The organism is Synechococcus sp. RC10A2, from assembly GCF_047502605.1.
Genome location: NZ_JANSHP010000006.1, coordinates 1 through 57,090, shown reverse-complemented (window position 1 = coordinate 57,090; position 57,090 = coordinate 1). Strand labels below are relative to the sequence as shown.

At 60.6% G+C, this 57,090-nt stretch carries 51 protein-coding genes and 2 tRNA genes (1 of these 53 only partly in view); 25 read left to right on the top strand and 28 right to left on the bottom strand.

Annotated elements, in window-relative coordinates; genetic code table 11:
* On the top strand, nt 1-722 hold the 3' portion of the coding sequence (locus NW848_RS00605) for a type IV pilus twitching motility protein PilT (protein ID WP_414402442.1). The gene continues 517 nt to the left of window position 1, outside the view; only the last 722 of its 1,239 coding nucleotides appear in the window; the start codon falls outside the window, past its left edge; it ends in the stop codon at nt 720-722.
* A gap of 187 nt (nt 723-909) precedes the next feature.
* Complete coding sequence (apcD, locus tag NW848_RS00600) at nt 910-1,395, top strand: allophycocyanin subunit alpha-B (RefSeq protein WP_011431562.1); 486 nt, start codon at nt 910-912, stop codon at nt 1,393-1,395.
* Between the two features lie 66 nt (nt 1,396-1,461).
* Here apcD and NW848_RS00595 read toward each other — a convergent pair whose 3' ends face one another.
* Nucleotides 1,462-2,142, bottom strand: a complete 681-nt coding sequence (locus NW848_RS00595; protein ID WP_099812700.1) for a HEAT repeat domain-containing protein — start codon at nt 2,140-2,142, stop codon at nt 1,462-1,464.
* A gap of 88 nt (nt 2,143-2,230) precedes the next feature.
* On the opposite strand from NW848_RS00595, the gene rpsO reads away from it, so the two are divergent.
* Nucleotides 2,231-2,506, top strand: a complete 276-nt coding sequence (gene rpsO, locus NW848_RS00590) for a 30S ribosomal protein S15 (RefSeq protein WP_011431560.1) — start codon at nt 2,231-2,233, stop codon at nt 2,504-2,506.
* Between the two features lie 35 nt (nt 2,507-2,541).
* Entirely contained in the window at nt 2,542-2,976 is a 435-nt protein-coding gene (locus NW848_RS00585) for a PAM68 family protein (protein WP_011431559.1), read from the top strand.
* Between the two features lie 24 nt (nt 2,977-3,000).
* Here the strand turns inward: NW848_RS00585 and NW848_RS00580 are convergent, their stop codons facing one another.
* The 5 genes from NW848_RS00580 to NW848_RS00560 all read right to left on the bottom strand — a co-directional run bounded on the left by NW848_RS00580 (nt 3,001) and on the right by NW848_RS00560 (nt 9,622).
* On the bottom strand, nt 3,001-4,203 hold the full coding sequence (locus tag NW848_RS00580; RefSeq protein ID WP_228375370.1) for a carbohydrate ABC transporter permease: 1,203 nt from the start codon (nt 4,201-4,203) through the stop codon (nt 3,001-3,003).
* 101 nt (nt 4,204-4,304) lie between these two features.
* Nucleotides 4,305-5,657: an ABC transporter substrate-binding protein gene (locus tag NW848_RS00575; RefSeq protein ID WP_414510347.1), complete on the bottom strand. Its 1,353-nt coding sequence runs from the start codon at nt 5,655-5,657 to the stop codon at nt 4,305-4,307.
* 150 nt (nt 5,658-5,807) lie between these two features.
* Nucleotides 5,808-7,448 carry an ABC transporter permease gene (locus tag NW848_RS00570; RefSeq protein ID WP_414402432.1) on the bottom strand — a complete coding sequence of 547 codons (1,641 nt, stop codon included), beginning with the start codon at nt 7,446-7,448 and terminating at the stop codon, nt 5,808-5,810.
* A gap of 61 nt (nt 7,449-7,509) precedes the next feature.
* Nucleotides 7,510-8,514 carry an ABC transporter substrate-binding protein gene (locus NW848_RS00565; RefSeq protein ID WP_414402431.1) on the bottom strand — a complete coding sequence of 335 codons (1,005 nt, stop codon included), beginning with the start codon at nt 8,512-8,514 and terminating at the stop codon, nt 7,510-7,512.
* 517 nt (nt 8,515-9,031) lie between these two features.
* Complete coding sequence (locus tag NW848_RS00560; protein WP_011431553.1) at nt 9,032-9,622, bottom strand: thioredoxin family protein; 591 nt, start codon at nt 9,620-9,622, stop codon at nt 9,032-9,034.
* Between the two features lie 137 nt (nt 9,623-9,759).
* On the opposite strand from NW848_RS00560, the gene NW848_RS00555 reads away from it, so the two are divergent.
* The 3 genes from NW848_RS00555 (at nt 9,760) to NW848_RS00545 (ending at nt 13,607) form a co-directional block, all read left to right on the top strand.
* On the top strand, nt 9,760-10,578 hold the full coding sequence (locus NW848_RS00555) for a TatD family hydrolase (protein WP_228375368.1): 819 nt from the start codon (nt 9,760-9,762) through the stop codon (nt 10,576-10,578).
* Nucleotides 10,579-10,702: 124 nt separating this feature from the next.
* Nucleotides 10,703-13,222, top strand: coding sequence for a GAF domain-containing protein (locus NW848_RS00550; RefSeq protein ID WP_414402430.1), 2,520 nt, complete (start codon nt 10,703-10,705; stop codon nt 13,220-13,222).
* A 4-nt stretch (nt 13,223-13,226) separates the two neighbouring features.
* Nucleotides 13,227-13,607 carry a DUF309 domain-containing protein gene (locus NW848_RS00545; RefSeq protein WP_414401432.1) on the top strand — a complete coding sequence of 127 codons (381 nt, stop codon included), beginning with the start codon at nt 13,227-13,229 and terminating at the stop codon, nt 13,605-13,607.
* A 40-nt stretch (nt 13,608-13,647) separates the two neighbouring features.
* Here NW848_RS00545 and NW848_RS00540 read toward each other — a convergent pair whose 3' ends face one another.
* The gene (locus NW848_RS00540) at nt 13,648-13,812 is read right to left on the bottom strand and encodes a hypothetical protein (RefSeq protein WP_168173624.1); all 165 of its coding nucleotides are present in this window, start codon (nt 13,810-13,812) and stop codon (nt 13,648-13,650) included.
* A gap of 39 nt (nt 13,813-13,851) precedes the next feature.
* Nucleotides 13,852-13,968 (bottom strand): cytochrome b6-f complex subunit PetN, encoded by a 117-nt coding sequence (locus NW848_RS00535; protein ID WP_240527309.1) that lies wholly within the window; start codon nt 13,966-13,968, stop codon nt 13,852-13,854.
* Nucleotides 13,969-14,074: 106 nt separating this feature from the next.
* Here NW848_RS00535 and NW848_RS00530 point away from each other — a divergent pair, with 106 nt between their 5' ends.
* Nucleotides 14,075-14,320 carry a hypothetical protein gene (locus NW848_RS00530; protein ID WP_049749597.1) on the top strand — a complete coding sequence of 82 codons (246 nt, stop codon included), beginning with the start codon at nt 14,075-14,077 and terminating at the stop codon, nt 14,318-14,320.
* Nucleotides 14,321-14,399: 79 nt separating this feature from the next.
* The gene (locus NW848_RS00525) at nt 14,400-15,047 is read left to right on the top strand and encodes an SRPBCC family protein (RefSeq protein ID WP_414510346.1); all 648 of its coding nucleotides are present in this window, start codon (nt 14,400-14,402) and stop codon (nt 15,045-15,047) included.
* A 173-nt stretch (nt 15,048-15,220) separates the two neighbouring features.
* Here the strand turns inward: NW848_RS00525 and NW848_RS00520 are convergent, their stop codons facing one another.
* Entirely contained in the window at nt 15,221-17,131 is a 1,911-nt protein-coding gene (locus NW848_RS00520) for a DICT sensory domain-containing protein (RefSeq protein ID WP_414510345.1), read from the bottom strand.
* Between the two features lie 223 nt (nt 17,132-17,354).
* Between NW848_RS00520 and NW848_RS00515 the strand changes: the two genes are divergently transcribed.
* A complete protein-coding gene (locus NW848_RS00515) occupies nt 17,355-17,798 on the top strand; it encodes a 2TM domain-containing protein (protein WP_099884457.1) in 444 nt (147 codons plus the stop codon).
* A gap of 94 nt (nt 17,799-17,892) precedes the next feature.
* Nucleotides 17,893-17,963 (top strand) — tRNA-Gly (locus tag NW848_RS00510).
* Nucleotides 17,964-18,224: 261 nt separating this feature from the next.
* On the opposite strand, the gene hisN is transcribed toward NW848_RS00510, so the two are convergent.
* Nucleotides 18,225-19,019, bottom strand: a complete 795-nt coding sequence (gene hisN / locus NW848_RS00505) for a histidinol-phosphatase (RefSeq protein WP_011431542.1) — start codon at nt 19,017-19,019, stop codon at nt 18,225-18,227.
* 56 nt (nt 19,020-19,075) lie between these two features.
* On the opposite strand from hisN, the gene NW848_RS00500 reads away from it, so the two are divergent.
* A complete protein-coding gene (locus NW848_RS00500) occupies nt 19,076-19,708 on the top strand; it encodes a biotin transporter BioY (RefSeq protein WP_011431541.1) in 633 nt (210 codons plus the stop codon).
* A gap of 152 nt (nt 19,709-19,860) precedes the next feature.
* The gene (locus NW848_RS00495) at nt 19,861-20,301 is read left to right on the top strand and encodes a hypothetical protein (RefSeq protein WP_011431539.1); all 441 of its coding nucleotides are present in this window, start codon (nt 19,861-19,863) and stop codon (nt 20,299-20,301) included.
* 111 nt (nt 20,302-20,412) lie between these two features.
* On the opposite strand, the gene NW848_RS00490 is transcribed toward NW848_RS00495, so the two are convergent.
* Nucleotides 20,413-20,529, bottom strand: coding sequence for a photosystem II reaction center protein I (locus tag NW848_RS00490; RefSeq protein ID WP_011431538.1), 117 nt, complete (start codon nt 20,527-20,529; stop codon nt 20,413-20,415).
* A 369-nt stretch (nt 20,530-20,898) separates the two neighbouring features.
* Between NW848_RS00490 and NW848_RS00485 the strand changes: the two genes are divergently transcribed.
* Together NW848_RS00485 and hemB are read left to right on the top strand one after the other, a co-directional pair.
* Nucleotides 20,899-21,831, top strand: a complete 933-nt coding sequence (locus NW848_RS00485) for a lysophospholipase (protein WP_414402852.1) — start codon at nt 20,899-20,901, stop codon at nt 21,829-21,831.
* Between the two features lie 55 nt (nt 21,832-21,886).
* Nucleotides 21,887-22,873 (top strand): porphobilinogen synthase, encoded by a 987-nt coding sequence (hemB, locus tag NW848_RS00480; protein WP_011431536.1) that lies wholly within the window; start codon nt 21,887-21,889, stop codon nt 22,871-22,873.
* Here hemB and NW848_RS00475 read toward each other — a convergent pair whose 3' ends face one another.
* Nucleotides 22,874-23,434 carry a hypothetical protein gene (locus NW848_RS00475; protein WP_228375367.1) on the bottom strand — a complete coding sequence of 187 codons (561 nt, stop codon included), beginning with the start codon at nt 23,432-23,434 and terminating at the stop codon, nt 22,874-22,876.
* Nucleotides 23,435-23,539: 105 nt separating this feature from the next.
* Between NW848_RS00475 and NW848_RS00470 the strand changes: the two genes are divergently transcribed.
* Nucleotides 23,540-23,719 carry a hypothetical protein gene (locus NW848_RS00470; protein ID WP_414402851.1) on the top strand — a complete coding sequence of 60 codons (180 nt, stop codon included), beginning with the start codon at nt 23,540-23,542 and terminating at the stop codon, nt 23,717-23,719.
* A 96-nt stretch (nt 23,720-23,815) separates the two neighbouring features.
* Nucleotides 23,816-24,745, top strand: a complete 930-nt coding sequence (locus NW848_RS00465; protein ID WP_414402850.1) for a TIGR01777 family oxidoreductase — start codon at nt 23,816-23,818, stop codon at nt 24,743-24,745.
* 53 nt (nt 24,746-24,798) lie between these two features.
* Here NW848_RS00465 and NW848_RS00460 read toward each other — a convergent pair whose 3' ends face one another.
* The gene (locus NW848_RS00460; protein WP_414508293.1) at nt 24,799-27,597 is read right to left on the bottom strand and encodes a cation-translocating P-type ATPase; all 2,799 of its coding nucleotides are present in this window, start codon (nt 27,595-27,597) and stop codon (nt 24,799-24,801) included.
* 466 nt (nt 27,598-28,063) lie between these two features.
* On the opposite strand from NW848_RS00460, the gene NW848_RS00455 reads away from it, so the two are divergent.
* From NW848_RS00455 to NW848_RS00445, 3 genes are all read left to right on the top strand, one after another.
* Nucleotides 28,064-29,338, top strand: a complete 1,275-nt coding sequence (locus NW848_RS00455) for an FAD/NAD(P)-binding oxidoreductase (protein ID WP_011431532.1) — start codon at nt 28,064-28,066, stop codon at nt 29,336-29,338.
* A 232-nt stretch (nt 29,339-29,570) separates the two neighbouring features.
* Nucleotides 29,571-30,377, top strand: a complete 807-nt coding sequence (locus NW848_RS00450; protein WP_099812710.1) for a hypothetical protein — start codon at nt 29,571-29,573, stop codon at nt 30,375-30,377.
* Nucleotides 30,355-30,717: a hypothetical protein gene (locus tag NW848_RS00445; RefSeq protein ID WP_099812711.1), complete on the top strand. Its 363-nt coding sequence runs from the start codon at nt 30,355-30,357 to the stop codon at nt 30,715-30,717. The genes NW848_RS00450 and NW848_RS00445 overlap by 23 nt, the downstream gene beginning before the upstream one ends.
* Before the next feature lie 67 nt (nt 30,718-30,784).
* Here NW848_RS00445 and NW848_RS00440 read toward each other — a convergent pair whose 3' ends face one another.
* Together NW848_RS00440 and NW848_RS00435 are read right to left on the bottom strand one after the other, a co-directional pair.
* Complete coding sequence (locus tag NW848_RS00440; protein ID WP_414402707.1) at nt 30,785-32,368, bottom strand: serine/threonine-protein kinase; 1,584 nt, start codon at nt 32,366-32,368, stop codon at nt 30,785-30,787.
* A 318-nt stretch (nt 32,369-32,686) separates the two neighbouring features.
* Nucleotides 32,687-33,919 carry an HhoA/HhoB/HtrA family serine endopeptidase gene (locus tag NW848_RS00435; protein ID WP_099812713.1) on the bottom strand — a complete coding sequence of 411 codons (1,233 nt, stop codon included), beginning with the start codon at nt 33,917-33,919 and terminating at the stop codon, nt 32,687-32,689.
* Between the two features lie 187 nt (nt 33,920-34,106).
* Here NW848_RS00435 and NW848_RS00430 point away from each other — a divergent pair, with 187 nt between their 5' ends.
* From NW848_RS00430 to glgP, 3 genes are all read left to right on the top strand, one after another.
* The gene (locus NW848_RS00430; protein WP_011431528.1) at nt 34,107-34,631 is read left to right on the top strand and encodes a nucleoside deaminase; all 525 of its coding nucleotides are present in this window, start codon (nt 34,107-34,109) and stop codon (nt 34,629-34,631) included.
* A gap of 300 nt (nt 34,632-34,931) precedes the next feature.
* The gene (locus NW848_RS00425; protein WP_041438653.1) at nt 34,932-36,128 is read left to right on the top strand and encodes a SpoIID/LytB domain-containing protein; all 1,197 of its coding nucleotides are present in this window, start codon (nt 34,932-34,934) and stop codon (nt 36,126-36,128) included.
* 410 nt (nt 36,129-36,538) lie between these two features.
* Nucleotides 36,539-38,740 (top strand): alpha-glucan family phosphorylase, encoded by a 2,202-nt coding sequence (glgP, locus tag NW848_RS00420; RefSeq protein WP_414510344.1) that lies wholly within the window; start codon nt 36,539-36,541, stop codon nt 38,738-38,740.
* 179 nt (nt 38,741-38,919) lie between these two features.
* Here the strand turns inward: glgP and ftsH are convergent, their stop codons facing one another.
* On the bottom strand, nt 38,920-40,836 hold the full coding sequence (gene ftsH, locus NW848_RS00415; RefSeq protein ID WP_011431525.1) for an ATP-dependent zinc metalloprotease FtsH: 1,917 nt from the start codon (nt 40,834-40,836) through the stop codon (nt 38,920-38,922).
* A gap of 229 nt (nt 40,837-41,065) precedes the next feature.
* Between ftsH and NW848_RS00410 the strand changes: the two genes are divergently transcribed.
* Nucleotides 41,066-41,539 (top strand): hypothetical protein, encoded by a 474-nt coding sequence (locus NW848_RS00410; protein ID WP_011431524.1) that lies wholly within the window; start codon nt 41,066-41,068, stop codon nt 41,537-41,539.
* On the opposite strand, the gene NW848_RS00405 is transcribed toward NW848_RS00410, so the two are convergent.
* Nucleotides 41,536-41,787 carry a ferredoxin-thioredoxin reductase variable chain gene (locus NW848_RS00405; RefSeq protein ID WP_011431523.1) on the bottom strand — a complete coding sequence of 84 codons (252 nt, stop codon included), beginning with the start codon at nt 41,785-41,787 and terminating at the stop codon, nt 41,536-41,538. The genes NW848_RS00410 and NW848_RS00405 overlap by 4 nt on opposite strands.
* A 778-nt stretch (nt 41,788-42,565) precedes the next feature.
* Here NW848_RS00405 and NW848_RS00400 point away from each other — a divergent pair.
* Nucleotides 42,566-42,769: an RlpA-like double-psi beta-barrel domain-containing protein gene (locus NW848_RS00400; protein ID WP_168173328.1), complete on the top strand. Its 204-nt coding sequence runs from the start codon at nt 42,566-42,568 to the stop codon at nt 42,767-42,769.
* Nucleotides 42,770-42,828: 59 nt separating this feature from the next.
* On the opposite strand, the gene NW848_RS00395 is transcribed toward NW848_RS00400, so the two are convergent.
* The 11 genes from NW848_RS00395 to NW848_RS00345 form a co-directional block, all read right to left on the bottom strand.
* The gene (locus tag NW848_RS00395) at nt 42,829-43,041 is read right to left on the bottom strand and encodes a hypothetical protein (RefSeq protein WP_049749797.1); all 213 of its coding nucleotides are present in this window, start codon (nt 43,039-43,041) and stop codon (nt 42,829-42,831) included.
* A gap of 189 nt (nt 43,042-43,230) precedes the next feature.
* Complete coding sequence (gene cbiT, locus NW848_RS00390; RefSeq protein WP_414510348.1) at nt 43,231-43,836, bottom strand: precorrin-6Y C5,15-methyltransferase subunit CbiT; 606 nt, start codon at nt 43,834-43,836, stop codon at nt 43,231-43,233.
* A gap of 158 nt (nt 43,837-43,994) precedes the next feature.
* A tRNA-Thr gene (locus NW848_RS00385) sits at nt 43,995-44,067 on the bottom strand.
* 82 nt (nt 44,068-44,149) lie between these two features.
* Nucleotides 44,150-45,766: an apolipoprotein N-acyltransferase gene (locus NW848_RS00380; protein WP_011431519.1), complete on the bottom strand. Its 1,617-nt coding sequence runs from the start codon at nt 45,764-45,766 to the stop codon at nt 44,150-44,152.
* Between the two features lie 112 nt (nt 45,767-45,878).
* Nucleotides 45,879-46,517 (bottom strand): DUF305 domain-containing protein, encoded by a 639-nt coding sequence (locus tag NW848_RS00375; RefSeq protein WP_414346209.1) that lies wholly within the window; start codon nt 46,515-46,517, stop codon nt 45,879-45,881.
* A gap of 140 nt (nt 46,518-46,657) precedes the next feature.
* Entirely contained in the window at nt 46,658-51,919 is a 5,262-nt protein-coding gene (locus NW848_RS00370) for a response regulator (RefSeq protein WP_414508292.1), read from the bottom strand.
* A gap of 183 nt (nt 51,920-52,102) precedes the next feature.
* Entirely contained in the window at nt 52,103-54,553 is a 2,451-nt protein-coding gene (locus NW848_RS00365; RefSeq protein ID WP_414510343.1) for a methyl-accepting chemotaxis protein, read from the bottom strand.
* Nucleotides 54,554-54,861: 308 nt separating this feature from the next.
* Nucleotides 54,862-55,380, bottom strand: a complete 519-nt coding sequence (locus NW848_RS00360; RefSeq protein WP_041438647.1) for a chemotaxis protein CheW — start codon at nt 55,378-55,380, stop codon at nt 54,862-54,864.
* A 111-nt stretch (nt 55,381-55,491) separates the two neighbouring features.
* Entirely contained in the window at nt 55,492-55,857 is a 366-nt protein-coding gene (locus NW848_RS00355; RefSeq protein WP_414508291.1) for a response regulator transcription factor, read from the bottom strand.
* A complete protein-coding gene (locus NW848_RS00350; RefSeq protein WP_011431513.1) occupies nt 55,854-56,240 on the bottom strand; it encodes a response regulator in 387 nt (128 codons plus the stop codon). The genes NW848_RS00355 and NW848_RS00350 overlap by 4 nt, the downstream gene beginning before the upstream one ends.
* A gap of 227 nt (nt 56,241-56,467) precedes the next feature.
* The coding region (locus tag NW848_RS00345; RefSeq protein WP_414510342.1) for a response regulator at nt 56,468-57,090 on the bottom strand (623 nt) is incomplete at its 5' end.

The following is a 57,090-nucleotide window of genomic DNA, read 5'->3' as shown; positions in this document are numbered from 1 at the left end:
AGGTGCTCAAGCGCATTGCCGAGGAGCACAAGGGCCTGGTACTGGTGACAGGCCCCACCGGCTCCGGGAAGTCCACAACCCTGGCGGCGATGGTGGACTACATCAACTCCAACTTTGCTAAGCACATCATCTCGATTGAGGATCCCATCGAGTTCGTCCACCAGAGTAAGAAATCGCTGGTGCGGCAGCGGGAGGTCGGCATCCACACCCTGGAGTTTGCCAACGCCCTCAAGGCTTCGCTGCGGGAAGATCCGGACATCATCCTCATCGGGGAGATGCGGGATCGCGAAACCGTGGATACGGCTCTCAAGGCCGGCCAGACGGGCCACCTGGTGTTTGGAACCCTGCACACCAACAGCGCCGTCCGCACCATCGAGCGTCTCTTGGGGATCTACCGGCCAGAGGAGCAGGAGCCAATGCGTCTGCAACTGGCCGAGACTCTAGTAGCAATTATTGCCCAGACGCTGGTGCGCACCACCGACGGCAAGCGCACCGCTGCCCACGAGATTATGCGCAACACCGATGCCATCCGCGACTACATCAAACGGGGTGCCGTGGACGAGATCGAGGAGCTGATTGCCGACGGCTCCTACGAGGGGATGTGTACCATGAACCAGTCGCTGTTTCGGCTCTACCAAGAGGGGCGCATTACAGAGGAGGTGTGTCTGGAGGCGGCTCCGCGGCGCAACGAGATGGCCCAATGGCTGCGGGGGCGCATCTGAGGTCGCTGCCCCGCAGGGTGGGTGCTTGAGGGAAAGCTCGCCCTATCCTAAACTGAGAGCAAGCGGCAAGGCTGGCTTTCTGGGCCATATTCTCATCTCCTGAGCCGAGCTTTGGCTTGCGGGATGGGTGCCGGATTGGTGAACAAATTGAATTGAAAGCAAGTTAGCAAACAGGAGAATTCCTACCGTGAGCGTGATCAACCAGATCATCGAGACCGCGGACGACCAACTGCGCTATCTCTCCGTCAGCGAACTGCAAGCTATCAAAGATTACATGAGCAGCGGCGAGAAGCGTTTGCAGATCGCTCAGGTGTTAACTGAGAACAAAAAACGCATTATCGATCAGGCGCAGAAGCAGCTATTTGCCAAGCGACCCGAATACATACAACCCGGCGGCAATGCCTACGGCGAAAAGCGCTATAACCAGTGCCTGCGGGACTACGACTGGTATCTCCGCCTGGTGACCTATGGCATCATTGCCGGCAGCAAAGAGCCGATCGAGTCCATCGGCTTGATAGGGGTGCGGGAGATGTACAATGCCCTCAACGTGCCCATTGCCGGTATGATCGATGCGATCGTGTTCTTGAAGGAAGCAGCCCTCAGCCTGCTGGATCCGGACTCCGCCGCCGAGGCTGCCCCCTATTTCGACTACATCATCAATGCCATGAGCTAGCTCGCCTCTCTTGAGGAGGGAGGCCGGTCTGGGCGGTGGAGAGGCAAGCTTTGGTGGTCTTGCTGCCTACAGAGATGCCAGGGCGGTGCGGGCGTGGGCGGCCACCTGCTCTTGGGGATCCTGGGCCAGCCGGGTTAGGCCGGGGCGGGCGGCTTCGGTGCCGAGCTGGGCTAGAGCAATGCAGACGCGGTAGCGCAACTGCCAATCGTCCGAATCGATGAGGGGCTCCAAATGGGGGATGGCCCGCGGATCCCCTAGATCTCCCAGGGCAGCGGCAGCGGCTGTTGTTAGCAGCTCGTCTCCTTCCTGTAAAACCTGCACTAGGGTGTCGAAGGCGGCGGGGTTGCCCAGCTCGCCCAGCGCGGCGACAATGCTAAAGCGCACCAGCCACTCCGTCTCTCGCCGGTAAGCCTCTAGCAGATCGTCTAGGGCCTGTGGCTGCTTCAGATCCCCCAGGGCGGCGGCGGCGGCAGCCCGCACATCGAACTCGGGGTCCTCTCGCAAAAACTGTCGCAGAATCGGCAAAAGGGCAGCCGGGTCGACACCTGCGCCGGAGAGCGTGCCCAATTGGCTAATGGCGGCATAGCGGACGCGGGCATTCTCGTCGGTTACAGCTCGCTGCAACAGCGTCAAGGCTTCGGTCGCGGGGAGCTCTCTGGCCTTGTTGACGGCGCGCAGCCGATCCCCCAAGTTCTGAGAGCTCAACAGCTCCAGCAAGGCCGGCAGATCCCCAGAAGTTGTCGTCATCTCCTTTTCTCCCCCTAACCCGGCTATAGCAAAGGACGAAAAGCCGATGTTATCATTCTGAGGCAGTGCATCCAGTTTTTGTGAACTTATGGCCTTACTGCAGCAAGAGAAGCAGGAGATTATCGAGACCTACCGACTTCACGACACTGACACCGGCTCTGCCGAGGTACAAGTTGCTCTTCTAACCAGCCGTATCAACCAACTCTCGCAGCACCTTCAGAAAAACCCGAAAGATTTCAACTCGCGCCGCGGCCTAATGATGATGATCGGTCGGCGTAAGCGGCTGCTCAACTACATTGCCAAACGTTCTCCCGACCGCTTCCGGGAGCTGGCCGAACGGTTGAACATTCGGGTGAAAAAGTAGGCAGCTAGCTAAATCACTGTCGGAGAGCTACCTTCGTGGGCAAGTCCAGCCGCTATTCCAAAGCCTCCCGCCGCCGCTCCAGCTCTACCCCTGCTCAGGTGGAGACGCAACCGACCCAAAGAGAGCCGGTTGCTGTCATTCCCCCTGAGGTCAGCCGGCGTATGGTGCGGCGGATCTTGGTCTTTTCCGGGATCCCTTCTGGCCTTGGCTTGAGCAGCTTTTTTGTCAATTACTATCTCTTAACCAACCATGTGATAGCCCTGCCCCCCTACTTTACTTTGGTGGAGTCGCTGGCCTTTTTCGGCCTTGGCTTTTTGGGCATTAGCTACGGCGTGTTCTCGGCTTCTTGGGATCCAGAGCCGGGATCCCTGCTGGGGATTGACGAGTTCCGCCGCAACCTAGGCAATGTTTTCAAGCAATGGCGCGAGTTGTCTGACCCTTCTAAGCCGTCGGAAGCTGACGAATCCTAGATTTTGCTCTCTCCCCCAGCCCCGTTATCCCCCATACGTTACATTCCGCTCGGTGGTGCGGAATTGCAGGATCGTCAGGCCCACCACAATTAAGAAGAGCACAATGGATTGGGCGGCTGCCCTGCCCAAATTGCCTGACGATACGCCAATCTTGTAGATCTCGTACATCAACACCGAGGTGGATCCGGAAGGGCCGCCGGCAGTCAGCAAATCAATGGTGCCGAAAATATCGAAAAAGGCGTAGGTCATGTTGGTGATCACCAAAAAGAAGGTGATGGGGGAAAGCAGCGGTAGAGTGATGGAAAAGAAGCGGCGAAGGGCCCCCGCCCCATCGATGGCAGCCGCCTCCTGCAAATCTTTAGGCAGGTTTTGCAGCCCAGCCAGATAAAACAAAATGTTGTAGCCCATTTGCTTCCAAACGCTGGCAAAGATCACCACCCAAGGGGCTAAATTGGGATCGCTCAGCCAGTTCAAACGTGGGATCCCTACTAACCCCAGCAAGTAGTTGGCTACGCCGCCCAAGGGGTTGAAGATAATGAAAAAGATGATACCGGCCACTGCTGGCGAAATGGCGTAGGGCCAGATCAGCAAGATGCGATAGATTGCCGCCCCGCGGATGGGCTGGTAGGCCAGCGTGGCAATCAACAGGGATCCGCTCAGCCCCAACACCACGATGGCCGCCGAAATGGCGAAGGTAATCCCCAGGCTGCGCAGATAGGTGGCATCCGTCAGCAGAGCGGTAAAGTTGTCCACACAGACGAAGCGGCTGCGCGGCGCGCCCACAAAGGTGAGCAGGGTGGAGAGGCGCAGGGTATCCAGCCCTGGATAGTAGAGAAACACCACCAAAATGGCGAAGGTGGGCAACAAGAGCAGCCAGGCCAGCCACCCCTGCTTGAAGATACCCCTCTCTTGGGGAGCTGCACTGGGGATCCCCAGGCGGCGCTCCCGCTCCTTGCGGATCCAGGCCAGCAGCGGCCAGAGGGGGATGGCCATGCCCGCCAGCACCAACCCCACGCCAAAAGCGAGGTCGATGGCCTTGCGCTCCGGCTCAAAGGTGCAAAAATCCAGCGGCACCATGAAGATCAGGGATCCCAACCCTCCTGCCAGCCCCCCCAGAGCCGCCCCCAGCAGCACAGGCCGCTCGATGCGCCGAAAACGGGATCCCACCCAGAGGGCCCCCGACAACCCCGCCAGCAGCGGCAGCAGCACTTGGATCCATTTCCCCATGTTCTCTCTCCCATCCAACCTTGCAAAAGCCAAAAAGGGGCAGGCCGCCGCCCACCCCCCATCCTCAGATTTTGCTTTGCTGTAGCCCAGCTCCTGACCAATTACTGATAGAGGGAGTTGTACTCGGCCAGAAGCCGGTTGGCAGTCTCGTTGGCCCTGGCCATGGCTTGGGCCGGATCCCCGCCCTTGAGCATGAGATCTTCCATGGTCTGGGTTACCACATTGCGAATCTCAGGAAAGGCTCCCAGCAACGCCCCACGGGTGGCAGGAGTGACCTTGGAGTTGTTGATTTGGTCGATAGCAGTGAAGAAGTTGGGGTTTTCCTTGAACCAGCCCTGCGACTCCAGCAAGGCTACCGAGCTTTTGCGAATGGGCAGATAGCCGGTCACTTGGTGCCATTCGGCAGCATTTTCGGTGTTATTCAGCCACAACATGAAGGTCAGCGCCCCCTCTTCCACCTCTTTGGGCAGACCCTTCACCAACCAAAGGCTGGCGCCCCCGATCAAGTTCCCCGTCCAACCCTTGTCGGCGTTGTAGGGCATGCGGGTGGTGACCAGCTCGATGTTGTTCTGCTTGGCGGCGTTGGTGATGTTGGCCGCGTCGGCGCTGCTGGTGATGGCCATGGCGACGGTGCCGGTTTGGATGGCTTGCTCCGTGGCCGCCCAATCGCGCTGCTTGCCGCTGTAGATGTAGTAGCCTTTGTCATACATCCCTTTCCACCAGGTGGCGATAGCCACCGAGGGCTGCGAGTCCAAAAAGACCTGGGTGGCCCGGGCGGCACGGCCATTTTCGTTGTTGGCCAAGAGAGCATCTTGCTGCGCCATCCACTGCTCGTAAAACCAGCCGTGGTTGGGCCAGGTGACGCACCCCTGGGGAGCGTCGGGAAGCGCCATGATCTTCTCACAGGCGGCTTCTAGCTCCTGCCAGGTGGCCGGCGGCTTCTCGATCCCGGCCTTCTTCAAAATGGCGGTGTTGGAGTAGAGGATGGGGCTGGAGCTGTTCCAGGGCATGGAGGTGAACTTGCCATCCAGGGTGTAGTAGCTCACCACCGGCTCGATAAAATCCTCGAAGTTCACCGGGATCCCGTTCACTTCGGTGCGGTTGCCCAGCGCCTCGGCGATGGACTTGAAGTAGCCGAAATCCCGTGCCCGTTGGGTGCCCACCTCAAACCACTGCACCACTGCCGGAGCGGCTTTTTGTTGAATAGCGAGGTCGGTGGCCTGTTGAATTTCTTCGTAGTTGCCGTAGCCCTCAACAGTTACATTGTATTGAGGAAATTGCTTGTTGAACTCTGCCGCCTTTTGACGGGCCCAATCGAGACGGTTATCGGTAAAGGCAATCCAAACTTTGACGTTGGCAGGAGACTGGGCAAAGCTGTCAGCAGCCAGGAAGGCAGCACCAGCGGCAGCCGCCAGGCCGGCCAGAGCAGCCAGGAAAGTCCGACGGGTATTCATAAAATGCAGTCGCATCCACTAAGGGCAGGACTGATACTAGCGCAGCGACATTAAGAGCAGGTTATAAACCGGGGATCCTGAAGGGGCAACCCATCCGTCGCACCACCACCATCGACCCCCATCCGTGAAGGATCTGGTGGGATCCCCTGCTTAAGGCTGCCCAACCTGCCGCCGCAGCGCCTGGATCCCGGCAGCCAAGCCAAAGAGAACGAGTACCAGCAGGGTGCTCAGAGCTGCTGCCTGGTGGGTGTAGCCCCCCTGTTGCAAGCCAAAGATGAGCCACCCAAAGGTTTCTGAGCGGGAGGTGACCAAGAGGGCGGAGAGGGTCAGCTCGGCAAAAGATTGCAAAAACACCAGCAACACCGCTGCTGTCAAGGCCGGTGCCAGCAGGGGCAGCAGGATGTAGCGAAAAGTTTGCAGCAGGGAGGCCCCGTCGATGCTGGCCGCCTCCTCCAGGCTGGTGTCCAGGCTGCGCCAAGCAGCTTGCATCGGTTGCAGCGCCAGGGCCAAGAACCGCCCCAAGTAGGCCATCAGGATCAGCCACAGGGTGCCGTAGAGGCTCAGCCCCGGCAGGGGAGGGGGCAACCACACCAAAATGAGGGACAACGCAAAAATCAGGCCCGGCAGGGCATAGGGCAAGTCCACAATGAAGCTGAGCAGCGCCAGCAGCCGTGCTTTCAGCCGGGTCAGGGCGTAGCCCAAGATCGTCGCCATCCCGCTGCAGAGCAGCGCTGCTCCTCCCGCCAAACCCAAACTGTGCAGCGTGGCGCGGCGGACCCGCTCCAGCTCAAACAGAACCAGCCGGAAATGCTCCAGCGTCAGGTTAGACCAGACCAAGGGCAGGCCATAGGCCCGCAGCAGGGCAGTTGCAGCCATGGCCAGCAAAGGCCCAAGGATGACCAGCAAGGCTGCGGCAAAGAGGATCCCGCTGAGCAGCCAACCCAGCCAGCCCAAGCGATAGGGATCCGGAGGGGCCTCGCCCGGATCCAGCCCCGCCTGAGGCTGCTGTGACCAGGCCAAAAAGAAGAGGGCCGGCAGGCCAAAGAGCAACGCCAGCGCCGCGCTGCGCCCAAACCCATCCCCGCCGAAGTTGATCACCTCTTGGTACAGCAGGGTGGGCAAAGTCAGGTAGCGTCCTGGGATCCCCAGCAAGGCCGGGATCCCGAAATTGCCCCAGGCCCCCAAGAAGGCCAGCGCCGCTGCTGCCGCCACAGAGGGCCGCAACAGGGGCAGCGTGATGAAGAGCCAAACCTGCAGCAGGTTGGCCCCATCCAGTTGGGCCGCCTCCTGAGCTTGCTTGGAGAGCCGGCTCAAGCCCGCCACCAGCGTCAGGTAGGCAATTGGCAGCACAAAAAGAGCCAGCAGCAGGATGATCCCCCCCGGCGTGTAGAGGCTCCACAGGGATCCCTGACCCCCCAAAATCCAGCGCAGCCCCTGCTGCAAATAGCCCACCGGCCCGGCCCATTGGATCCAGGCCAAGGCCAAAACCTGGGGCGGAATCACCAGAGGAGACAAAAAGAGCAGCCGTAGGATCCCGCGGCCCGGCAGATCCGTCTGGGTGGTGAGCACCGCCAGCAGCAGAGCGGCCCCAAGAGCCAGCGCCGCTGAGGCCGCGGACACCCAAAGGCTATGGCGTAGCGCCAGATGGACGCGAGGCGTTTCCAGCAACCAGCGGATGTTCTCACCTTCGCCGCCCAAGGCCCGCTGCAGCAGCCTCCAGAGGGGATAGACGTGGGTCAGAGTCACAAGGGCGGCTACAGCCACCAGCCAGGGGATAATGGGGTGCCTCAACCCTTTGCTCAAGTCCTTCCACCGCAAGACTTGGCCAGCGTCTGGCCAGCTTGATGTCAACCTATTCCCCAAACAACTTGGCAAAGCGAGCCTTGTCGGCCTCGCGGCTCTCGGCCAACTCCGTCGCCGGCACGCTTAAGATCTTCAGCTCGCTCAAGGCGGGGAACCCTTTCGGAGGTGTGACATCCTGCCGCAGTGGCATATAGCCCATCCCTGCAGCAACCTCCTGCCCCTTCTGAGACAGCAAGAAGTCCACAAAAGCCTGGGCAGCTTCCAGGTTGGGCGTTCCTTTTACAATTCCCACCGGCTCTGTAATCAATGGCACACCCTCCTTGGGATAGACCACCTCCACTGGGGATCCCTCGTTGCGGCTGCGAATGGCAAGAAAGTCCACCACCATGCCGTAGCTCTGTTCGCCACTGGCGACGTTGCGGGCGACAGCGCCATTGCCCTGCACCAGCACCGTTTTGTTCTTTTTCAGGGCTTCGTACCACTCCCAGCCCAGGCCGGGGGTGCGTGTGATCACCCCCAAATTGTAGGCGGCAGCACCCGAATAGGTGGGGCTGGGCATCACCAGTTGGCCTTCCGGAACCTGGGCTAGGGCCGCCCAGCTATCCACGGGCTGGGCTTTGGCCGTGTTGTAAACGATCACCGTGGCCAGGATCTTGGTGCCGAAATAGTGGCAGTCTGGATCGTAGTAGGTGGCGGCGATGGCCTTGGCTTCAGGGCTGCAGTAGGGCTCCAGCAAATTGCGGGATTTCAGCAACTCAAAAGTAGGCGCATCGGCCACCAGCAGCACATCAGCCTGGGGACTACCCTTTTCGGCTTCCAGCAAAAAGCGGCTGATCACCTCCTCGGTGCCGGAGCGAAAGATCTCCACCGAAACCTCTGGATAAACTTCCCGAAACGCAGCCACGGTTTTCTGAGCATCTGCATCGGGTTGGGAAGTGTACAAACGCAAGGTGCCGGACGGCTTGGCCCAGGCTGGGTTCAGGGATCCCCACCCAAGGGGCTGGGCAAAAACCAGGCTCCAGAGTACCGCCAACAAAGGTAGAGGACGCTTCATCGTTTTCCCTCGCTTGAGAGCTTGACCTGGACTCCGCTACCAACTTGCCAAAGGCAAAGGCATTTTCGGATTTCAGATCGCGTCCAGATCGCGACAGTGAAAATCCACTTCGACCTTCGCCCCCTGCAATTTTTGCCTTTGGCAAGAGTCAGCCATCGCTAAACTACCCCAGGAAGATTAACCCGAGGTTATCTCTGGATTCATCGAGGATGTTGAGATTCTCCCCGCGGCTACAGCTTGCCTTTGGAGTCCTTTCCGGTTTGTCAGAGTTAGTTCTGCGCCCTGGGCTACCCAGAACTTGCGGCTGATGCCGCAGCCCCCTGGGAGAGGGGAAAACCCTGGGCGCCGCCGCAGGCAAAAACCCTAGCTTCAAGGCCTGCAGCCTGCTGGCACAAAGGAACCCGGAACTGCCCTGGCTACTTTTTCCGCAGATTCCCCCAAGCCCACCCCTACTAGAGGCGCCCGGCGGGCTTGGCTGGCCGGTCGGCTCAGGCTTTCCCAAGGGTTGCTGGCGAATTTAGGCTTGCTTGAAATAGTCGGGCTCATTGCCGGGTTTCCACTTGATGTTGCAGCCGAGGCTGGGCTTTTGGTCGGGATCGATGGGCTTGCCCGCCAGCAGGTTATCCAGCGCCGCCCGCAAATCTTTGCCCGTCACCGGCACATCCGGCAGGCTGGGGCGGCTGTCGTCCAGTTGGCCGCGGTACACCAGCTTGCGCTCCGCGTCGAACAAGAAAAAGTCGGGGGTGCAGGCCGCCGTGAAGGCCTTGGCCACCTCTTGGCTTTCGTCGTAGCAAAACGGGAAGGTGAAGCCCAAGGTCTCGGCCATCTTCTTCAGGTTCTCGGGGCTGTCGTCGGGGTATTTCTCCACGTCGTTGGCGCTGATGGCTACAATGCCGACGCCGCGATCCTTATAATCTCTGCCAATGCGGGCCAGCTCCTCTTGCACATGCTTCACATAGGGGCAGTGCTGGCAAATAAACATCACCAACAGGGCCGGCTTGTCGGCAAAGGTGGAGAGGGAAATGGTTTGGCCGCTCACCACATCGGGCAGGCTGAAGTCAGGGGCAGGGGTGCCCAGAGGCAACATGGTCGAGGGAGTACGGGCCATAGCAAACCTCCAGCGTAAGGTTTCCTCAATCATCATGGATCATCCTGCTCCTCCCGCAGCAGCCCCCACCCCAAGCAGGCCGGGAACCGCTTTTACAATTGGATAGAGTCCGCAACATTTGGTTCGGGAGCTGAGCCTTGAGCACCGCCGTCTTGCCCGCTGCCCCCCTCGTGGATACCCACGTCCACTTGAACTATCCCGATTTTGCCGAAGATCTGCCGCAGGTGGCCGAGCGCTGGCGCCAGGCCGGGATCCAGCAACTGGTGCACTCCTGCGTAACGCCGGCGGAGTTTCCCCAATTGCAGGCCATTGCCGACCAGTATCCGGAGGTGTTTTTGTCGGTGGGGCTGCACCCTCTGGAGGCGCGCCAGTGGCAGCCGGATCTGGCCGAAAAGATCGCCCAGTTGGCCGCCGGCGACCCCCGAGTGGTGGCCATTGGGGAGACAGGCCTAGATTTCTACAAGTCCGACCCGGCCGATGTGGAGCGGCAAACAGAATCCTTCCGCGCCCACATTGCCCTTGCCCAGGAGCAGGATTTGGCCCTGATCGTCCATTGCCGCGAGGCGGCAGCAGCCACCTACGAGATTTTGAGGGAGGCCATGGCTGCCAGGGGGCCGCTGCGGGCGGTGATGCACTGCTGGAGCGGATCCCCGGAGGAGACGCGACTGTTTGTGGAGCTGGGCTGCTTCATCAGCTTTAGCGGCATCGTCACCTTTAAGAACGCTGAGACGGTGCGCCGCTCGGCCCAGGAGGTGCCTCTGTCCCAGCTTCTGGTGGAAACCGATTGCCCTTTCCTGGCCCCCACCCCCTTCCGCGGCAAGCGCAACGAGCCGGCCCATGTGCAGCGGGTGGCCCAAACCCTGGCGGAGCTGTTGCAGATCCCCTTGCAAGACCTGGCCCGACAGACCAGCCAAAATGCCGCCCGCCTCTTCCGCCTGCCTCAGCCCCCCTTGTGAAGAAGGGTGGAGAACTTTTGGCATTTTTTAAGCTTTTTACTTGGGGCTCTCTAACTTCCCGGCAGGGGGCGCTATCGTGAAAGAGGAGGTGTAGCTTCCAATACTTTTGCACTCCCCTATAGCTATGGAAACCTTGGCCCCTGCAGCCTGCGCCAGCCGGGATGTCCTCATCAACCGCATTACCCACCAGATCCGGCAATCCCTGGAGCTGGATCAGATCCTGAGGGCAACGGTGGAGGAGGTGCGCGCCTTTTTGGGCACGGATCGGGTCAAGGTATACCGCTTCGACCCGGAAGGCCATGGGACGGTGGTGGCGGAAGCCCGACAAGCCGAGCGGTTGCCCTCCCTCTTGGGCCTATCGTTTCCGGCGGGGGATATCCCAGAAGAGGCGCGGCAGCTGTTTCGCCTGGCCCAGGTGCGGGTGATCGTGGATGTGGAGGCCCAGACCCGCTTCCTCAGCCAGCCGGAGTCGCTGGGCCGCTTTGCCCAGGCCCGGCCTTTGCCCCTGGGCGAGGTGCCGCAGCGGCTGGTGGATCCCTGCCATGCCCACTACCTCAAGTGCATGGGGGTGGCCTCCTCCCTGGTGGTACCCCTCCTGCATCACCAGCAGTTGTGGGGGCTCTTGGTCTCCCACCACGCCGAGCCCCGCTCCTACTCTGCCGAAGAGCTGCAGGTGGTGCAGTTGGTGGCGGATCAGGTGTCGATTGCCATTGCCCAGGCGGAATTGCTGGAGCAGGCGCGGCAAAAGGCGCAGCAGGAACGTTTGATTAACCAAATTGCGGCGCTGGTGTACTCGCCGCTCCACCCCGAGACCACCTTGACCACTGTGCTGGAGCAGCTTACCGCCGGCCTCCAAGGGATCGGGGCGCGGCTGCGCATCCGGTTCCTGGGCCTGGACACCCTCTGCCACCATGGGATCCAGCCGCCGGCAGGCTACGACGCCTGGCTGCAGGAGCAGGTGGGAAGGCCCAAGACAGCAGGAAACGGGGTGAAGACGTGGTCGCTTTCCCAGTTGGAGAAGTGGCCAGAACTGCAGGCCCAGCTGCAGCAGACGCCCATTCGCGGGCTGCTGGCGGTGCCGCTGGTTTGGAACGAGCAGCTGGTGGGCTGGCTGAGCGTCTTTCGCGGCGCCCTCTGCCAAGAGACCCACTGGGCCGGCTACCGCTGGCCCGCCCAAGGGGAAGGTGGGGAGGATCCCCGTCAAGAACTGCCGTTGATCTCCTTTGCCGCTTGGCGAGAGCTGAAAGTTGACGAGCCCAAGGCCTGGTCGGCCGCGGAGCTGGAGCTGGTCGGCCGCGCTGCGGTGCACCTGGCCCTGTCGATTGCGCAAAACCAGCTCTACCGGCAGTTGCAAGATCTCAACGCCCGTCTGGAGCACGAGGTAGAGGAGCGGACGGCGGCCCTGCAGCGCTCTTTGGCCATGGATGCCCTCTTGCAGCGGGTTACCGACCAGGTGCGCAGCAGCCTAGACGAAGCCCAGATCCTGCGGGCGGTGGTGCAGGAGTTGGCGCTGGGGCTGCCCATCCAAGGCTGCGATCTCTGCCTCTACGAGGGAGCAGCCGGCCAGGCCACCGTGCGCTATGAATACACCGCCGCCCTGCCGCCCGCCGGCGGGATCACCCTAACCCTGGCCGACTACCCAGATCTCTACCGACAACTGCAAAGGGGGCAGGCGGCGCAACTGTGCCATCTGCCGGGGCAAAGCTGGATCCCACGGCGGGAAGGGCTGACGCTTTTGGTTTGCCCGCTGCGGGATGACCAGGGGGCGTTGGGCGATCTGTGGTTGGCCAAGGCGGCAGCCGAGTGCTTTGATACCCTGGAGATGCAGGTGGTACAGCAGGTAGCGGATCACTGTGCCATCGCCATCCGCCAGGCTCGCCTCTACCAGGCCTCGGTGCAACAAATCAGCGAGCTGAAGCGCCTCAACTGCCTCAAAGATGATTTTTTAAGCACCGTCTCCCACGAGCTGCGCACCCCCATCACCAACATGAAAATGGCCATCCAACTGCTGAAAATGGCCCGCACCCCCCAAAAACGGGAGCAATATCTGCAAATCCTAGAGCAGGAGTGCGAGCGCGAGGCGGAATTGATCAACGATCTGCTGGATCTGCAGCGGTTGGAGCAGGGATCCAAACCCCTTCATCTTGAAGAAGTGTCCCTGGCCGCCTGGCTGCCCACTGTGCTGCAGCCCTTTGTGCAGCGGGCCGAGGCCAATCAGCAACAGTTGCAGTGGCAGATTGACCCGAAGGTGGGCAAGGTGGTGACGGATCAGGCCGCCTTGACGCGGGTGGTACAGGAGCTGGTCAACAACGCCTGCAAGTACACCCCGCCTCAGCACCGCATCACGGTGACGGCGCGCCGCCTCAGCCCTGAACAAGTGCAAATTCGGGTGGTCAACGAGGGGGTGGAGATTCCCCGCAGCGAGTGGGAGCGCATCTTCGAGAAGTTCTACCGCATCCCCAGCGGGGATCCCTGGAAGCGGGGCGGCACCGGCCTGGGGCTGGCTTTGGTTAAGCAGTGGATGCAGCGGCTGGGGGGCAGCGTCTCGGTGGAGAGTTCTCAAGGCAAAACCTGCTTTACCCTGGTGCTGCCGCAGGGATCCCTGCCTGTGCAGACCTCACCCCTAGCCCACAACTGTGCCTAGCCACATGAGCAATGCCCACTCAGAAGCGTTGCGTTTGGCCGCCGAGCAGTTTAACCGGGGGGAATTCTACGCCTGCCACGACACCCTGGAGGCCCTGTGGATGGAAGCGGTGGATCCGGAGCGGCGCTTCTACCAGGGGCTGTTGCAAACCGCCGTGGCCTACTACCACCTGCAAAACGGCAACCGCCGCGGCTGCATGATCCTGCTGGGGGAGGCCAACCGCAAGCTGGCCGACTTTCTGCCCACCTACGCTGGCTACAACCTGCAAGCTCTCTGGGAAGCCAACCAGAGCCTCCTGCAAGAGCTCTCTTGCCTCCAGCCTGAGGATCCCTTGCCCCCGGTAGCCTCTCCTACTCTGAGGGTTGTTGGCGGTAAGCCCGATTGAGATGAGAAACTTCTTGGCCCCTCTCCCAGAACCCCAGGAGCTAGCGACGCTTGGAGCGGCGAGCCTGCCGTTCTGCCTCGTTGCGCCGCCGCCGATCCCGCCAGTCGATAAAGGTGATGTAGCCAACGCCCACCGTTACAGCCGTCAAGAGCAAAAAGATGCTCCCATACGCAAGGCGGGCCACCCAGGGCAAGTCGGTTTCCATAGAGCCAGAGGTAGCGAAGGACAAGGGGGATGCTTGGGGCTACATGCCGTTACGGCCCCAAACCACGAAGGCAATGGAAAGGGCGAAGAAAGCCGCAACGGCAACCCAGCCAAAGGTGATGATGTCCATAGGTCTAGCCAAGCAAAGAAGGCTCATCGGGGTGATCCCATTTTACGGGATGGGATCCCCGGCGCATCTACAACAGGGCTCGACTGGGTAGATTAAGGTCAGAGGCCAAAACCCAAGCCAAAGGGAGGACGCGATGGTACTGGACACATTGCCGCTGGTTGCCGCTGTAGCCATCGCCATTTTTATGCTGGTTTTTTGGGTGCGGGTGGTTCGAGAGGCCATCTGGACAACGGTGGGGATTGTAATCATCTTGGCCGTGTTGTACGTGGTCTTTAGAATTGGCCCGCGGCAGGTGCTGCAGGAGTTGCGGGATCCCTTTGCCCTTCTAGAACAGGTTTGGCAGGTGATCGTCGGTTGGTTCCAGGCCCTTCTCCCCTAGAGTTCGTTATCTGCTATACAGTTCCCTGATACAATAGAAAACACAGGGGGGCAGCCTATTGGAACTGCTGGCGAATGGTTTGTCCAGTCAAAAATCGATTCCCTCTCCGGTTTCCGCACTGCTCTACAGCACCTACGCGACTGAAGTTCTCGCCATGCCTTCTGACCCTGAATGGGATCCCCAAGACCCCACCCCAGAAGATGGGATCCCCATTCCTGCTGGCGTCAGCGGGACGGAGTCCTCAGACATCCAGGTGGAGGTGGAGGATTTGGGGGAGCGCCGCCGCCAAGTGCGAGGTCGCGTCCTGATCCCGGTGGAGCGGCAGCGGGTTTGGCAGGTTTTAACCGATTACGACCATCTGGCGGAGTTTGTGCCCAACTTGGTGGAAAGCCGCTTCCTCGGCAGCGAGAACGGCCGCAAGCTGGTACGCCAGGTGGGATCCCAAAAGGTTCTCTTTGCCCGCTTTTCGGCGGCAGTGGTGCTGGCCATTGAGGAAATCTTTCCCCACCAGCTTCGCTTCCAAGAAATAGAGGGGGACTTTCTCCTTTTCGAGGGGTTTTGGGAGCTGGCCGAGTGGCTAAACCAGCAAACTTTGCTCACCTACCACCTGCAGGTGAAGCCGCCGCGCCGCATGCCGGTCGGCCTGGTGGAACGGCGCATCTGCCGAGACTTGGCCTTCAATCTCCAGGCCATTCGGGAGCGCTGCCTGAGTTTATACTCCCAATAGGGCGTGCCATCCCTCACCCCCAGCCCCTCTCCCAAAGGGACGTCCCTCACCCCCAGCCCCTCTCCCTTTGGGAGAGGGGAGCTATGCGGCAACCTGATTTGTTGGACATTCGCGGTTTGCATTTGCCGGCTGGGATCCCAGCTCATCGCAGCAGCCTGGCAGCCCCCCACTTTTCAGGCGGCCATCGAGAGCTGAGTCTGGGTTCGTGGGTTTGCTATCGGCAGGGTGAAGTGGAAGGCACTGCCCTGGTTGATCCCCGGCGATTCGGCCCAGATGCGCCCCCCCATCGCCTCAACGATCAGCCGGCAGATGGCCAGCCCCAAACCCGTCCCGCCCACGGAACGGCGCAGGGATCCCTCTGCCTGGTAAAACCGCTCGAAGATGGCTTGCAACCGCTCCGGCTCAATGCCTCGCCCGCTGTCGGCCACAGTAAATCTCACCATCGCTTCTCCAGGTTCGCCGGCTGGTGGCTCCACCTCTGCCCGGATCCAGATCCGCCCGCTGGGAGGAGTAAACTTGCAGGCATTGTCCAACAGCTTGCGCAACACTTCCACCAGCCACTCGCCATCTGCCCTGACCATCGGCAGCCGTTTGGGCAGCGCCTGCTCGATGGTGGGTAACTCCTCGTGCCGTCGTCGCGCTTTCACGTTGCTCAGGGCCAGCTCCACGCATTCTTGGGCAGACAGCGGCTCAATATGCCAGCGAACGCGACCACTTTCCAGCTTGGAGAGGGTGAGAAAATCCTGCACCAGCTCCCGCAGCCGACCGGCATCCTGCAGGGCCGCATTCAACATCTCCTGGCGCCTCTCCAAGGGCATGTCGGGGTCGCCGGCCAAAGACTCCAGACACACTTGAATGGTGGACAAAGGAGTGCGCAGCTCGTGCCCGATCACGGCAATCAGCTCCGACTTGGCCCGATCCAGAGCCTGCAACTGGCGATTCAGCTCTTCCAGGTGCTGATAGGCTTCTGCCTGCAGGAGGGCTACTCCTACCTGGTTGGCAATGGCTTCCGCCAGCTCCAGGGTGGCCAGCTGCCAGCGGCGGGGGTGTTGGTGGTGCAGCTCCAATAGGCCCAGCAACCGCCCCTGATAGAGAATCGGCATGGCCACCCAAGCGCGAATTTGCGCCGCCTGCCACAGCTCCGGCACTTGCTGCAAGCGCGGATCCTTTTGGGTGTCCTCGCAACACACTAGTTGGGCCGAGGCCATCGCCTCCTGCAAAAAAGGGTTGCTTGGCACGGGCCAGAGGGATCCCTTGAGGCTGCCCATCGTCAGGGTGTGATACTCGTGATCGATCTGGACAGCAGGAACCTGACCGTCGTAGCGGTAGATCAAACAGCGCCCCACCTTCGCTGCCTGACCCAATTCCTGAACGGCAATGGTCAGGATATCGCCGGGATGCAAAGACTGGCGAATGGCGCTGCTGATGCGGTTGATCAAGTGTTCTTTGCGCTCTTGAGCTTGAATGGTGCGATAGGCCCGCTGCAGCTTGTATTGCCCTACCTGGAGATAGGTGATCAGCCGCTCCGTAAAAGGGCCGGGGTTCAGTTGGCTGTCAGCCTCCTGGGGAGCTCCTTCGAGGTACTGGCGAACCGGCTCCAGGCGAGGGGCCAGATCCGGACGGTAGCCAAGGATCTTCGGCAACAGAGCCAAAGCCGCCTGGGCAGTGACGGAGCGATCAAATGACCAGATGCCATCGAATTGGCGGGCCGCATCCATGTCGCTGCCCTGCCAGGGCCGCTCCCGACACACCAAGCAGGTGGCATAGTGGGCGTCGATAACGATCAAATGCCACTCCTGCGCCAGCGGATCCTCCGGATCCAGGGGGATAAAGTCAGGGGGCAGGTCGGCCTGAGCCCCATCGGGAGCAGCCAACACAAACACATCTTGGGCAACCGCGCCGATGCGACGGTAGCGCCGCGCCTCCTGGCGGTAGTAGCGCTCCTTTTGAAAATTGGCGAACACCCACGGGGATCCCTGACCTTGCAACACCTGATCCTCGATGGCGTGGCTAAGGGCAACCAGAGAAGACTTGAAATAAAGTTGCGGGCGCAGATGGGGCAAAGCCTCCAGCAGATCGCTCAATAGGGAAGTCCGACTCTGACGGCTCTGGCGGGATCTAGGGCGGGTAGAAGTCATAGCCCTATTGGCAAGTTCGGTTGGCAAGGAGTAACTTAGCCGTGGAGAAAGCGCCTGGCGGGCTGGCCTAGGTTTAGTCTAGCGGTTGGGTTCTGCAGCAAGGCGAACTTAACGAGCTGCAAGATCTGGCTAACTTGGGCTAAGAATTGTAAGGTTGTGTGTAGACCCAATGTCGGGATCCCGGTACAGCCAAGAGGACGTGCAACAAATTCTCCAGCGGGCCATGGCCCGCCAGCCGCGTCTGGGCGAGTTTACCCGCGCCCAACTGCAGGAGATGGCCGCCGAACTGGGGATCTCCCCCCAAGAGCTGGATCTGGCCGAACAGGAATGGAAGGCTTGGCAAGAGCTGAACAGCCAACATCGCGAATTCCAGCGCTACCGCCGCCGGCAGTTTTACCAGTTGCTGGGGCGATATGCAATTGTCAACAGCTTTCTGCTGGGCTTGGACTGGCTTTCCGGCGGAGGGCTATCCTGGTCGCTGTTTATACTCATGGGCTGGGGCTTGACAGTTTCCCTCAAAGGCTGGAACGCCTATCAAACGGAGGGTGAACGCTACGAAAAGGAGTTTCAGCAGTGGCAAAAGAAACGCCAGAAGAAGCTTCAGCGTCGATGAGTAGCATCTCGTCTCTCTGCTTTGAGCGGCGATGGTCTTAGAAGGAGACTGCCGGCAGATGCTAGTATAGGTAGCTGCAGAGGCAAATGCCTGTGCGGGCGTAGTTTAATGGTAAAACCGCAGTCTTCCAAACTGCTGTTGACGGTTCGATTCCGTTCGCCCGCTTCCAGCCACCCAAAGCCATAAACCCGCTCCAGATAAGCACTTCCAGCCTTAAACTGCAGTTGAGTTTGGGGTCAGAAAGTGTCAGGAAACGGCTATGGAGAAAAGGGAAAGCTTGGTACGCTTTTGGTCTGAACTGGCACTGCCGGGGGTGGCGGTACCGGTTGTCGACGGGGGCGCCGGACGAAGAACTTGGCTAGAGCCTTATCTTGTCAGCAACAATTTCTAACAATCGCTCCCCAGCGCTTACCTTCGGGCTAGGGACTACCTCTCGGAGCTTATTGCAGCCAAGGCCTGGCGATGCAAGTCGGGGTTGGCCGCCGCCAGCACTTCCCCCCTAGACGTGCGGGTCAAGGGATCCCCCGACCAATCGGTAATCAGGCCGCCGGATCCCTCGATAACAGGCACGAGAGCAGCAAAGTCGTAGAGGGCAAGCCCACACTCCATCACCAGATCGATGTAGCCGCTGGCCAACAAGCCGTACTGGTAGCCGTCGCCGCCGTAAGAGGTGATGTGAACCGAGCGGCTGAGCTGCTGAAAGCGCTGCCGCTGGTCAGGCTGGGCGAACAAATCGGGGGTGGTGCAGCTTAGGTAGGCGCGGCTGAGTTCAGTGGTGGCTTTGGTGCGCGTGAGCTGTTGGGTGGAGGGGGTTATCCAGCGGGTTGGTTGTCCCTGCACCCCCAGCCAGCGCTCGCGCAGCACCGGCTGATCGATGAGGCCCAAGATGGGGCGATCCTCCGCCAACAGGGCGATCAAAGTGGCAAAGGTGGGCTTGCCGGTGGAAAAGGCGATGGTGCCATCCAAGGGATCCAAAACCCAGGTGTAGGGGGATCCGGTCTGGTGGAAGCCAAACTCCTCGCCGAGGATGTTGTGCTCCGGCACGTGGGCGGCCAGCAGCGCCCGCATCGCCCGTTCCGCCTCCCGGTCGGCTATCGTTACAATTGGCGAGCGGGCCTCCTTGTATTCGGCTTTCAGCTCCCCGCGAAACAAAGGTCGGATCACCGCTCCGGCAGCCTCGGCCAGGGCCTGCGCCAATTCAATCCATTCTGGCTTGACCACCTTACTCTCTCTGTACTTTGTCCTCTTCTAGCATAGAAAAAGACTTCCCCTCGGCTATGCGCTCTGGCCGACTGTTAACCCCTCTGGAATGGCTCTGGATCGCGATTGGGGTGATCTTGACCATTTTGGGCACCCTAACCCAGGTGAGCTTGCCGCCTCAGTGGCCAGGGGTGGGCGGATATAGCTTTTCCCTGCAAATCGGCGGCGTGCTGCTGACGGCCTGTCTGGCGGGGCCGGTGGCGGCAGTGTGCGCTCAGATCGTCTATCTGGGATTGGGGTTGGCGGGGCTGCAGGTGTTTGCCCAAGGAGGCGGATGGCAATACCTGTACCAGCCCGCCTTCGGCTATTTGCTCGGGTTTCTGCCTGCAGCCTGGGCCTGCGGGACAATGGCCTTTCGACAAACGGATCCTCATTTACCGCGCGCCTCCTTTCCCCCTCGCCGCAACCCCTACGTGCAGCCCAGCCTCTCTGCGCCGGTGCGTCTGCAAGACTTGGCCGCCGCCGGTTTGGTGGCCCTGACCCTGGTTCACCTGACCGGGATCACCTATCTCTTAGCTACTCAGCCCTGGAATGGAGAGTTGCTGCAGTTGCTTCGGCTCTACTCTGGCTATACCCTGCCAGGACAGCTCATCGTGGTCAGCTTCGCTGCCCTCCTAGCCCTGATCCTGCGGCGCTTGCTGCTGCTTTAGCGCAAAAGACCTTCTATCTTTGCGCGATTGCGCATTTGCTCTTGGGCTGGAGCAGCAAAGATTAGCCTAGAGGCAAACTTGCCCCAGAGAAGGGACAAGGGGTTTCCAAGGTTTCACCAGGTTTCTGCAAAGTTTCGTGAGAAAAGGCAAGAATGCGACGCGCTGCGCTAACTCTCTTGGCAACGGGCTTTCTAGCCACCACTCTGACCGCCTGCGGCAACAGCGGCAACTCTGGCGGATCGATTGTCATTCCACCCCAAAGCCCAACCGTTTCCTTTATCAATCCGCCTACCTCTGGGCGCGTAGGCACCTCCACACCGGCTTTCACGGTGCAGGTCAGTGTGCCGGGCGGCGCCCGCTCAACCCAGTTTGTGGAACTGGAAACCTTCAACCCGCTTGGCACGCGCGTGCAAAGGGAAGTCTTTAGCCCCCAGCAGGTTGGCTGCAGCCCAGGTGCCACTTTCTGTAGCTTCAACACCGACTTCCGGGTTGCTCCTGGCGATCCTGCCGGCGTTTGGCAGTTTCGAATCACTGCCTTTGACCAGCAAAACCGCTCTGGATCCCAGACTCTTCTGATTACAGTCTTTCAGTAGGCAAGCCGAGCCGTTGCTTTGGATTGAGAGCTAAGCGAAAGCAGGGGATGCGTCAAGCACCCCCTTAAGGCGTAAGCCCTTCTCACCAGGAACGCCCAAATGCGGGATCCCTCATTCCATGTCCCGACGGTTGGGGTTGCGGGCAGGGTCATTGCTCAAGAAACCAAAAACAAACAGTCCCACAAAAAAGATTACCACCGCGTAAACAGAGATTTTCAGTAACAGCATAGTTTCAGCGACCCGTTTCCAAGTGGATGAAGCGAACAAGCAACAAAGCAATGGTAGAGCAAAGACCGAGAGCCACGGAGACGGGATCCCGTCAGACCTGAGGCTCGGCAAAAGTTCTTCACAAGATCATACCTCCCAACAGCTCCTCATTCCCGCCGTTGGCCCCAATTTGTCCCCAAAACGCCTCGGACACTTGCCGGAAAAGAGCCGCAAAGCTCGGCCAGATAGGGATCCCTGGCAAGGGGCAAAATTGTTAAGAAATGTTTTAAAGCGAAAAGCAACATTGCGCTCGCTCAGCGGCAGCAGTGTTGGAGAAGGCTGGGGAATGGGAGGATGGGATCTGCGGCTTTGCTGGCTGGGTACCTATCTATGCCTTTTGACTTGTCCGGTAATCCAGTTCATCAGTTAAACCACTGGGATGCTTCAGAGGAGCGGTTGCCGAGTCAGGCAAGACCTCCGTCGTCTCAAGAGATCTATTGCTCCCGGGAACTACAGCTTTCAGACGGCACCGCGGTTTTTCTGCGCCACTGGCTACAGGGATCCCCGCGGGGCCGGGTGTTGCTGTTGCACGGCAAAGGGGATCACGGCGGCGGGTTTGGCCCCTTGGCGGAAGAACTAGTGGCCCGGGGCTGGGAGGTTTTGGCGCCTGACATGCGGGGATTTGGACGCTCAGATGGCATCCGCTGTTGGATCGATCACTTTGGTCAGTACCGGGCGGATCTAGAGGCAATCGTCGAGCAAGTTTGGCCCCAGCCAGGGATCCTCCAAGTCTGGTGCGGGTACAGCGCAGGGGCCAATTGGGTTACGGAATATGCGCTTGCTCACCCCGACCAGGTGCAAGGTTTGATCCTTATCTCCCCGGCCTTTCGTATCGACCACTATTTCAACCACTTTACCTGGGGTCTTTTACAGGTCTTGGACAAGGTTTTGCCCCAGTTGGCCCTGACCGGCCTCTACGAACCCGGGCGGGTGACCTCCCTAGCGGAGCAGCAGGCAGCCTTGGCTGCAGATCCTTACGTGTGTGGTGTTACCCGGGCCCGGTTTACGGCGGAGCTGGTGCGCAGCGGCCGGCGCTGCCTTGAACAAGCCCACCGGCTGGAGCTGCCAGTTTTGGTGCTCTACACCTCTGCCGATATTGTTGTCAATCCTGCTGGCGCTGTGGAGTTTGCCTGTCGGCTTCCCAAGGGTGAAGTCTACGATTTTCCCCAGTCGCGCCACGACCTTTTGCACGACTGCGAGGCTGCAGCTGTTCAGCAAGCAATTGGCTGCTGGTTGGAGCGGCATTTTCCCCCTCCGCTTTGACTGAGCTCCTGGGGCCCTCATGGCAAAATAGAGAGGCCCTCTTTCTCCTGCTCCTATGAGCCAAGACCTGATCTACCGTCCCCGCCGGCTGCGGCGCACCGAGGCCCTTCGCCAGCTGGTTCAGGAGACCCACCTGCGGGTGCAGGATCTCATCTACCCCCTGTTTGTCATGGAAGGGGAGAACCAGCGGCAAGAGGTGGAGTCGATGCCCGGCTGCTACCGCTACACCCTGGATCTGCTCCTCAAGGAGGTGGAGGAGGCGGCCAACTTGGGGATCCCGGCGGTGGCCCTCTTCCCGGTGGTGCCCGAAGAAAAGAAAGACCCCACGGGGCGAGAATCCTTCAACCCGGAGGGCCTCATCCAGCGGGCGGTGCGTCGGATCAAGCAGGAGATCCCCGAGATCCTGGTGATCACGGATGTGGCCTTGGATCCTTACAACAGCGACGGCCACGACGGCATTGTGCGGGACGGGGTGATCCTCAACGACGAGACAGTGGAGGTGTTGGTTAAGCAGGCCCTCTCCCAGGCGGAAGCGGGAACCGACATCGTGGCCCCCTCCGACATGATGGACGGTCGCGTCGGCGCCATTCGCGAGGCCCTGGATGAGCAAGGCTATACCGACGTGGCGATTCTGGCCTACTCCGCCAAGTATGCCTCCGCTTTCTATGGCCCTTTTCGCGATGCCCTGGGATCCGCGCCCAAGTGGGGGGATAAAAAAACCTATCAGATGGATCCCGCCAACGCCCGCGAGGCCCTTAGAGAAGTGGAGCTGGACGAGGCGGAAGGGGCGGACATTGTGATGGTGAAGCCGGCCTTGGCCTACCTGGACATTATCTATCGGGTCAAGGAAGCGACAGATCTGCCCGTGGCCGCCTACAACGTGAGCGGCGAATACGCCATGATCAAGGCTGCTGAGCAAAAGGGCTGGATCGACGGCAAGAAGGTGATGATGGAATCCCTCTTGGCCATGAAGCGGGCCGGCGCTGACATGATCCTCACCTACTTTGCCAAAGAGGCGGCCCTGCTGCTGCAACAGTCCTAGCTAGGGCCTTCTGGACAACTGGGGAGATTGTCCAATCCAGGTGGGGGGTGCCTTTTTCTCCGCGTCGGCTACTAGGTCGCTGGGATCCACCAGGCGCACCTGGATTTGATCGGGCGGCACGCGGTTGAGGCGTTCCTTGATGAGGGCTTGCTGCTGCAAGGGATCCATGCCGCGATCCACTCCCTCCCGCAACCGTGAGACTCGGGCTGAGAGGACTTCGAGGTTCTGCTCCAAAACCTGCAGGCGGTGGTGCTGGGCCAACTGCACCGGTAAAAGGCGATACAGGCCGCCGAGGGCAGCCGCCGTAAACACGAGGTTCACCCCGATGCGACAGAGCAGTTCCCAAGCTTGGGGCTCCGGCTCTGGGGCTCGTCGTTCCCGCAGGCGAGACAGATTTCTTGAACAGGAAGGCCGGACGGGGATCGTCCGCGGGCCGGGAACCGGGAGAGAAGGGGGCGCTCCGGCCCGAACCAGGGATCCCTGCCCCTGCAAACGACGCAGCCGCGGAGCAATAGAGACGCCCAGCTCAGGCCGAGGAACCTGCCCCTCATTGACAGACATGGGGCGAGCCGAGGTACGCGAAGTAGACTTGGGTGTCACGGGTGAAGGGAAGCAATCGGGGGATGAAAGACCACCTCTGCTACTGGGAAGCGCAGCTAGGGCTTATTGAAGCCGATTTTTCCGAACGTGTCAGGCGGTGGTCCAAAACATTTTTCTTTTCAGCTCTACTCCGGTACGGCGGAGGCGGATTTCGGCTCTTTTTCCGGGTCTTCGGTCAACGCCAAGCAGGAACTGCCGGACAGCCTAGAGAAAAACCGGCTATGGCCAAACCCGGAAACGCGCTAGGCTAGAGGTTCCTACCTTGGGCAAGCTCTACGCCGTCCAAAGGACGAAGGCAACAGAGAGCCCAGGGGCTTGTAGGGTGCTTATCGGGATCCGCCTATGCGCATTGCCATCACGGGTGGGAGTGGTTTTATCGGGCGCCGCTTGGTGGCCCGCCTGCTGGAGCGAGGAGATGAGGTGTTGGTTTTGAGCCGCCGCCCTGAGCAGGCCCGCCGCGTTCTGGGAGCATCCCCCAACCTCAAGCTGCTGGAGTACGATCCCTACCAACCGCAAGCCTGGGCCTCAGCTCTGGAAGGCTACGAGGCCATTGTCAACTTGGCCGGAGAGCCCCTGGCCTCTTCCCGCTGGACGGAAGCCAAGAAAAGAGAGATCCGCCGCAGCCGCGTGGAGACCACCCAGGCCCTTGTCCAAGCCCTCGCCTCCCTTGGCCAGAAGCCCCAGGTGATGATCAGCAGCTCGGCGGTGGGCTACTACGGGCCTCGCCCGGAAGGGGAGCCCCTGACAGAGGCAGATCCCCCTGGCCAGGGCTTTTTGGCAGAAGTCTGTCAGGCGTGGGAAGCAGCTGCCCGCCCGGCTGAGGAGCTGGGGATCCGCTTGGCCATCCTGCGCACGGGGATTGTCCTAGGGCCCGATGGAGGAGCCCTGGGTCAAATGCTTGCCCCCTTTCAGTTCTTCCTCGGCGGCCCCATTGGCTCTGGCAAGCAGTGGGTCTCCTGGATCCACCGCGACGACTGGGTGAGTCTAGTCTGCTTCCTGCTGCAGCAGGGATCCGGCGTCTTCAACGCCACTGCCCCCAACCCGGTGCAGATGGAAGAGTTCTGCCGCACTTTGGGACAAGTTTTGGCCCGCCCCTCGTGGCTGCCGGTACCAGCCCCAGCCCTAGAACTGCTGCTGGGCGAAGCAGCTCAGGTGGTTCTAACAGGGCAGAAAGTGATCCCTCAGGCCGCGCTGCAGCTAGGTTTCCCCTTCCAATATCCCCACCTCAAAGAAGCCCTGCGGCAACTGCTCATCCCTCAGGTCAACCGCTGAGCGTAGCCATCTAGGAGGCAAGCCCTTGCCGCCGCTCTGGCTTCCCCCAAGATTTAGGTTTTCCTGGGTAAGCGGGCCAGCGAAGCGCCTTCCGGATCCACCCGGTTGGCCAGCGCTGCCACCCCAATCATTGGCAGGCTCACCACCAGGCAGAAGCCCCACTGCTCCCAAGCTAGCGGTGCCGTGTCGAAGAGAGCGTTGAACAGGCTCCATTGGCTGAAGAGGATCTGCAGCAGGATGGCCGCTCCAATGCCGATGGTGATAGCCGCCACATCCATTAGGCGTTCGTGGCGTTCCAACTGGCTGGCGCGCCCGCGGCCCAACAGGGTAGGAATAGCCTGGCTGAGGCTGAGCAAGTAGAAGATGCGCCCAATCACCAGCGTCTGAATGGCCATGCTGCGGGCCAGGTTGAGGTTGCCGGTGGTTTGTTCGATGTATTCAAAAACCCCGAAGATCAAGAGCCAGTTAAAGGCTGAAACCAGCAGAATGCGTTGCAGCAGCCGGGGAGAAAGCAAATTGGCGTCGGGATCCCGCGGTGGTTGGGTCATCTCCCGCCCCGTGCTGGGCTCAAAGGAGAGGGGCACTGTCATGGTGATGGAGTTGATCATGTTGAGCCACAACACCTGGATGGCCAAAATGGGCAGCTCGCGGTTGAGGAGGACGCTGAGGAGAAGGGTCATTGACTCCCCTGCGTTCACCGGCAGGATGAAGGCGATGGCCTTGAGCAGGTTGTTGTAAACGGTGCGCCCCTCTTCGACGGCGGCCTCGATGGAGGCAAAGTTGTCATCGGTCAAGATCATGTCGGCGGCGGCTTTGGCCACTTCCGTGCCGCCCCTCCCCATGGCAATGCCCACATCTGCCTGCTTCAAGGCCGGGGCGTCGTTGACCCCATCGCCGGTCATGGCCACGACCTGACCCTGCGACTGCAAGGCCTTCACCAGGCGCAGCTTTTGCTCCGGCACCACCCGCGCAAAGACGGATCCCTCGTTGGCGGCGGTAACAAACTCCTCTGGGCCGAGCTGCTCCAGATCCCGGCCGCTGTAGGCTTTTACCGGTTTGCCGCCGCCCAGGCCCATCTGCTCGGCAATGGCTTGGGCCGTGAGCACATGGTCGCCGGTAATCATCTTGACTTGGATCCCGGCGGTTTGGCAGGAGCGCACGGCGGCAATGGCCTCTGGGCGCGGCGGGTCGATCATTCCCTGCAAACCGAGGAAGATCAAACCCTCTTGCAAATCTGGGTGATCCACTTGCGTTTGGCTGCTGGGGACGGTTTTTTGGGCAAAGGCCAGAACCCGCAGCCCCTGCCGCGCCAAGGCCTCCACCTGCTGCCGAATCCGCTCCGCTTCCAAGGGCTGGATCTCCCCCTGGGATCCCATCTGGCTGCCGCAGCGGGGCAAGAGAGCTTCTACAGATCCCTTGACGTAGATGCAGTGCTCCTCCGGCCCCAACCGGTGCAGGGTGGCCATGTACTGAAACTCGGATTCAAAGGGGATGCTGTCCAGGCGAGGGCGGCGGCGCTGCAGATCTTCTCGATCCAGACCCCCCTTCTGCGCCGCCACGAGCAGAGCCGCCTCAGTCGGATCCCCTACCACTTCCCACTGGCCGTTGTCCTTGGCTTGGAGGCGGGTGTCGTTGCAGAGGCAGCCGGCCACCAGGCAAGCCTCTAGGGCAGGCGATTGGCGGATTTCGACGGGGGAATCGTCTTCCTGAGGTAGGATCTGGCCCTGGGGGCTGTAGCCGCTGCCGCTAACCCGGTAGAGCCGGGATCCGGCGTAGATGGCCTGCACCGTCATCTGGTTTTCCGTGAGGGTGCCGGTTTTGTCCGAGCAAATCACCGTGGCGCTGCCCAGGGTTTCTACCGCCGGCAACTTGCGGATGATGGCGTGGCGTCGGGCCATGCGGGAGACCCCAATGGCCAGGGTTACGGTAACTACCGCCGGCAAGCCTTCGGGGATAGCGCTCACCGCCAGCGCCACTGCCGCTTCAAAGACACTCACTGCCGCTTGGCCCTGCACCAGGCCCACCAAAAAGGTGAGCGCCGCCAAGGTGAGGATAATTTTCAGCAAGGTCAGGCTGAACGCCTCAAACTTGCGCGTCAGCGGAGTTTGCAGGGATCCCCCTTCCTCGATCAGCTTGGAGATGCGGCCTGTTTGGGTCTGGTTGCCGATGGCCACCACCACCCCCGCCCCTTGGCCAAAGGTGACGAAGCTGCCGGCATAGGCCATGTTCTGGCGGTCGGCCAACGGCGTGTCTTCGGGGAGGGATCCCAGCCGTTTTTCCACCGGCACCGACTCTCCCGTGAGGGCCGATTCGTCCACCTGCAAGTTGCGCACGCTTACCAGGCGCAGGTCGGCAGGCACCCTGTCTCCCGAGCTCAAGAGCACCACATCCCCCGGCACCAGCTTCCGCGAGGGCACCCGCACTTTCTGCCCCTCCCGCATCACCGTTACTTCCGTCACCACCGACTTGGCCAGGGCGGCAATCGCCTCCTCCGCCTTGGACTCTTGGATGTAGCTGATGAGAGCGTTGATCACCACCACCGCCCAGATTACGATGGCGTTGCGCCAGGAGCCTAGGAACGCCTTGATCGCCCCGGCCACCATCAGGATGTAGAGCAGCGACTGGTTAAACTGCTGCAGAAACTTGACCCATGCGGGGGTAGCTGCCTTGGCCTTCAGCTCATTGGGGCCATACTGCTTCTGCCGCCGCTCCACTTCCGCCTGGGAGAGGCCTTTTTCCAACAGCGTCGGCAAAGAGAGCTCCTCTCCGAGGAGCTGCTGGATGGCTTGCTCCTCCGGCAGGGCATGCCAGGCAAGGGCCGGGAGCAGCTCAGGGGATGAAGGTTTGGCCATGTTCGGAATCTTGAGTTACAACAACACAACGGCAGGACGAGCTGCCGACCTTCCTCCATCTGACAGCCTAGCGGATGCCGCCTGCCCTTCCCAGTAAAACGCTCCCCGAGCAGCTCTTGCTAAGGCAAGCGTCAACAACGTTTAAGGAGGCGGCTAAGATTTGCTGAAAATTCTCGACAGATAGATAGATAGAAAGGATGAATATATTCTTATTAGGTAGTATGATTAGCTAGAGCTTGTGGGGAGCCGAAGTGCTTCGGCCTCCCATGCTAGCTGACCTGTCCGGGCTCTTGGATGGGTTGGTTGGCTCTCTTGCTGTTTTTAATATGGCCGACGGGTCTATCGGTCTCTTTTTTTTTTGTTTCCGTTTTGAGTTTTAGAGGGAGTTATCGTGGTACCGACTACAAAGCCAAGGGAATTCCAGGCGCAGTCAGCAGCAGTGCCGCAAAACGGCGCGCGCTCTGAGGTGCAAGGGATCGGATCGAAGGGGTCCGCGGCGGTTCTCCGCCATCAGATTGTCGTCGTCGGGGGAGGGGCAGCCGGCATCAGCGCAGCAGCCCAGTTGCTGGAGCGCCAGCGCAACCTCGACATTGCCATCATCGAGCCATCCGACAAGCATTACTACCAGCCCGGCTGGACGTTGGTGGGTGGGGGTATTGCGCCGCTGGCCAAGTTTGTGCGCGATGAAAAAACCGTGATCCCCAGGGGAGCCAAGTGGATCCAGGCGCGAGTAACCGAGCTGGATCCGGATCACAACCGCGTCATCACCGAGGATGGCCAAGTTATCGAATACGACTACCTCATCATGGCCCCCGGCATCCAAATTGACTGGCACCTGATCGAGGGCTTGCCGGAGGCGCTGGGCAAGGGCGGCGTGACCAGCAACTACTCCAAAGACTACGCCCCCTACACCTGGGAGACCATCCGCAACTTCCAGGGGGGCACGGCCATCTTCACCTACCCTGCCACTCCCATCAAGTGCGGCGGCGCGCCCCAAAAAATCATGTACATGGCCGACGACGTTTTCAAGAGCAAAAGCGGCGTTGGCGTCAACACCAAAGTTATCTTCTGCACCGCCACCCCTACCCTCTTCGCGGTGCCCGAATACAGCGCCGCCCTGGAGAAGGTGGTGGAGCGCCGCGGGATCCAGGTGAAGTTCAGGCACAACCTCAAGGCCATCCGGCCCGAGACCCGGGAGGCCATCTTTGAAGTCACCACCGACGGCGGCAAAGAGGAGGTGAGCCTGCACTACGACATGATCCACGTGGCTCCGCCCATGAGCGCCCCGGACTTTGTCAAGCGCAGCCCTCTGGCAGGGCCCGGCGGCTGGGTGGAGGTGGACAAATGGACGCTGCAGCATCCCCGCTACCCCAACGTGTTTGCTTTGGGGGATGCCTCTTCCCTGCCAACTTCCAAGACGGCAGCCGCGGCCCGCAAGCAGGCGCCGGTGCTGGCGGAAAACCTCTTGGCGGCCATGCAGTCCAAGCCGCTGCCGGCCCGCTACGACGGCTACACCTGCTGCCCCCTGATCACCGGCTACAACTCCCTGATCATGGCAGAGTTTGCCTACGACGGGAAGCTAGCTCCCTCTTTCCCCCTGGATCCAACGCGGGAGCGCTACTCCATGTACTTGGCCAAGGTGCACCTGTTGCCCTGGCTGTACTGGAACCGCATGCTCAAGGGCAAGAGGTTTGAGGCCGACATCTTCAAGCCCATCAATAAGCTGGTGCATCGCTACTAAGGCTCTCCACCCTCTCACCCCCAGCCCCTCTCCCAAGGGGAGAGGGGAGTTTTTTTACAGAGCTGGCTCGCTCTGCCGCTGTGTTGTTACTTAGAAACCTTGTTAGAAAAACTACTAAGTATTTCTTAACGTCAATAGCTTCTGAGAGGTGAGGTTTTGCCGTACAATCAGCCCAGGTCTCCGTGAAAACCGAGTAGACTAGGTAAGGAAGTTTCACTTAAGGTTCTGTTCTATGGATTGTCTCAGAGAAGACGAGCTTGGCTATCTCCTTAAGAGGCGGGAAGAAGTTATAGAGGAGCAGAGAGAGATTCAAACCACTATTCAGTCTTCAAGAAATTGGCGGAAACGAGACATTTTGTCTCAGGCAAGAAAGTGGGGCTGGGAGATTGTCCGTCGTCGTGCCAGACATCCCACGCAAGCTGTTCGCGGGCATTTGAGGGTTAGTATTCCTGGACATGGCGACGGCGATTTCCTGGGGGTAGGAATAGCTCATAGAGTCTTAAAGGAATTGGCAGAGCCTAAACTCACAGAACTACAGCTTCAAAGACAAGAGTGCAGCGACCAAATTGTTAACTTTCTCGTGGGCAGAGGTATTGAATTTAGTTCTTTGCGCGAGTTAGGTTTATTAATCGAGCAGATTGAATTTCTGGAAGAGCAAAACCTAAAACTTAAGCGTAGAATAGAAGAGAGCGAGGAAGTAGCTTTAGATTTGCTCGTCGAGAAAGAACACGAAAATCAGAAGCTGGCCAATAGAATAAGAGAGCTTGCAGAAGAGCAGCTGCAAGTCCAGGAGATCGTCAGCCGTGCCATTTTAGCTCTGAAGGAACTTAAACATATCTTTGACCAGCTTCAGAACGCGGTAAACTACATTCCCATTCCAGAGATTAGGAGCTCACTGCAAAGTTACCTGAACAGGATCATGGCTATTTTTAAGGCTAACCTGCCTTCTACGGGTTCTAGAAAGTTGCTTCAGAAGAACGAGCAGGATATTTATCAAGCGAATTTGGAGGATAACCATGGGTCTCATCGAGAGCCTTGAAACGGCAATCGCGGCCTCGCGTCGCAACTATATTGAGCTCCTTGAGTTGACAGGACAGCTTGTTGCCGAGCGACAGCAGCAAGGTCAAAGGAATTGGCTACGGCTGAATGCCAAGCCCTGGACAGCAGCGACCCTAAAAAAAGCTTTTGCTTCCTTTGCAGCCGCTCGAGCTTACTTTAGCAAGCGCTACGGCATAAAAGCAAGAGGGTGGAAAGCTTTGGCAGAGCAGGTCAATACTGTTGAGACAGCGCTGATTCACTTGGGACTGGCCGTTCGCGAAAGCCCTCAGGCAACCTCCCTTTTGGAGAAGAGTGCCCGGCAATCCTCCTCGATTTCTTGAGGGGATAGGCGTCCACTCTCCCTTTTTTCGCCGTTCTGGCTTTGTATCCCCAGGAGGGGGAAGTTTTTTACAGGCAGGCTTTGAACTTTTTCAATACCGCCCGATCCAGCATCAGCAGGGCTGCGCGTAACCCCCCCGAGTATCCCCAGAAAAAGCCCACCGGCAGATGGCCCTTGGGCGCTTCCAAGTTGGTTTTGAGCCCCCCGTACTCCAGCCAGCGGCCCTGGATCTGCCAGCCCACTTTCTCTCCCATACACTCTTCGCGGGGCAAGGCCGAGAAGGATCTCGAGCTGAGCCCTCCCCTTTTCTCCGAGTCACACTCCTGCCAGAGCTGCTTCTGGACGGTAAAGCCAAAGCGTCCATGGCTGGCCTGCGTCCAAAGTTGGTCGATTAGCCGCAGCATCGGGCAGGGGAAAGCTTCAACATCCTTGGGATCGAAAAAGCCCACCTGGGATCGCCCGCCCAGCTTTAACATTAGAGCCGTCGTCCAGCGATCGGCTTCCCCCCACTGGCCAGCCCGCAGCCGATCCCACAGCCCTTGTAGGGCAGGAGCCGCTTCTCCCACCCAGTCTGGCCAGGGGAGAGTAGCGGGCAGGGATCCCTGTCCCTCTAGACAAACTTCGGGAGAAACCAGGGATCCGGATGCCCCCTCTTTTTTCTTTGTCGTGGCAGGGGTAGGGGGCGCCACCATTTGCTCCAGCTCTTCTGCCGAGTGCTGGGCCAGGAGCTGTTCCAGCTCATCTTGGGGTTGCGGGGCCAGAAGCCGCTCCAGTTGCCGCAGATCTTGAGTGCGGATGGCGGGCTCAAAGGTCAGCGGCTTCTTCTCTTCTTGAGAGGCCGCTCCCGGCAGCAGGGCCAGCCACTCGGCCATGGTTTGTGGGCGCTCTTCGGGGTGGAGAGCCATCCCTTTGAGGATGGCGGCCTCCACCTCTTCAGGAATGCTGGGGTTAAGGCTGCGGGGGGGATCCAACTGCCGGCCTGTGGCCCGCACCGGCGCGCACAAGGGCACTATCCCCGTCAGCAGGGTGTAGAGGGTGGCGGCCAAGGCATAGACATCGGTGAAGGCGCCGCGGCGGCGCAGGCTGTCGTACTGCTCCAGGGGGGCGTAGCCATCGGTGCCGTAGGAGGTATGGCGCTGGATCAAACCTTGGGCGTAGGCCCGCGCCAGGCCAAAGTCGATCAACACCGCTTGCCCGGATCCCTCCCGCACCAGGATGTTGGCCGGCTTCACATCGCGGTGCAGGATCCCCTGTTCGTGCAGGGCCATGAGGGCGGATCCCACCTCTCGCGTCAGGCGCAGGGCCTCCGGCAGGGGCAGCGGCCCCTTTTGCCGCAAAAGCTGGTGCAGCGTCTGGCCACGGATGTACTCCATCACAATGCACCAACGCTCCTGCTCCCAGATCACCTCTTCCACCTTCACCACGTGGGGGTGGCGGCAGCGGGCCAGTTGCAGCGCCTCGTTCATGAAGTTTTGCTGGAAGCGAGGATAGTCGGGATCCTCGCGGATGCTGTCCTTTAAGACCTTGATAACCACATCCTCAGCACGGACGCTGTCCCAGGCGCGGTAGGTAATGCCGAAGCCCCCTTCCCCCAAAACGGCCTCGATGCGGTAGCGCCCCCCCTGCAATTCTTCGCCAACTGCCCAAGCCATACGCGATCTCGCTCCCCGCCTCTAGGGCTATTCTGTCACGGGGATCAACAACGGACGGCACGTAAAACTACTCGTTGCCGGGCAGACCCCCTGTCGGGCACAGCGGTGGCTCTATCGCCCCAGGGATTGTGGTCATTTCAAATAGCAACGAAACGTTTCTCTACGTCGTTATTGGTAGGCAGGGCTGTCGCAAACGCGCCAGCGGCGCGGAGCGCTTGGATGGCGGCAGAGTGTTTTCACCTAGTTTAAAACGACTCCAAGTTTTTGGAGGGGAGCTTGCTGAGAATAAGGTAGGGATCGGGATCCCAGCCTGCCTGCTCAAGAGCCCACCGGCAGCACCCCCGTCTTCACCTGGAAGGTGCGCGCCTGGCCGTCGCGGATGACCCGCAGCGTCAGCGTCTTGCCCACACCGGCGGCATCCACCAACTGCTGCACCTGCTCGGCATCGCGAATAGGTTGGCCGTCAATCTCAACAATGACGTCCCCTTCCCGCAGGCCAGCTTGCTCAGCCGGCGATCCCGGAATTACCTGCCCGATCAACACCCCCTCTTGCACTGTCAGCGTGGTGGATCGGCCCGGGTCCCGGTTGAGGCGCTCCACCAAATCGGGGTTGAGGGTAATCATGCGGATGCCCAAGAAGGCATGCTCCACCCGGCCATTGCGGATCAGTTGCTCGGCAATTTCCATGGCGCGGTTGATGGGGATGGAAAAGCCGACGCTCTGGGCTCGCTGGAAAATGGCCGTATTCACCCCAATGACGCGACCTTCTGCGTCCAGCAGCGGGCCGCCCGAGTTGCCGGGATTGATGGCCGCATCCGTTTGCAGGAACGTCACCCGCTTGTTGGTGGCCCCAATCTGCCCGGAGGAACGCCCGACGGCGCTGATGATCCCCGCCGTTACCGTGTTGTCCAGGCCCAGCGGGTTGCCGATGGCGATGGCCCAATCTCCTGGCCGCACCTGGTCGGAGTTGCCCAAGGTAACCGTGGGCAGATTTTCGCCCTCGATCTGGATCACGGCGATGTCGGTTACCGGGTCTGAGCCTTTGACTTTGCCTTCGAAGGTGCGCCCATCCAGCAGATGCACCCTCACCCGCTCGCTGCCTTCCACCACGTGGGCATTGGTGAGAATGAGGCCATTGGGATCGATGATGAATCCGGATCCGGTGCCCTCCTGCTGAAACTCTTGCGGCAGTTGGGGGATTTGGCCCCCAAAGAAGCGGCGGAACAGGGGCTGGTTGAACAGCTCCGGATCAATAGGGCTGGCCACGGTGCGGGTGGCGTCGATGCGCACCACCGCCGGTCCCACCTTTTGGGCAACGGCGGCAATGAAATTGGAAGGCCGCACGGCATCGGCAGGAGAGGCAGACTCAGGAGGGGACTCAGACCAAGGCAGAAGGGATCCCACCCCCTCTCCAGCCCGCTGCGACCAAGTGGCAAGGGGAGTTTGCTGCAGCCATGCTTGCCCCCTTGGCGAGGACAACCAGACCCCATAGGCAATGCCTCCGCCAAACAAAGCCATCGCCAGAAATGTTTGCCGTAGAAGCCGTGTCATGATCCCTCCCAGAGCTCAGCCGTATTGCCCCAAAAACACTGCACTGAGGAAGCTCAGGCAGACCGGCGCTACCCACCTGCGCAAGCAGACCCGGTTTACTTTGGCCTATTCTTCTTTTAGCTGTTTAGGGGATATGTGCTTAACTTAGCAAATCTTGCGGGCAAAGACAGGGCTCAAGAGCCTAGCGATGACCGGGAATCTAGCTCACCTCCCTTCCTCAGCACCGCCGGAGCGGGATCCATGGCAACGCCACCGCGCCTGGATGCAGTTGGCCCTGCAAGAAGCCGAGCGGGCGGGAGAAGCGGGCGAGGTGCCGGTGGCGGCTCTGGTGGTGGGGCCGGGGGAAGAGCTGTTGGCCCTAAGCAGCAACCGGCGGGAACGGGATCGGGATCCTACGGCCCACGCGGAGATTTTGGCCCTACGGCAGGCGGGGCAGCGCCTGGGCGACTGGCAGTTGCAGGGCTGTCGGCTGTACGTGACCCTGGAGCCCTGCCCCATGTGCGCGGGGGCGATCAGCCAATCGCGGCTGGCCCAGGTGATCTACGGCGCCGACGATCCCAAGGCCGGCGCGCTGCGCAGCGTGCTCAACCTGCCCGCTTCTGCCGCCAGCTTCCATTGCCCAGAGGTCATCGGCGGAGTTTGCGAGGCCGAGTGTCGTCGCCTGTTGCAGCAGTGGTTTAGCCGCCGGCGGGGGATCCCTCTGGCAACCTGACGGGGAACTTGGGCGACAAAAAGGCCGGGTTGAGGTCGTGCATCGGCAAGCGGTTTTTGATACTGTCATATCGGAAGGCCCCCGGCCCGCCAGCGCGAGCAGCTGGCTGGGATCCGGCCGCGGCCTCGAAGGCAAAGCTCTTTGAAGGCGGGAGCGCTTTGGTTGGTCGGTCGCTTGAGGGGTTGGTTGGGCAATCCTCACCGCAGGATCGCAGTTTCCTTCTGGATCCCTCCTCCGAAGTGGTTTATCGGCGGACAGGGATCCGTTGCTCTTGGGTGGTCTTTCCCAGAGGAGTGACGTGTGAGTGTAGCTCTCTTTTCTTCTCCGGTTGTGTCCCCGCTGCCCTCGGCTTGGCTTAGGGGGATCGGCCTTCTGGTTTGGGCTTGGCTCTGCTTGGCCTTTCCGGTGCAGGCGCGGGTGCTGCTGCGGGTGGGGATTGCCGTCAACAAGCCGCAGGTCAGGCTTGGCAGCTCTGCCCCGGCCCGCCTGCTGGATGCCCAGGGACAACCGCTGGCCGAAGTTCCGGCCATGCAGCCGCTGCAGGCCAGCCGGATAGGCTCGGCGGTCAGTTTGGCCGGCCAGCAGGGAGAACGCCTTTACCTACAGCCCACCACCCCCGATGGGTTGGTGTTCATCGACCAGAACTGGTACCGCGGCTGGGTGGAGCTGATCCCCGGCGAAAGTGGAGTGATCGCCATCAATCAAGTTGGTTTGGAGGACTACGTTTCCAGCGTGGTGGGCAGCGAGATGGGGCACCGCTTCCCGATGGAGGCCCTCAAAGCCCAAGCCGTGGCCTCCCGCACCTATGCCCTCTACCATCGCAGTCGTCGCTCCCAGCAGCCTTTTGACTTGGGGAGTGGGATTGATTGGCAGGTTTACAAAGGGGTGGCTGCCGAATCCAACCGCACCCAGGCAGCAGCCCGCGAGACTGCCGGCCAGGTTCTCGTCCACCAGGGGCAGTTGATCAACGCCGTTTTCCACTCCTCCGGCGGCGGCCACACAGACGATGCCGGCAATGTTTGGCTGGAGTCGCGGCCCTACTTGCAGGGGGTGCCCGATTTCGATCACCACTCGCCGGTGTTTAGCTGGACGGCTACCATTCCTGCCCAACAGCTCCAGCAGTTGGCCGGCGGGATCGGGGCCATCCGCTCCATTGAGATCCTGCGCAGCTCTCCCTGGGGACGGGCCATCACCCTGCGCCTAGTGGGATCCCAAGGCAGCAAAGACGTCAGCGGCAGCGAATTCCGGCGGGCTCTGGGGTTGCGCAGCACGATGATCGCCATCAGCCCACGAGGGGAGGCGGCCACCACCGCCAGCCTGACCCCTGCTGGGGCAAACTTTCCCGCTTTCTTCCAAATCCAAGGGCGCGGCTACGGGCACGGGGTGGGCATGAGCCAATGGGGAGCTGCCGCCCTGGCCAGCCAAAACTATTCCTACCAACAGATCCTCAGCCACTACTACCGCAACACCAGCTTGGCCGTGGTGGAGGGACGCTAGGCTCAGTCGGAGCTCCTATCGAAAAAGGCCATTTGGTAGCGAAGGCAGCTAAAGCTTTGCCGAGCTTGTGGCAGTTTAGATTGCCCTGCCGGGATCAGGAGTCAGTGGCAATTCTGGAAACTCTGTTAACTCCGATGCAGCACCGTCTCTTCAGACAGGCCGCAGATCGATCAGCAGCCTTCTCTGAGATTGAAAACCGAACTGCCGGTGGCCATTGTTGTTGCAAGATCTGGGAAAAGACTGAGGAAATCTGGCTTGGAGCTGCTGCAGATTTTGTAGAGATCCTGAATCCTCCTGCCAGAATTCTCAAAGTTGGCTCAATAATAAAAAATTAGAAACGTTTACCAGGCACGATTAACCTCTGCCGCTTCTTTTTCCGGCCTATAGCTTCAACCCCAGGTATCTGTCCTATGTCCCTTGCCACTTTAGCCCCCGCTTTTCCCGAACGTTGCCCGGTGCTGCCGGAGGCGCTCACGCCCCTGTGCGAGATCGCCCGTAACTATTGGTGGACGTGGAACCCCGATCACCTCACCATTTTCCGGGAAATGGATCCCGCCCTGTGGGAAAAAACCTCTCACAACCCGGTGCGCATGCTGGAGGAGGTTTCTTACTTGCGCTTGGCGGCCTTGGCTACTGACGTCAACTACCTCAACACCCTCAATCGCATGGTGCAGGCCTATCGGCAGTACATGGCGGCTGAGGATACCTGGGCCAAGCGCACCATGAAGACCTACGACTGGCAGCGTCCTATTGCCTATTTCTGCGCTGAGTACGGCCTGCACGAGTCTTTGCCCATCTACTCCGGGGGCCTGGGCATGCTGGCTGCCGATCACCTCAAATCCGCCTCCGATCTGGGGGTGCCGCTGGTGGGCGTGGGGTTGCTCTACCGTCAAGGCTATTTCCAACAGCGCCTCGACATCAGTGGCTGGCAAGGGGAGCTCTACGAAGACTGTGAGGTTGACTCCCTGCCCCTAACGCTAGTGCGGCGGCCAGATGGCAGCCCCCTGCTGGTGGAGCTGTCAATGCGGCAGCGGTTGGTCAAGGTGCGCGCCTGGCGGGTCGATGTGGGCCGGGTTCCCCTTTTCCTCTTAGACACTAACCTGCCGGAGAACGATCCTATTGACCGCTGGATCACCGCCCATCTCTACGGCGGCAGCACCGATACGCGCATTGCCCAGGAGTGCGTCCTCGGCATTGGGGGGGTGCGCCTGCTGCGCCAGTTGGGCCTGGATCCCATGGTCTATCACATGAACGAGGGGCATGCTGCCTTCTTGACTTTGGAGCTGCTGCGGGAGGAGGTGGCACGGGGTACGCCCTTTGAGGCGGCAGAGGCCAAGGTGCGGGAAAAGTGTGTCTTCACCACTCACACGCCGGTGCCGGCTGGGCACGATGCTTTCAGCCCCAACGAGATGGATGCGTTCTTTGCCTCTTTCTGGCCGCAACTGGGCTTGACGCGGGAGCAATTTTTGGCTCTGGGGGCGCGGCGCGGCGGGGATCCCTGGGAGCGCTTCAATATGACGGTGCTGGCTTTGCGCTACGCACGTGCAGCCAACGGGGTGAGCAAGTTACATGGGCGCGTCTCTCGCCAAATGTGGCATGTGCTCTACCCAGAGCGGTCGGTGGAGGAGGTGCCCATCGGCTCCATTACCAACGGGGTTCACGCCCGCACCTGGGTTGCCCCCCTCTTCTGGAACCTCTACGACCAATACCTGGGTCCCGACTGGCCGGAGCGGGTGTCGGATCCGGAGCTGTGGGCCAAGGTGGAAGAAATTCCCGATGAGGAGCTGTGGCGGCGCAAGGAAGCCCTGCGGGAGCGGTTGGTGTCTTTTACCCGCCACCGGGTGTTGCGGGCGCGGCGCAACCGCGGCGAAAGCAACGAACGTCTCCAGGCCGTCAACCAGTTGTTGGATCCCAAGATCCTGACGATTGGGTTTGCCCGCCGCTTCAGCACCTACAAGCGAGGAGATCTAATCCTGCGCGATCTCGAGCGAGTGACCCGCATCTTCACCAACAAAGAGTACCCTGTGCAGATTATCTTTGCCGGCAAGGCTCACCCGCGAGATGAAGAAGGCAAGCGCCTGATCCAACGGGTGGTGGAATGGTCGAATCGGCCTGAGGTGGCTCACCGGGTCGCCTTTATTGAGAATTACGATGCCTACGTCAGCCGCAATTTGGTCCAAGGGGTGGATCTTTGGCTGAACAACCCGCGGCGTCCTCTGGAGGCCTCCGGCACCTCCGGCCAAAAAGTGGGCTTCAACGGGGGGCTCAACCTCTCCGTTTTGGACGGCTGGTGGCCCGAAGGCTACAACGGTCGCAATGGCTGGGCCATCGGCCAAGAAATCGAAGGTCTGGATCCAGCCGCCCAAGACGATCTGGACGCCAGCTCCCTCTACGATGTGTTGGAATACGAGATTATCCCTATGTTCTACGACCGGGATGAAAAAGGGATCCCGCGCCGCTGGATTGCTCGCATGAAAGAAGCAATCCGCACCCTCAACCCGGTCTTCAACACCGACCGCATGGTGGCTGAGTACGTCCTGAAAATGTATGAGCCCCAGCCTATCGAAACGGAGGTGAGTCGCATCTTGTCGGGCTCGGCCGTCGTTAGCTAAGTTAGCCTCCCTCAACCCAGCCCTTCTCCCTGAGGGATGGCCCAAGCGCGCCGCGCCGCCGACGCGACCACCCCCAACCTCTCTCTGGGAGAGGGGAGATAGTTATCATCATGCAAAAATCGGGATCCCCGCCCTCCTCAGGCGAAAAGGCAGGGATCCCTGGCCTGTGTCCATGGAGACTAGGCACTAGCGTTGAGGGTTATCGGGAAGGTCAGCGGCTCCGGCTCCTCCTCAGGCGGTAGCATCACCACCTCCGAGCTGTCGATGATCGCTTGCAGCTCTTCCCCATCAATGGTTTCGGCCTCCACCAAGCGGCGGGCGATGCGATCCAAGAGGGCGCGGTTTTCCCGGATCAGGTAAGTGGCCCGTTGGTAGGCCTCATTCACCAGACGTCGCACCTCTTCGTCGATGAGGGCCGCCGTCTCCTCGGAGAAATCCCGCTCTGCAGCGATCTCACGGCCTAGGAAGATATTGGCATACTGGCGTCCCAGGGCCACGTTGCCCAGGCGGTCGCTCATGCCAAAGCGGGTGACCATGTTGCGGGCAATGCGGGCCACCTGCTGTAGGTCGCTGGCTGCCCCCGTGGTCACCTCCGCCTCGCCATAGACCACCTCCTCTGCCACCCGACCCCCCAGGGCGACGGTCATCATGTTTTTCAAGTGGGCACGGGTGGTCAGGCCCATGTCATCATCGCTGGGCATGAACCAGGTGAGGCCGCCCGCCTGGCCGCGGGGAATGATGCTGACCTTTTGAATGGGATCGTAGTTGGGCAAGAGGGATCCCACCAGGGCGTGTCCTGCCTCGTGGTAGGCCACCAGCTCCTTGCGCCGCTCGCTCATGAGGCGATCCTTCTTCTCTGGGCCAGCCAACACCCGATCCACGGCGTCGTTGATCTCGTCCATCGAGATCTCGGTGAGGTTGCGGCGGGCCGCCAAGATGGCCGCTTCGTTGAGTAGGTTGGCCAGGTCTGCGCCGGTAAACCCAGGGGTGCGGCGGGCCAATTTCTCCAGATCCACATCGGCGGCCAAGGTTTTGCCGCGGGCATGCACCTTGAGGATCTCCAGGCGGCCCTGGAAGTCGGGGCGATCCACCGTCACTTGGCGGTCAAAGCGACCGGGCCGCAGCAGCGCTGCATCCAACACATCGGGGCGGTTGGTGGCGGCGATAACGATGATGCCGGAGTTGCCCTCAAAGCCGTCCATCTCGGTCAGCAACTGGTTCAGGGTTTGCTCCCGCTCGTCGTTGCCACCTCCTAGGCCGGCTCCCCGCTGCCGACCCACGGCATCGATTTCGTCGATGAAGACAATACAGGGGGCATTTTGCTTGGCCTGCTCGAACAGATCCCGCACCCGCGAGGCCCCCACTCCAACAAACATCTCCACAAACTCAGAGCCAGAAATGGAGAAGAAGGGCACACCCGCCTCTCCGGCCACAGCGCGGGCCAACAGGGTTTTACCTGTACCTGGGGGGCCGACCAGCAACACCCCGCGCGGGATCCTGGCGCCCAGAGCGTTGTACCGCTCGGGGTTTTTCAAAAAGTCCACCACCTCGGCCAGCTCCAACTTGGCCTGGTCAACACCAGCCACATCGTTGAAGGTAACCTGAGTTTTCGGCTCCATCTGCACCCTTGCCCTCGACTTGCCAAAGTTGAGCGCCTGGCTGCCAGGGCCGTTTTGGGCTCGGCGCAACAGGAAAAACAGGCCAAGCAGCAGCAAGACGGGCAGGAAGAAGGTGCTGAGGATGCGCCCCAGCAGACCCTCCTCCTGAACCGGGCGCACCGCCAGCTCCACCCCTTGCGCAAGCAAGGTGTTCTCAAACTCGGGGGTGAGGGGAGGCAGGTTGACCAGCACTTGGGTGGCGCGGTTGTTGATTTCCGCCTCGGCAATGGCAATTTGGCGACCATCGGGGGCGATCTCGACCAAGACTTTGCTGACCTCGCCCCGTTCTATGCGGCTCATCAGGTCGGAGTAGCTGATCTCCAGACGCTCAGCCGGACGGGTGCCGAAGAAGGTTGTGGCCAGCGAGATCAAGACAATGGCCAGCAACGCGTACAATCCGGCGCTTCTCCATTTTTTGTTTTTACCTTTCTGACTCACGGAAGCGTTTCCTCCCAAAGGGTGCTTTTTATCGAACTCACAGATGGCATCTGGGGTCGAGTGGATTCTTGCAACGATAGACTATTAATTAATATTAACCCGGCTGAGAGGCCGGGGAGAATAGCCGAAGATCCGCAGGATCGCGCACTTTTGTCAACGGGCTTGCGGCTAGGATCGGGGGCGAAAGGGCCGCACTCCCCCTCTCTCCTTGGTTTTCTAGGGAATCCCCATGCTGACTCAACTGCGCCAACTGAGCCTGGCTGCCGACGGACGCTACCTCAGAGATGAGGAGATGCAGTTCATGGAGAGCTACCTGGCCTCCTTTGAGCTGCGCCTGGGCGCCTATCGCAAAATCCAAGCGGCGGAAGCCCAGATTGTCGGCGAGGTGGAGGCGAAGCTGCGCGCTCTGGATCCCTACTTGCTCATGCGAGGGGTGGAGGATTTCCGCAACAAATGGAGAGCCGACACCGTGCGGGTTTTGCGCCTCTCGGCTTTGGCCATGCTCCTAGACGATGAGCAGCGCTACAAGGAGCGATTTCTCTACTGGTTTCAGACCTTGATGCGGGCCTTCCGCACCCAGCGCAGTTGTGAGGCTACCTACCGCTTCTTGCAAGAGGTGATAGCCAAGTACCTCACCCCCGCGGAGTTTGCTTTGATCCAGCCGATTCTGGAAACCAACCGTACCCTGCTGGGTCTCACCTAGGCCGCAGGCTCGGAGGAAGGGCTCGCCTCGATCACCTCCAGCTCGTCGGCCTGGAGGTGGGCGCGGAACTTATTCCCAAACTGCACCTGAAAGGGAAAATTAGCGCTGATCGGGCGGCCGTTCCAGTCTTGGATCACAGCCGTCACTTCTCCCTCCATACCTTTGAGGTCAAAAGGTTGATTGCGATGTTCCGGGTGGTGATAGACGATCACGCTGGTACGCACCCGCACTCGATCTCCGACTTTCATCACACACCATTACACGGCGCTGTTAGGAGCCGTGCCCTCCAACCGTTGAACGTTAAAAACTTGCAATACCCTAGGTTGGCATTTTGCCATAGCTGCTTGCCAGGAGCGACCTCCTGCAAACTCACTCGATTGGTTGCTTTCAGCCGCACGCCCCGCTCACCTCGCTGCCAGGGGAGTGTGGCTTCGCCGCTTGCTACCCACCGTCTGGCGGGGCTGGGTTTGATTAACATCAGGGGGGTTTTCCCATCCACGGCAAACATAGGTACCAACACGGCTGTAAGCTCTTCTGTGTACGCCCCCTCGCCCCTACGGAGGTTTCAGGCTGGGGGAGAACCTGTAACATGTTTTGGGCCGCTGGGCCTAGATCCTCTGCTTGCCCTCCGGCGTTCCTTGCGAAGCTTGGCCAGGCTGTTCTCGCGCCTAGCTTGCCGTTGCGATGCTGGCATCGCTACTCCTGCCAATTGCTAACCAAGTGCCTCCAGCCCGCTGATGCGATCAGTCGCGGCACTTGGCCTCCTGAAAAGGCAGCCCACCCCAGGAGCCTGCTGGAAACACTCTAGCTCAGCCCCTAACGAAGACTGCGGAATGTAGAGAACTATGTAGAAATTGATACAGTGGTTTGCATTTCTCCGGGATCCCCTCGCCCTTGAGGAGCCGCGCCGGCTTCTGGGAGCATTGCCCCAACCCAAGCCCACTGACTTCAGCCGAAAGATCCCTCTGCGGAACCTGGGATCCGTGGGGCTCATCAGTGTATTCCCGGACACGTTTTTGGGAGACTTTGACCAATTCTGAGGATCCCAGGCCTAGAGTGGTGGTGGATGTTCTGGCTCGGGGCCCTTTTGTTCGCGGTCGAGATCTGGATATTTCGACGGCTGCCGCTCGCCAGCTGGGCATTTACGAGCAGGAAGTGGCGAAAGTAGAGGTGCCTCTGCTGCCTCCCCAAGAAGTTCCTCTCTCCGGCGTTTTGATGAGCCTAAGGTAGAAATTGCTGGGCAAAAATAACTACTAGAATCGGCTCCCGATGGGGAGAATCTGCCCAGGCTAAATGCCTGAAGATTTGCTGGGCTGGTTTTCTGCTTCTTGTCTGCGGCGATCGCCAATGCCGCAGTCGCCGCAGCATTCGGGTCGCTTGAAGTCGTCCCAATGGATGCAGGCCCGGCAGCCCTTCAGCATTTCCGGCCAGCGCTCTCGAATTAGCAGTTGTCGCAGCCTCACTTCTCGTGATTCGGGAAAGGGGTGTTGCAATTCATCCATGGCCCTGGGATCCGCAGCTCTCTGTCTCTGGTATAAGGGCAAATGAAAGTCTGCAATCTAGAAATATCGGCATAGCTTAAGGTTTGTGCTTTGCCGATCTCCAAAGAGGGCTTGGGCTAGCCCAATTTTCTTGAGCCCATTACTTTGCGAAGGGATTTGCAAAAAATATAAACGGATTTCTTACAAGATTTAGCTGGATTTTTCCCCGCTTAACACAAAGGTGGGATCCAGAGGCAGCAACAGTTGGCTGCGACCGCGGTGTTCCAGGCGGTTCACGGCTGATTGGATCACCTCCACATGATGAGCTCGCACGGCAGCCAGCCCGGCAGAGAGGCCGTAGAGCCCCTCCAGAGAGTTGGTGGTCGCCACAATCCTGCCGTTGGGTTTGAGATGGTTCCAGGAGGCCTCCAGGATCTCCCGTAGGGGATGGCCACCTTCGATACAGATGCGATCGGGGGGCGGAGAGAGCTGATGCAAGCAATCGGGGGCGGTGCCCTGGATTACTTGCACGTTGTTGAGGCCGAATTTCTCGCAGTTGCTCTCGATCAAGCTGACCACCTCGGCATCGCGCTCGATGGCAATCACGCGAGCGCGGGGGCAGAGAATGGCCGCTTCGATGGCGATGGTGCCTGTCCCGGCGCCGATATCCCATAGGCAGTGGTCTTCTCCCAGGCGCAACTGGCTCAGCACCAGCACGCGTACCTCGCGGGGGCTCATCGGGATCCCCGGGATCCGCTCAAAGGCGGAGTCCGGGATCCCTGGGGTGCGATAGGGCCAAGAGAAGGGGGTTACCATTGCCAAAGACCGCTGCCGGGGAAATGGCCATACTTCTCAGCATAAGGCGAAGCCCCGACCAACTGGCTACGCTCTTCATGTCCCCCTCCTGGGAGAGGGGATCCCCGCGCTAGGCCAGCCTAGGTCAGTAGCCCCGTGAGGGCCGGACAAGGCTCCAAAGCTGATGATCGGACTCGAACCGATGACCTGCTCATTACGAGTGAGCTGCTCTACCGACTGAGCTACATCAGCAAGGGTAAGCAATTCCGCATCCCTTTGTTCAGCCAGTTCAGCAGCGCAAACTGGGAACGCGGGACGGGAAAGCTGACTTAGACTATTGATGCTCACCAATCTTAGCGCATCCTTGCCCTGCTCGGGATCCCCAGGCCGTCAATCCTAGAGAAAGACCTAAGGTTAACCAGGCCAGCCAGTCGCCTGTGCGCGTGTAGAAGGTTACCTGGGATTGCCGCCTGACCTCTCCAGTCACCACTCCGCGCTGAAAAATCGGGCCCACCTGCTGGAGTCGACCTGAGGGATCCACCACCAGGTTGCCGCCGGTGTTGTTGACAAAGACCACGCTGCGCCGGTTTTCGACCGCCCGGAAAACCGAAAGCCGGCCGTGGAGCATGGGCCAGTGGCTGTTGCCAAACCAGCTATCGTCGGAGATCACGATCAACGACTCTGCTCCATTGCGGGTCAGAGTTCGGCTGGGGGCGGGCAATACACTCTCCAAGCAGATCATCACCCCCAAAGGCCCAAACAGCTCCCCTCCCGCCAGCGGCCGATAGCCATCTGGGGAGGGCGCGTAGCGCCCCGACTCAAAATAGGGGAAGATCCACTGCTTGCCAAACCAATCCAGCACTTGGCCTTGGGCGTTGAAGAAGAGGGCGGTGTTGAAAAATCGCTGCTCCTCCTCCGGCAGGTGGGCTGTGCGGGGATCCGGCTCCGTGGCCCCCGTAATCAAAGCCCCTTCTGGGGGGAGGATGGCTCGCATTGGCTCGATCACATGGGGTTGCAGGGGGGTGTTCAGCAACCGGGCCCGCAAGGCTCCTTCCGGCCAGATCACCAACTGCGCCCCCTCGGCCACCGCCTGGGCCGAAAGCTGGTGCAACTCCCGGTAGCGCTGGCTGCGGTACTCCCAACTGCGATCGGCTTCCAACCAGGCCACCTGCTGCACCGTCCCCACGCGAAAGCTGGGATCCCCTTCCGCCGCCGCTAAAACATCAAAGTAGGCCAGCCGCAGGCTGCCATAGGCCAAGACCAGCCCCCCCAGACCTAAGCCGCAGGCCAGCGTGCGCCGGATATCCGGGTTCTCGGCCCCCGAGCAGGATCCCTCTGCCCTCCATTGGCAGCGGAGCTGCTCGGCCAACTGCCAAACCACGCCATTGACGAACACGGCAAAAAAGGTCACTCCCCAGATCCCGGTGAGATCGGCAATTTGGATCCCCAGGGGCCAGTCAAAGAGCAGGGATCCCCAATGAAAGGGGATCGGCCACCAGAGCAGGCCCAGCAGCCCATCCAGGCCTGTCCAGACCGTGGCCAGGCCCAGGGGACGTGCCCAGGGGGGGAGGGGCCGGCTCAGCGCCAAGCTCAAGACCGTGGCTGTTGTGAAAAACAGAGGGATCAGGGGAGCCACCACTGCTCCTCCCAGGATCTCCCAGGCGCTGAGCACTTGAAGCGAGAAGGGATCCACCCAGAAGGCGTACAGGCACACGCAAAACCAGAGGCCATAGGCCAAACGCCACTGCCTCCAACCCTGTTGCTGTTCGCAAAGGTAAAACAGAGGCGCTAGGCCCAGCAGCGCTCCCGGAAACCAGTGCAGCCAGCGGTTGGGGGATCCCAAACACAGCAGCAAAACGGCCAGCCCCGCCAGCCAGCGGGATCTCCACTCTGGGCGAAGCGGTGGGAGCAAAGCCGGGTGTTGAGGGAAGGAGGGCAGCTCTAGGGCCATTGGCAATGCAGGGGAATCCTCTGAGTGCTGCGGGCAGCCGCAAGAGCCGGCCTTGCTCGCATCCCATCATCTTTACAGAGCCTGCTGAGGCCTGCAAACGATCCCAGCGGCCCTAGCGCGGATACCACCGCTTTTGCCAGGCCCGCATTTGCTCAATCTCCGCTTGCTGGGTAGTGACAATGGCTGTTGCCAGTTGCCGAATCTCGGGGCACTTGGATTTTTCCAGAGCCTCTCTAGCCATGACCAGGGCTCCTTCGTGGTGCTGGATCATTGCTTGCAGGAAGCGCAGATCGAACTCAGGGTCAGCGGCTCCCAGGTCGGTATCCATGCGCATAGCCGAGATCATTTCTGGAGTCATGGCCATCTGGTGGCCCATCTCTTCATGCCACATGACGGGCTCCTGGGGAGCTAGCGGGTACCAGCTCAGCCGCCAGTCTTGCATCTGCTTGATTTCTTGGCTTTGGGCGACCCCAATGGCCCTGGCCAACTGACGAATTTCCCGCCGCCGGGATTTTTGCAGGGCTTCTGTGGCCATGCTCACCGCTCCCTCGTGGTGGAGGATCATCGCATCCAGAAACCGCAGTTCGAAGGATTCGTCGGCAGGGCCTAGGCCTAGCCGATGAGCTCTCTGGATTGAGAGCCCCCCCTTGTTCTCATGAGCAGTTGCCTCTAGCCCCAGCTCCCTGGCAAGCCAGGGATTGCCCAGGACAAACCCACCAGCCAGGATGAGAGCACAGACAGTCAGGCGCATCGCCACTTCTCTCCGAGGACAACAGGTCAATATCCTACGCCTTCCAGCCCCCTCTGGAGTCAAACCCTTTGGCGATCCTGGCGCCAGAGTGGGATCCCTTAGCTTGGTGCCTCCATCTGGGCGCCCCTGGCGTCGCCAGTTCAGGAAGTGGGGTTGGGTGCCAACAACTGCTCCCCTTGCAACATGCGAGCGGCAGCGCTGAACAGCTCTTCCTCCAAGTAGGGCTTGGTGAAGTAGGCAGTGGCTCCCAGCTCGCGGGCTGTCTGCCGGTGCCGTTCTGCCCCCCGTGAGGTGAGCATAGCTACTGGAATATGCCTGAGGTTGCTGTCTGCCCGTATGCGGGAGAGCAACTCCAAGCCGTCCATGCGCGGCATCTCGATGTCGCAAAAGATGAGATCGCAGCGCAAGCCACCGCGAAGCTTTTCCCAGGCGTCCTGGCCATCGCGGGCTTGCTCCACCCGGTAGCCCACCTTTTGAAAGGACATGGAGAGCAGTTCCCGCACTGCAATCGAGTCGTCCACAATGAGCACCGTGGTTTGATGGGTTTCCTCGGCACGTGGCTCCGCAGCGCGACGCTCCGCCCAGAGGCGGCTGAGATCGCGACGGCGGCCTTGGGCCATATCTACCAGTTCAAGGACGTCAGCAATTGGCAGCACGCGACCATTGCCCAGCACCGTTGCCCCAGAAATGCCAGGTGGTTTGGGCACAGGCCCGCGCAATTGCTTGATCACGATTTCCTGCTCTTCCACAAAGCTGTCCACCTGCAGGGCAACGTACTGGCCGGCACTTTGCAGGACGACGATGGGCAGGATGCCCTCCTCTTGGGCGATGCTGTAGACCTCTGAGCGGCTGCGGCTGTGGCTGCGGCTGTAGGACAACAGATTCGAGAGGGGCTGGAAGGGAAGGCGTTGATCCCGCCAGGGAATGGAGGGCCGCCCCTGTTCATCCGGCTGCACCTCGTCGACGGGAACATCCAGCATCTCCTCCACACCGTCGAGGGGGAAGGCGATCAGGGCTTTGTCGCTGACACACACCATTGCCTTGGAAATGCTCAGGGTAAGCGGCAGGCGGATGGTGAAGGTGGTGCCCTTGCCGCGCACGGAATCCACTTGGATGCTGCCGCGCAGATCGGTGATGTTGCGGCGCACCACGTCCAAGCCAACCCCCCGCCCGGCCAGATCGTCCACCTCGCTGGCCTCGCGAACGCTAAAGCCGGGGTGGAAGAGGACGTTGAACACTTCTTCTTCGGTTGCCTGCTCTGACAGCAGCCCCAGCCTTTGCGCCTTGGCCTTGATTTTCTCCACCGGGATGCCGGCACCGTCGTCGGCGACGACGATGATTGTCTGGTTGCCCTGGTAGAAAGCTTTGACGGTGATCTTGCCTTCAGGGGGCTTGCCCAAGCGGCGCCGCTCCTCAGGGGGCTCGATCCCGTGCACCAGGGCATTGTTCACCAGGTGGGTCATCGGGTCGGAAAGCTCTTCCAGGATGGCCTTGTCGATGAGGGTGTCGCGGCCTTCCACCACCAGGCTGGCCTGTTTGCCCGTTTTGATGGAGAGGTCACGGACGGCGCGGGGCAGCCGGTCGGCAATTTGCGAGAAGGGCACCATGCGCGCCCGGTTCAGGCCTTCTTGCAGTTGGGTGGTGACCTGGCGGAATTGGCGGGTGATCTGCTCTGCCTCGTCCACCGCAAACTCGATGTCGGAAGAAGACTCGCGCACCCGCACGATGAGCTCAATGATCTCCTGGGCCAGCGTGTGGAAGGCCGTAAACTGATCCATCTCCAACTTGTCGAACTCTTGGCCTATGGAATGACCCACCCGTCCCCGAGGGGATTCCTCGCCGTTCCGACCAAACCCCACCGTTGCCGCGCTGCTGCGGCTGGAGAACAGCGCCGCTTCCAGCAACGAGCGGTCGTACTGATCCCGCATGCGCTGGCCCAGCTCCCCTAGCTGTTGCACCCGGCCCAATAGGCCATCCAGAAACTGGCGCAGGCGAGTTTGGTTTTGCTCCATGCTGTTGCGGATGACCACCAGCTCTCCCACCAAGTTGTTGATGGAGTCGAGGTGGCGCACCTCCACCCGCATTACAGGATTGCTGAGGGCAGATCGCCGTGTGGTCGGTGCTGTTGGGGTAGCCGGTGCCGTGGGGGCGGCTGTTGCTGGGGCGGCGACAGCGGGCGGAGAAGGCGCCGGCGCTGCTGCAGAGACTTGGGGGGCGACCTCGAGATCGCCTAGGAGGGATTCCAGTTGGGCTGCGAAATCGTCGGCGACCTCGCCGCTCACGGCTGTAGGGGATCCCACAATGGGAGCGATGACCTCCTCTAGCTCAGGGGGCACCGCTGGTTCGGCGGCATCGAAAAGGGCGGCCAAATCGTCCAAACTTGGGGCAGGAGAGGCTTCCGGCGCTTCTTCCTCCAAAGGCTGTGTCTCATCTGGGGAAACAGTCGCGCTCTGGGCAGCCAAGAGCTCATCCTCCGCGAACAGGCTTTCCAGTTGGCTGGCCAGATCGTCCTCTGCTGGCTGGGAAGCTCCGCCTTGCTCTGCTGCAGCTACAAGTGGTTCTGGCTCAGGCAGAGTCACTCCCTCCAGACTGCTCCCTTGCAAAGCCTCTGCCTCGCCCAGGAAAGTGGCCAGATCTGAGGGGATCGCTTCCTGGGCGGCCTCCCCTTCTGCAAAGAACCGGCTCAACTCATCCAAATCCACCTCGCCATCCATGGCCGAGAGGGATCCGCTGGTTTCTAAGCTCAGTGCTTCGGTAGCGGGCTCCTCGGCAAATAGAGCCTCGAGGCGGTCGAAGGCCTCCGCGGGCTGGCCCTCAGGATAGAGAGCTTCTTCCTGAACCGGGAAGAGGTTCTCCAAAAGAGCCCAGTCCTGGGCCTGTGCCGCATCCCCCGTGCCCGGGGCATCCTCCAGCGTCTCCCCGGCGAAGAGATCGGCTAGGCTCAGCTCGGCCCCCAAGTCCGGGGTTTCCGCCGCCGTCGACTCGTCGGAAGGGGCCAAGAAGCTCTCCGCCGCAGCGGCAGGTTCGCCGGGCGAAGATTCTTCGGCGAAAAGGTCTTCCAGTTGCTCGACTGCGGCAGAGTCGGCAAGGTCAGAAGAGGGTTGAGAAGCCACCTCGAAAGAGGGGGAAGGTTCGCCTGCTTCTTCTGGGCTCCACCAGGCCTGATCCGCCGCCGAGACAAGGCTCTCCAGGCCGCCTTCAGCCGCAGAGTCCAAAGATGTCAGGGATCCCGTCTCATCGGGGACAGAAAAGTCCCCCGGCCAGATGTCGGCGGGGAACTCAGCCCACAAGTCTGCGGCCGCCTCCCCATCCCCAGGCTGGAGGGACGGAGACGGCTCCTCTGCCCAAAGATCCGCTTCCGGCCCGCTGTCGGGAGCAGCCCCAAAGTCAGGCAACTGAGACAGCTCCTGCAGAGGAGAGCTCTCTACTGCCAGCTCCTCGAGCTCGAACAAGGCTTCCACTCCGACACTTGCAGCTTCGTCTGCAGCCGAGGCTTCCTCGGGGCTTTCCGCAGCGACTTGGGCCGCCCGCTCCTGGGCGGGGACATCCCAGATGGCCTGGCTGGTTTCCTCGGCTCCTGTCAGCTCGGCAGGCTCGACAGGTGACAGCTCTGCCGCCGCTTCGCCCATTACTTCGGCAAACAGCTCCGCCAAATCCGTTTCCGCTCCCCCCTCTTCTGGGCTCAGCTCCTCAAGCGCCTGCGAAAAAGGCTCGGGGGAAGGAGGGATCAGCTCCGGCGGCGGCTCTTCAATATCGGATAGCTGCTCTGCGTTGGCAAACAGCTCGTCAAAGGCGGCGGAGGCTTCTGCTTCCAGGCTCAAAGGAGGGGCGTCGAAATCGCCTGAGCCAAAGCTCAGCCTATCCTGGAGCCAGCCGCGGGCTGCTGCGGCTTCTTCCGGCGCGGCGACGCCCTCTTGGGCAAGGTCGGCGGCTGCTTGCCAGTCTTCCTCTGGCAAAGCCTCGGTGGACATCTCCGGCCAGCTCAGCCCTGAGCCCTCCTCGCCCGCCAGAACGCTGTCCATCTCCAAAGTGGACGGCGGCTGTTCGGCCAGCAGATCCCAGGCCGCCTCCTCCGCTTGCAGGGTTGCTTCGACGGGGATCGCCTCTCCTGGTTCAGGTTCTTCTTGGCTCCCATCAGGGGCAGAGGATTCTTCTGCCGGGATCCCAGCAGCGGCCCAGTCCGCTGGGGCAGGCGTGCTCTCGGGTTCGAGGAAGAGCGGCTCTGGCTCCTCAAGGGCCGGCAGCACAGGGCGGAAGGCCAACAACTCAGCGGAGGGCTGGATGGTCTGCGCTGCTCCGCTGGCCAGAGCTTGGTGAGCCTGTTTCAAATCTCTCAGAACCGGCAGAGCCAGTTGCCGCAAATCCTGGGCAGGATCTGCCAGGATCTCGCCAATCAGGCGGGCTAGGGCCGTCCAGCCGCCCAGATCCACACCTTCGGCCTGTCCCACCTGCTGGAGCGATTGGGCCAAGCTTTGCAGGGCAGGCCGCGTTGCCGGGTCGTCAGGACGCTTGAACAGCTCCAGCATCTGGCGCAACAGGGCCGGGATCTGCTGGTGAACCACCACCTCCAAAGGATCCGGCGGCGGAGCGGGAGCCGCCGGGCGAGCCAATTGCTGCAATTCCGCCGAGGCCGTCACCTCTTCGGCCCTGCCCGCCAAGATAAGCTGCTGCCCCTGCTTCAAGTCTCGCAGGGCGACCAACGCCAACGTTCGCAGATCGGCGTCGGGGTTGCCCAGGGCTTGCTCGAAGGTTTCTGTGAGCTGCTGCCAGCCCGCCAGATGATGGGCTTGCCCGATCTGCTTGAGAACGGCATTTGCCTCCCGCAACTGCTCGCGAATGCCCGGCTGATCCCCTCGCTTGAACAGCTCCAACATCTGCCGCAATTGCTGCGGCACCACTTCCGCCATCTCTTGTTGTAGGGTGCGGGCCGCCGGCGGCGGGGGGGCAGCCGGAGCAGAGCTAGCGACAGGGCCAGCGCCGAGAAGGCTCTGAATGTAGTTTTCAGTCTCCTGAAAAACCGGCTCCAGTTCCGCCAGCGTCGCGTTGCTGAACTCCTGGGTGAGACCGCGAGGGCTCTGCAGCTCGTCCAACAACGCCGCCAACCCATCAAAAACTCGCAGCAGCAGCGTCTCCAAGTGCTGATCCACCGGCACTTCGCCCGGGCGAGAGCGAAACACGTTGAAGAAATCCTCTAGGCGGTGGGCAGTCCGCTGAATGCTGGCGAGGGCCAGCATGGCCGCTCCGCCTTTGATGGAGTGGGCAGCTCGGAACAACTCGTTGATCAGCTCAGGATCGCTCACGCTGTCCCGCAGGCTGAGGAGCCCTTGCTCGATCGTTGCCAAGTGGTCGCGGGCTTCTTCGATAAAATAACCGAGGATCCGCTTTTGTGCTTCTTCATTCATGGCAGGAGGTTCCTCCTACAGCCCACAGGTACTCATATCAGTAGTAGCAGATCGGACAGGGGAAGCTCTCCCATGCCCGGATTCTGTCTTGGGACAGAGGGATCCCGATGTCCCTGAAGTGCGGCAACTTCCCATCGGGATCCTTGCTTGTCCCTAGGATGCCCGCCAACCGAGCAGATTTGCTCATTCATCCCCCACCCGGAAGCGACCGACAGAAGCTTGCAGCTCGCGAGCGATGCTCACCAACTGTTGCAGCGAGCTGGCTACCTTCTGCGCCTCTTCGGACGTCTCGTTGGCAGTCAGCTCCACTGATTGCATTACCTGGGCCACGGCGCGAGAGGTTTCTGTTTGCTGCACGGTAGCCTGAGAAATAGCCCGCACCAGCCCATCGATCCGCCGGCTGACCTCGATGATCTCGTCTAGGCTGCTTTTGGCCTGCTCAGCCCGCCGCGTCCCCTGGATCACCACCTGCGTGCCCTCCTCCATGGCCGTCATCACGTTGCTGGTCTCCGACTGGATCTGCAGCACAATCTGCTCGATCTCCTTCGAGGCTTTGGCGGCCCGGTCGGCCAGTTGTCGCACCTCGTCAGCCACGATGGCAAAGCCCCGTCCCGCCTCGCCCGCCCGGGCGGCCTCAATACTGGCGTTGAGGGCGAGCAGGTTGGTGCGCGAAGCAATTTGAGAAATCAAGGCCACGATCTTGGAGATTTCTTGGGAGGATTCTGCCAAGCGTTTCACCTTGCGGGTCGTCTCTGCTGCCATTTCCCGAATTTCCAGGATGCTGGCCACCGTGCGATCCACTGCTTCTCCGCCGCGGGCGGCTGCTTCCGTGGCTTGAGCAGTTACGTTGGCCGCCTCGCGGGCGTTGCTGGCTACCTCTTGAATTGATTCCGTCATCTCCTGAATGGAGTTGAGGGAGTTGGAAATCTCCTCCGCCTGGCGCAAGGCATCGGCAGAGAGGCTGCGGGCAAAGTTCTCGCTCTGCAAAGCCGCATCGTTGACGGCAGCGGCGGCCCGCTTCACTTGGACAACGATGTCCCGCAAGCTGCGAATGGTCAGGTTGAAAGAGTCGGCGACGGCGCCGAGCACATCGGCAGTGACCTCCGCCCGCACCGTTAAGTCCCCGCGGGCTGCCCCCTCGACGTCGTCCAGCAGGCGAATGACCTGGCGTTGTAAGTCCTCCTTGGCCTGTCCCTGCTCGGCAGCTCGCTGGCTCAGATCGGCAAAATGGGCCTCCAGGGCGGCAGCCATTTGGTTAAAGCTGTTGGCCAAGCGGCCCAACTCGTCATCCCCTCTCGCCTCTGCTCTGACGGAGTAATTCCCCTGGGCCAAGGCGGCAAAGTGGCTGGCCAGCTCTTGAGCGGTGGAGCGAATGTGTTTGGCACTGCTGGCCCCCAGCACAACCCCGGCTCCCGTGCCGATCACTCCACCCCCGATGACCCCGGCAAGCAAGCGAGCTCCCCCATTGGCGGGGATCCCCAGGCCAATGGCCAACCCGGCAGCCAAACTCACGGCTCCTTGGATCAGCGCTGTGGCCAACTGCCGATCGGCAAGCGGGCGGTTGGCGATCCCAGCGAACATCCCCGCTCCCTGGCCCCCTGGGAGGGGCATCGAGATTGTAGGCGAGCTGCCAGCCGTTCCGCCCGCCTCCTGCGTCTCCCCCTCATCGGGAGAGAAGACCGGCACCTCGCCGCCCTCCATGCCGGCCAGTTCGCGATCCAGACTGTCCAGCTCGTTGAGCTCGAAAAGAGCAGGGCCAGGACCGGCCGTGTCTTCTTCGGGGGCAGGGATCGGCTCGCTCATGGGGGTGGCCAATTCCGTCGGCAGGCCCTCATCCAGGGATCCCACCTCCTCTTCCCCAAAAGTGGGTAGGGAGAAGCCCATCTCCTCGGGAAAAGCCGCGTCGCCAGCCAACTGCGTAATAGAATCACTGTCTAGATCCTGCAGGTGCTGCCGGTCGAACTCGCTAAGGAAGGCAAAATCGTCATCGACCACTGGGTCTGTTTGAGGCTGCTCCCTGCCCGCTCGCAAAGCGGTCTCTCCCGGAACCGCTGGCGGCGTTACCTGAGGGTTGGCGGGCAGCGGGTGAGAGGAGGCAAACGGATCCGCAGGCTCCATTTCTAGCCTTGTCTCAAAAGGATCCGCAAAGCTTTCTTCCTCGCCAAAAGTCATCTCATCGGCGGCAAAGCTGTCGCTTCGCATCGAGAAGAGATCCTGAGCAAAGGGGTCGGCCTCCTGTTCCCTCATCGCCTCAAACTCAAACTGGGGAAAGGGATCCGCCTCCTCCGGTTGAGGTGGGAACTCCCCTTGAGGTTGGAGCTTGTCTTCCTGCGCCGGAGAGGGAACATCCGCCAGCTCCGGCGCCATCTGGAGCAGCTCCTCCAGGCCCCTGCGGGCCGACTCCAGCTCCTCAGGATCGCTGGCCGTCTTGAGGATGGTATCGTAGGTATGGCGGGCTTCCAGCAACTGCCCCGCTTGCTTCTGGGCCGAGGCCAGCAGCAACTTGACAGCAGTATCCTGCGGCTGAGCAGCGGCTACCTGGTTGAACAACCGCACTGCCTCGACGTAGTCTCCCTGCCAAAAGGCGACCATTGCCTCGGTAAAGTCTCTCTGATTGTTTGCGCTCGAAACCATGGATCCTCCCTTCCCTGCTTGGCTACCTCTGTTGCTACTTCAACCCAAATGCCCAGAACTCCCCCAACACCAACCCGCCTAAACCCTTTAGATTGTTAAGCTACAGATAGGTTACCTCTCCCAACTGGCTGCTTTGCTCCCAAAAAGAATGGGCTCTTGCCCTCTTTCCACAGACCATTGGGGCAGCACGGCCACACTCGCCGGGTGGCCGGGCGCCAATCTCTAGGGAACAAGATCGGCTCCATTCTTTCCATTGTGAATGGCTTTGGAATTTCCGCATTTCTGCCGAACTTGCGGCTAGCCATTCCTCAACCCCAACGGTCGGATCTCAGGATGGCTGACTGATCCAGCAGCGGCAAGCGGGCTCCCGTCGCGGGCACCACCCATTCCCCTCGCAAGAAGGGAGCTATCGACTCAGGAGCCACGAGAACAGGCCGCACCGCTTCCGTCTTCAGCCACTCCATGCCCACAATTAAATCCACAGCCAGGCCCATCAGCAAATCCGGTTGATCCATCACGGCCACCACAGGGAGCTCGGCGCGGTCGAGGTTGAGGGGCGGGCTGATCCCCAAAAACTGCCCCAGATCCGCAACCCAGATAATTTCGCCCCGCAAGTTCAGAGTGCCCAGCAGAACTGGCGCGACATTCGGCATGGGGGTAATTTTCTCAGGGCCGATGCTCATCACCTCTACAACCGATACTGCCGGCAGGGCAAATTCTTCTCCGGTGGCGACCTTGAATTTCAGGAATAGCTCACCTTCGGGAGCCTCCATTTCCTGCAATTCTTGGGTCTCATCCCCCATCAACAGATCCAGATCCCCTAGCATGACGCTCCCCCGTATCGATGGTCTTGTGGAGGGGTGGCCGCTGCTCCCTTGTCCAGGGCATGGAACCCCTTTGGGCTCTGCCAGCAGGCATAGAGGCGGGATGGGCGGTTCCTAGCCTCTCAGCAATTGCTTAATCGTACCCACCAGTTCCTGCGGCTGGAAAGGCTTGGCAATATAGGCATCTGCTCCCTGGCGGAGCCCCCAGTAGCGGTCGAACTCTTCGCCTTTGGAAGAACACATGACAATCGGGGTTTTTTGGGTGAGCGGATCGGCCTTGAGGAGACGGCACACTTCGTAGCCATTCATCCGCGGCATGACGATGTCCAGCACGATCAGGTCGGGCTTGTTTTGCTTCACCGCCTCTACGGCTTCCACGCCATCTTCCACCGTCATCACCTCGAAGCCGTTTTCCTGCAGCAACTTGCCGATCATCTCCCGCTGGGATTGGCTGTCTTCCACCACCAGAATGCGACTCATTTTTGGCTGGTCTCCTTGATCTCCCGCAACTGCTGTTTGATAGTAGCCAATAGCTCTTGAGGCTTGAAAGGTTTGGTTACATAGGCATCGGCTTGATTGCGCTTGGCCCACTCGATATCAAAGACTTGATCTTTGGTGGAACACACGACGATGCGGATGTGCTTGGTGCTTTCATCTTTCTTCACTTCCCGGCACACTTCGTAGCCGTTCATGCCAGGCATGACGATGTCCAGCACCACCACGTCAGGCTTCTGCTGACGAATGATGTCCATCGCCTCCACACCGTCCATGGCTGTGGAGACTTCCAACCCGCTCTCGGAGAGCAGGCTGGAAATGGCCTCCAGATAGGTACGGTTATCATCCACCACCAGTACTTTGCTCATGGTCATCTCGCCCCTGCTGTGTTTCGCGTGTCCGGTCAACCCTGGCGGCTACCTGAAGTGGGATCCTGTCTTTCAGCGCTTTTGGCTGCATCTGGCCTTGCAGCCCCAGGCTGGTTGGGCTACCTCCTATTGTTTGGTGAAGTTCCTCTTCTGTCCAGTATTCTGCAGTACTCTGCTTGCTTGGCTCGAATCTCGACATTTTTTAGGGATTTCGGCTGGCCCCCCGCTTATTCGCCACCGCCCCGCTTGGGAGGTGGGCCCACATAAGATTCGACGACGGTCAACAATTCCCTCTCAGAAAAGGGCTTGCTCAGAAACTCGTTGGCCCCGGCCATGCGGGCCTTGAGCCGGTCGGTGAAGCCGTCCTTGCCGGTGAGCATGATCATGGGGGTTTCGCGGAACTGGCTGGATTTGCGCAACATGGCGCACAGCTCGTACCCATCCAACTTGGGCATGGCCACATCGCAGAGGATCATGTCGGGGTTGAGGAGAAACACCTGTCCCAGGGCTTTGAGGGGGTTGCCGATGGTGGTGACCTGGTAGCCCTCGTTTTGCAAGATGAACTCCACGGTTTTTTGGATGGCCATGGAGTCGTCGATGCAGAGGATGTGGGCGGGCTTGTCGCTGGGTTTGAGGGGACGAGTGCGCTGGGGCTCGATGATCAGGACGGGATCGGAGAGGTGGATCGCCCCTTGACGAACATAGGGATAGATGGCTTTGGCTACCACCAGGGTGTCTCGGCCCAGGTAGCGACCCATTTGGCGAATGCTGGTTTTGCCGTCCGACCACTCGCTCAGCGCCTTGAAGACGGGGGCGGGCAGGGATTGCTGGAGGGGCAGGGGGTTGACGA

Bases quoted from the DNA above. Each gene is read 5' to 3' on its own strand.
- NW848_RS00370 (WP_414508292.1), bottom strand. From the start codon at position 51,919: ATGAATGAAGAAGCACAAAAGCGGATCCTCGGTTATTTTATCGAAGAA.
- rpsO (WP_011431560.1), top strand. From the start codon at position 2,231: ATGGCCTTACTGCAGCAAGAGAAGCAGGAGATTATCGAGACCTACCGA.
- NW848_RS00550 (WP_414402430.1), top strand. From the start codon at position 10,703: ATGGAAACCTTGGCCCCTGCAGCCTGCGCCAGCCGGGATGTCCTCATC.
- NW848_RS00430 (WP_011431528.1), top strand. From the start codon at position 34,107: ATGACCGGGAATCTAGCTCACCTCCCTTCCTCAGCACCGCCGGAGCGG.
- NW848_RS00440 (WP_414402707.1), bottom strand. From the start codon at position 32,368: ATGGCTTGGGCAGTTGGCGAAGAATTGCAGGGGGGGCGCTACCGCATC.
- NW848_RS00405 (WP_011431523.1), bottom strand. From the start codon at position 41,787: ATGAAAGTCGGAGATCGAGTGCGGGTGCGTACCAGCGTGATCGTCTAT.
- NW848_RS00540 (WP_168173624.1), bottom strand. From the start codon at position 13,812: ATGGAAACCGACTTGCCCTGGGTGGCCCGCCTTGCGTATGGGAGCATC.
- NW848_RS00495 (WP_011431539.1), top strand. From the start codon at position 19,861: ATGCGACGCGCTGCGCTAACTCTCTTGGCAACGGGCTTTCTAGCCACC.
- NW848_RS00485 (WP_414402852.1), top strand. From the start codon at position 20,899: ATGCCTTTTGACTTGTCCGGTAATCCAGTTCATCAGTTAAACCACTGG.
- NW848_RS00560 (WP_011431553.1), bottom strand. From the start codon at position 9,622: ATGGCCCGTACTCCCTCGACCATGTTGCCTCTGGGCACCCCTGCCCCT.
- NW848_RS00380 (WP_011431519.1), bottom strand. From the start codon at position 45,766: ATGGCCCTAGAGCTGCCCTCCTTCCCTCAACACCCGGCTTTGCTCCCA.
- NW848_RS00355 (WP_414508291.1), bottom strand. From the start codon at position 55,857: ATGAGTCGCATTCTGGTGGTGGAAGACAGCCAATCCCAGCGGGAGATG.
- hemB (WP_011431536.1), top strand. From the start codon at position 21,887: ATGAGCCAAGACCTGATCTACCGTCCCCGCCGGCTGCGGCGCACCGAG.
- NW848_RS00375 (WP_414346209.1), bottom strand. From the start codon at position 46,517: ATGCGCCTGACTGTCTGTGCTCTCATCCTGGCTGGTGGGTTTGTCCTG.
- NW848_RS00500 (WP_011431541.1), top strand. From the start codon at position 19,076: ATGCGCTCTGGCCGACTGTTAACCCCTCTGGAATGGCTCTGGATCGCG.
- NW848_RS00595 (WP_099812700.1), bottom strand. From the start codon at position 2,142: ATGACGACAACTTCTGGGGATCTGCCGGCCTTGCTGGAGCTGTTGAGC.
- NW848_RS00435 (WP_099812713.1), bottom strand. From the start codon at position 33,919: ATGACACGGCTTCTACGGCAAACATTTCTGGCGATGGCTTTGTTTGGC.
- NW848_RS00490 (WP_011431538.1), bottom strand. From the start codon at position 20,529: ATGCTGTTACTGAAAATCTCTGTTTACGCGGTGGTAATCTTTTTTGTG.
- NW848_RS00515 (WP_099884457.1), top strand. From the start codon at position 17,355: ATGTCGGGATCCCGGTACAGCCAAGAGGACGTGCAACAAATTCTCCAG.
- NW848_RS00580 (WP_228375370.1), bottom strand. From the start codon at position 4,203: ATGGGGAAATGGATCCAAGTGCTGCTGCCGCTGCTGGCGGGGTTGTCG.
- NW848_RS00350 (WP_011431513.1), bottom strand. From the start codon at position 56,240: ATGAGCAAAGTACTGGTGGTGGATGATAACCGTACCTATCTGGAGGCC.
- NW848_RS00575 (WP_414510347.1), bottom strand. From the start codon at position 5,657: ATGAATACCCGTCGGACTTTCCTGGCTGCTCTGGCCGGCCTGGCGGCT.
- cbiT (WP_414510348.1), bottom strand. From the start codon at position 43,836: ATGGTAACCCCCTTCTCTTGGCCCTATCGCACCCCAGGGATCCCGGAC.
- NW848_RS00445 (WP_099812711.1), top strand. From the start codon at position 30,355: ATGGGTCTCATCGAGAGCCTTGAAACGGCAATCGCGGCCTCGCGTCGC.
- NW848_RS00460 (WP_414508293.1), bottom strand. From the start codon at position 27,597: ATGGCCAAACCTTCATCCCCTGAGCTGCTCCCGGCCCTTGCCTGGCAT.
- NW848_RS00535 (WP_240527309.1), bottom strand. From the start codon at position 13,968: ATGAGCCTTCTTTGCTTGGCTAGACCTATGGACATCATCACCTTTGGC.
- NW848_RS00395 (WP_049749797.1), bottom strand. From the start codon at position 43,041: ATGGATGAATTGCAACACCCCTTTCCCGAATCACGAGAAGTGAGGCTG.
- NW848_RS00565 (WP_414402431.1), bottom strand. From the start codon at position 8,514: ATGAAGCGTCCTCTACCTTTGTTGGCGGTACTCTGGAGCCTGGTTTTT.
- NW848_RS00365 (WP_414510343.1), bottom strand. From the start codon at position 54,553: ATGGTTTCGAGCGCAAACAATCAGAGAGACTTTACCGAGGCAATGGTC.
- NW848_RS00410 (WP_011431524.1), top strand. From the start codon at position 41,066: ATGCTGACTCAACTGCGCCAACTGAGCCTGGCTGCCGACGGACGCTAC.
- NW848_RS00450 (WP_099812710.1), top strand. From the start codon at position 29,571: ATGGATTGTCTCAGAGAAGACGAGCTTGGCTATCTCCTTAAGAGGCGG.
- NW848_RS00475 (WP_228375367.1), bottom strand. From the start codon at position 23,434: ATGTCTGTCAATGAGGGGCAGGTTCCTCGGCCTGAGCTGGGCGTCTCT.
- NW848_RS00360 (WP_041438647.1), bottom strand. From the start codon at position 55,380: ATGCTAGGGGATCTGGATCTGTTGATGGGGGATGAGACCCAAGAATTG.
- NW848_RS00545 (WP_414401432.1), top strand. From the start codon at position 13,227: ATGAGCAATGCCCACTCAGAAGCGTTGCGTTTGGCCGCCGAGCAGTTT.
- glgP (WP_414510344.1), top strand. From the start codon at position 36,539: ATGTCCCTTGCCACTTTAGCCCCCGCTTTTCCCGAACGTTGCCCGGTG.
- NW848_RS00530 (WP_049749597.1), top strand. From the start codon at position 14,075: ATGGTACTGGACACATTGCCGCTGGTTGCCGCTGTAGCCATCGCCATT.
- NW848_RS00465 (WP_414402850.1), top strand. From the start codon at position 23,816: ATGCGCATTGCCATCACGGGTGGGAGTGGTTTTATCGGGCGCCGCTTG.